This window comes from Paraburkholderia sp. GAS348, from assembly GCF_050434205.1.
GTDB lineage: Bacteria > Pseudomonadota > Gammaproteobacteria > Burkholderiales > Burkholderiaceae > Paraburkholderia.
The window spans coordinates 1-57,671 of record NZ_JBNPVT010000015.1 but is presented as its reverse complement, the minus strand read 5'-3'; the positions used below and the strand labels follow the sequence as shown (position 1 = coordinate 57,671).

Genomic DNA, 57,671 nt, shown 5'->3' with positions numbered 1-57,671 from the left:
TTCGACACAATCATCGCGCTCGGCAAGCTCTTCAAGCATTACGAACCAGCGCCCGATCACTACCTGCCGATGTTGCTGCCCAGTGCATCCAGTTCGACCGTTTCTCCCGCATCGATCTTCGAATCGTTGGTCGTGTCCTTGTCCACGACAACGCAAACCGAATGCCCGCCTTCGTTGTAGATAGTCACGTTTATGGCCTGCTCCTCATTTAGCTACCTGTTCGCTGGGCGTTGACCGAACGCACGCTTGATCCATGCTCTCTCGGATTGCTCGGATTGCGAGTCACACGATAGTCATGCGTTTGACTCCTACGAAGTGACCAGCGCAATCAGATTTTTCGGAATTGTCGGATTTCAAAACATTTCAATCTCCTTAAAAGTGCTTATGCCTCTGTCGGCATAACTAACAACTAAAGGAGCGCAATGAAAGATCGGAATTTACCAACCGGCTCGGCGGGGATGCTGTACCGCCTGCTGGCCGCATTCATGCTGCTACTGGTGGCGTTCGGCGCAAGAGCTGACTATACGTCTGACTGCACCAGCCGATACGAAAAGTCCGGTGCTATACAAGGCACCAAATCGTGTGCGCTTACCGTGGCAAGCAACTCGCCTGGAGGTCAAGGCGGCTACTCGTGTCTTAACGACATAGATCTCATCAAGCAATGGTGCGCGGGGACGACTGACCCACAGCCTGAGCAATCTTGTCCGGTTGCCGATCCGGTCTATCCGGGCAGCGGTGCCGTTACGCTGACTCACAGTGATTTCGCCAGCGGTGACGATATACCGCTGGTTTTCACGCGAACCTATCGTTCAACGCCGCTCGCGAAGAATGTCAATGCGATGGGGCCGGTCTGGTTTCATAGCTGGCAGCGCCAGCTAGACCTGACGAATGCTAATAGCGGGAATTCTTCAAAGATTCTTGCGTACCGGGCGAACGGCGAGCCGATCACGTTCAACTGGTCGAACGGGTCCTGGCACACGGCGACATATAGCGGGCTGGCGCTCTCGCAAAGCGGAACGAACTGGACCCTTTCAGACCCGACTACCGGCATCACCGAATCGTATTCGCTGCAAGGCGTTCTGTTGTCCGAGAGGACCCGAACCGGCTTCACCCGAACGCTGACCTATGACGGCACCGGACTGCTGAGCGCGATCACCCAGCATGCGGACGGCACGAGTGCGGGCGCCGATCTAACGCTGCGGTTTGACTACGACGATAAGCACCGTCTCTCACGCCTGAACGATCCGCTGGGCGGCATGACGCAATATGCGTATGACGCGAACAGTAACCTTGTCTCCGTGATCTGGCCTGACGGCAACATGCGCCGGTATGTCTATGACGATACACGGTTCAGGAACGCGATAACCGGTGAGATCGATGAAACCGGCACCCGCATCGCCACCTGGACTTATGACGCACAAGGCCGCGCCACTGCGGTAAGTCACCCGGATACCGCGCGCAATGTGCAGTTCAGCTACGGCAGCGGCAAAACCACCGTCACGGACAGCCAGCGTACTACGACCCTGAGCTTTTCCTCCGTTGGGGGGATGCTGCGGCCTACCGGATCCAGTTCGTCATCCGCGACAACCAGTTCGACGTATGACGCCTCGGGCAATCTTCTAAAAGATGTGACCGCAAGTGGTGGCACGGCTGAATACAGCTACGACGCTACTGGCCGGCCGGTGCGAAAAACGACACACACCGCTGCCGGCATCGCCGTGATCTCAGTGAAATACGCCGATGGGGGCAGCCTGCATCCTTCGACCATCGCGATGCCAGGCAAGGTGCAGGCATTCGTGTATGACGCGAACGGCAACGTCACGGGATTCGGCGAGTTCGCCACGAGCGATCCGACGGGTGAAAGCGCGTTCGATGCCAAAGCGTCCGGGCAGCAAAGGACATTAGGCGTCGCCTACGACTCGTCAAATCGTGTGGTGGCGGCTCTTGAGTATTTCAATGGAAGTAAGACCGCTGACTGGCTGTACTTCTATGACGAGACGGGAAATCTGCGCGTTGCCATCAATAGAGTATCGGGGTGGACGCTGGGCACAATAGGCAGGGACGCAGCGCACCGCGCTACCTATCTCGCTGGAGACAATCGAGAAGCACTCGTCACCTACAACGCGCGAGGGTGGGTAACGCAGTTCACTTATCACGAGTATCCCACTGCGCTGAACGGGAGTCTCTATCGGATCCTGACGGTCAAATATAGTTACTCCGCCGATGGGCAAATCGTGTCTCGTACAGGCACTGTCGCAAAGAACAACGGTGGCTCGACGTACATTGGTGCCGCGACGCCCATAAGCAGCGACGAAATCGACCTGTGGCTCGACAACTACGAACGTGGTGCGAACCCCGTGGGACCGCCCGCAAATTTGCTGGGATCGGTTCGGTCTCTGCTGAGGGCGGACTGGCAAACGGATAGAGCGACCACGCCTGTGTGTGTTGAATGCTGGCTTTTGCATCGCTCGCCGCTGGGTCTTGCATGGTCGATGTCGTCCGACAACGCGGATACACTTTGGTTTATCCCCGGTTTCGGGATACTCAAGGGCATCAATAAGGTTGCGTCGAGCCTATGTAAATCGTCGGGAACAGACAGCAGCGCTGTCATCAACTTTCAGACTCGCCACTATGAGTCCCGTCTCAAAGCAGAAGGATTGAACCCCGCAGCCGTAGAAAGCAACGTCGCACAGGAAGTACAAGCAATGATTCCGAATCTGGAGAAAGGGTCGAACGCCTGGGGGCGAATGACGATTGACGGCGTCGTTGTGGAGTTCAGGTTATATGTAAAGTCGAACGGCGAGGTAAACGTCGGAACAATATTTCCTGTAAAGGGGAAGCCTTGACATGTTGCGAAACTTGACCGAGAACGAACGCGCCTTCATTGCCGAAGTTGCACGCAATCTTGGGCCCAACGAAGGGACGCAATTGCAGTCCGATCTTGCCATTGCTCAAGCGCAACCAACCTTGCCGGATGAGTCGATCATACGTTTCCACCTCAAAGACTATTGCCATCCTACGAGTGGAGGGCAGGAACTGTATCCCTTCGAGGGGGTAATGTCTGACCTGGATGGCACGAACCTAGACGTGCTGTTATTCACAGATGCCGCCAGCAGGCTCTATGAAATGGAGTTCGTCAGATGGGAAGGCGGAGATTTACAGGGACCGGATTGGACCACCCTACGAATAGTTCCTAAGCCCCCTCCGTTCAAAAAGCCTTAAAGCGTTGCTCAAAAAAGGCGCGAGTAGTTCGCGTCCTTTTTTGTTGCCGCGGCGTGGTGGGCACTAGTGCTGATTTCTTCCCGACGCACCAGACGACGAAAGGCCACTCGAAGCGGCCCTGTGTCGTCGAAAGCACCGTCCAGTCCTCCTCCGACCCCGCAAAACGGACACCCCCCTCCCTTTCCGTTAAAATCTACGGTTTAGCACTTCGCTCCACGGCCAGCTCGCGCGCTCCGGCGTTTGCGGCGCGGCCCTATGCCCGAAAGGCACTTCATGCTCACGTTTCAGCAAATCATCCTGACACTGCAGTCCTACTGGGATAAGCAGGGTTGCGCGTTGCTCCAGCCGATCGACATGGAAGTCGGCGCGGGCACGTCCCACGTCCATACGTTCCTGCGCGCGATCGGTCCGGAACCGTGGCGAGCAGCCTATGTGCAGCCGTCGCGCCGTCCCAAAGACGGCCGGTACGGCGAGAACCCGAACCGCCTGCAGCATTACTACCAGTACCAGGTCGTGCTGAAGCCGGCGCCGGAAAACATCCTCGACCTGTACCTCGGCTCGCTCGAAGCCCTCGGCTTCGACCTGAAGCAGAACGACGTGCGCTTCGTCGAAGACGATTGGGAAAATCCCACGCTCGGCGCCTGGGGCCTTGGCTGGGAAGTGTGGCTGAACGGCATGGAAGTCACCCAGTTCACCTACTTCCAGCAAGTCGGCGGTCTGGATTGCAAGCCGGTGCTGGGCGAAATCACCTACGGTCTGGAACGTCTCGCGATGTATCTGCAGAAGGTCGAGAACGTCTACGACCTGGTCTGGACCGAGTGGGAAGAGCAAGGCCCGAACGGCCCGGAACTTCGCCGCCTGACGTACGGCGACGTGTACCACCAGAACGAAGTCGAACAGTCGACCTACAACTTCGAATACGCAAACGTCGAGTTGCTGTTCTCGATCTTCAACAGCTACGAAGCGGAAGCGAAGCGCATGATCGAAGCACAGATCGCGCTGCCTGCTTATGAGCTCGTGCTGAAAGCCGGCCATACCTTCAACCTGCTCGACGCGCGCGGCGCGATTTCCGTGACGGAACGCGCAGCGTATATCGGCCGCATCCGCGCGCTGTCAAAGTTGGTCGCCCAGGCTTACTACGACTCGCGCGAAAAGCTCGGTTTCCCGATGCTCGGCAATCCCGTGCACGGCGTGCCCGGCCTCACGACCGACGAGCAAGATGCCGCCATGCCCGCGTGGGCGCCGCCGCTGAAAGTCGAACGCAAGATCGACCAGGACTGACGAGAACATCAAGAAATGACTCAACCCCATCAAGCTACCCTGCTCGTCGAACTACTGACCGAAGAACTGCCGCCCAAAGCGCTCGCGCGTCTGGGCGACGCCTTCGCCGAAGGCATTGCGCAGCGCCTCGCGGCGCGCGACCTGGTCGAAGGCGAACTGTCGTTCGAACGTTACGCCACGCCGCGCCGCCTCGCCGTCACGATCAAGAACGTGCGTTCGGTCGCGCCGGAAAAACACGTGCGCGAAAAAGTGCTGCCGGTTTCAGTCGCGCTCGATAAAGACGGCCAGCCTACCGCGCCGCTCGCGAAGAAACTGGCCGCGCTCGGCTTTCCCGATTTTTCGGTGAACGACCTGGAGCGCGCGCAGGACGGCAAGGCCGAAGCCTTCTTCCTGCGCTACGCCGCGCCGGGCGCCACGCTCGTCGAAGGCCTGCAAAGCGCGCTCGATGAAACGCTCGCCAAGTTGCCAATTCCGAAGGTGATGACGTATCAGCGCCCGGACGGCACCAATGTGCAGTTCGTGCGTCCCGTGCATCGTCTGACCACCTTGCACGGCGAACAGGTCGTGCCGGTCACGGCACTGGGCGTTGACGCCGACGACACCACGCTCGGCCATCGCTTCCTGTCTGAAGGCTTCGTACAGATCCAGCACGCGGATTCGTATGCCGATACGCTGATGCACAAGGGCCGCGTAGTCGCGAGTTTCGCCGACCGCAAAGAAACCATCCGTACGCACCTGCTCGCGCAAGCCGACGGCGACCAGGTCGTGATGCCGGAAGCGCTGCTGGATGAAGTGAATTCGCTGGTCGAATGGCCGGTGGTCTACGCCTGCCGTTTCGAGGACGAATTCCTGCAAGTGCCGCAGGAATGCCTGATCCTGACGATGCAGACGAACCAGAAATACTTCGCGTTGACGGATGCGAACGGCAAGCTGCGCTCGCGCTTCCTGATCGTGTCGAACATCGAAACGAAGACGCCTGGCGATATCGTCGAAGGCAACGAACGCGTGGTGCGTCCGCGTCTGGCCGATGCAAAGTTCTTCTTCGAGCAGGACAAGAAGAAGCCGCTCGCCGACCGCGTGCCGCTGCTCGCGAACGTCGTGTATCACAACAAGCTCGGTTCGGCGCTGCAACGCGTCGAGCGCGTCGAAGCGCTGGCGGGTGCAATTGCCTCGCTGATCGGCGCAGATGTCGCGCTCGCGAAGCGTGCTGCACGTCTGGCCAAGGCCGACCTGATCACCGACATGGTCGGCGAATTCCCCGAGCTGCAGGGCACGATGGGCACGTACTACGCGCGCCACGACGGCGAGCCGGAAGAAGTCGCGCTGGCATGCTCGGAACACTATCAGCCGAGGTTCTCCGGCGATGCGTTGCCGGCCACGGCAACCGGCACCGTCGTCGCGCTCGCCGACAAGCTCGAAACGCTGGTCGGCATCTGGGGCATCGGCCTGCAACCGACCGGCGAGAAAGACCCGTTCGCGCTGCGCCGTCATGCGCTCGGCGTGCTGCGGATTTTGGTCGAGAAGCAATTGCCGGTCGACCTGGTCGAACTGCTGCGCACCGCTTACGCGCAATTCGCCGCAGTGCCGGGTGTGGCTGATTCGACGCAAGCGATCTACGAATTCGGCATGGACCGTCTGCGCGGTCTGCTGCGCGAGCGTGGTTACGCGCCGGCCGAAATCGACGCGGTGCTGGCACTGAACCCGACGCGCCTCGACGACATCGTCGCGCGTCTGGATGCAGTGCGCGAATTCGCGGCGCTGCCGGAAGCGGCATCGCTCGCGGCAGCCAACAAGCGGATTTCGAACATCCTGAAGAAATCGGAAGGTTCGGCGACCGGCGGTGTGCAGATTGCACTGCTGACCGAAGCGCCCGAAAAAACCTTGCATGCGCAACTCGAACAAGTTGCACCTCGCGTGCAATCGCAACTCGCCGCACGCGACTACACGGGCGCACTAACCGCGCTCGCTGCGTTGCGCGAACCGGTCGACGCGTTCTTCACCGACGTGATGGTCAACGCCGAAGATCTGGCGTTGCGCGCCAATCGTCTGGCCTTGCTCGGCGCGCTGCATCAGCAGATGAATTGCGTCGCCGACATTTCCCGACTCGCCGCCTGAGCCCCGCGCCATGCCGACCAAAAAGGTGGTGATCCTCGACCGCGACGGCGTGATCAACGTCGATTCCGATGCGTTCATCAAGTCGCCGGACGAATGGGTTGCCCTGCCCGGTTCGCTCGAAGCGATCGCACGGCTAAATCAGGCGGGTTATCGCGTTGCGATCGCGACGAACCAGTCGGGCATCGGCCGCGGTCTCTTCGATATGAACGCGCTCAATGCGATGCATCTGAAAATGCATCGCATGGCGGCGGCGGTCGGCGGGCGCATCGACGCCGTGTTCTTCTGCCCGCATACGGCGCAAGATCAGTGCGAATGCCGCAAGCCGAAGCCCGGCATGCTGAAGATGATCGCCGAACGTTTCGAAGTCGATCCGCACCATACGCCGGTGGTCGGCGACGCGATGCGCGACCTGCAAGCGGGCGCCTCGCTCGGCCATCCGACGCATCTGGTGCTGACCGGCAAGGGCCGCAAGACGCTCGCAGCCGGCGGCCTGCCCGAGGGCACCCGTGTGCACGACGACCTGCGCGCGTTCGCACTCGACTTCCTTTCCGACGCTCACGAGTGACGCGCACCACGCGCGTCCCCCACCCTCACTGACCACGCCGATGCGCTTCATTCGTTCTTTGCTGCTGCTGATCTATTTCGTGCTCTTCACGGTGCCGTACGCAACCGCGTGTTTCATCGCGTTTCCGTTCATGCGCGCCGACAATCGCTACTGGATGGCAGCCGGCTGGTGCCGCGCCACGCTTCACACGGTGCGCTGGCTAAACGGCATCCGCTACAAGATCGAGGGCTATGAGAACCTGCCTAACGGTCCGGCCGTGCTGCTGTCGAAGCATCAATCGGCCTGGGAAACGCTGGCGTTTCCGGCGCTGATGCCGCGGCCGCTGTGCTACGTGTTCAAGCGCGAGCTGCTGTTCGTGCCGTTCTTCGGCTGGGCATTGGGCATGTTGAAGATGGTTCACATCGACCGCAAGGAAGGCAAGTACGCGTTCGAATCCGTCATCAAGCAAGGCAAGCAGCGCATGGCGGAGGGCGCCTGGGTCATCATGTTTCCGGAAGGCACGCGCACGCCGACCGGCAAGCAAGGCAAGTACAAAACCGGCGGCGCGCGTTTTGCGATTGCCACCGGCGCGCCGGTCGTACCGATCGCGCACAACGCCGGACGTGTGTGGCCGCGCAACTCGTTTCTCAAATATGCGGGTATAGTCACAGTGTCGATCGGCAGGCCGATCGACACGACGGGGCTCACGCCCGATGAAGTGAACACGCGCGTCGAAAAGTGGATCGAAGCTGAAATGCGTCGCATCGATCCTACCGCGTACCGCGCGGCGGAAAGCACCTCCGCCGCCGCACCAATCTGACGCGCCCGCGCCCTCGAAGGCGCATTTGCGCGAAGCCGAATCCGATGCAGAAGTCTCCTACGTCGCAGCCCGCTGCGGCGCTCGATAACCGGCAGCTCGATCTCCCGCTCTTCGCCGAGCCGGGGTCGACGTCGTCGTCCCCAACACCCTTCGCACCGACAGCCGGCTCGCAGATGGGGCAGCAGCCGGCCGTGCCGCTCGCACCAGACGGCACCAGGCTGCGCAGCCTCACCATCGGCTCTCGCACGCTGCACTATGTGCTCAAGCGCTCGGCACGCCGCTCGATCGGCTTTGCGATCGACAGCACCGGCCTGATGATCACTGCACCACGCTGGGTCACGCTCGCCGATATCGAAACCGCGATCACCGAAAAGCAGCGCTGGATTTTTACGAAACTGATCGAATGGCAAACGCGGGTCGAACAACGCGCGTTGCCCAAGGTCGACTGGAAAGACGGTGCGGAAGTGCCGTATCTCGGTCAGCCCGTGCGCGTGAAGCTCGGCTCGCCGCAAGGCACGCTCGCGTTCAATGCGGATGAAGCCGCCTTGCAAGTGCCGCTGCCATTGCAAGCCGATCCGCAGCAGATCAAGGATCGCGTGCAAGGCTGGCTGCAAGGCGAAGCAAAACGCCTGTTCGGCGAGCGCCTTGCGATCTACGCGGAGAAGCTGGGCGTCAACTATCGCGCGTATGCACTCTCGTCAGCGGCCACGCGTTGGGGCAGCTGTTCGAGCGACGGCAAAATCCGCCTGAATTGGCGGCTGATCCACTTCCCGCTGTCGATTATCGATTACGTCGTGGCGCACGAGCTCGCGCATCTGCGCGAGATGAATCACAGTCCGCGCTTCTGGCAGACGGTCGAATCGATTTTTCCGGAATTCCGCGAAGCGCGGCAGACGTTGAAGTCGCATCCGCCGGAATTGCTGCCGACGCTTTAAGGCCTTCGGTCGCGAGACCTTGAAGCCCCGGCGCCTCAACGCGAAGCGCCGGCCTTCTGAAACCCGCCGCTCACTCCGTGCAGAAGGTTTCCTGCAGGTGACGCCACGTCACCTTGCCGTGCGCGTCCAGATCCATCACCGCTGTCGAGCGCCGCACGTTCGCATTGCCCGCGCTGTCGCGCTGATACTCACGATATTTCACCACCGCGCCCGACGGATACTCGGACACGATCTCCATGTCGCGGATCGTGATCTGCGAGCCGGGACGCGCGCCGTTCAGCTTCGCGAAAGTCGCGCGCAGGCTCGCGTGGTCGAGCGCGAGACCGGACGGCATCACCAGCGTGAATTGCGCAGCGAAGCGCGCCATGATGCGCTCCAGCGCGCCGTGATCCGCGGAGCCGTCGAACAACGCCTGGATTTCGACGTTGATGTCGCCAAGTTCTTTGAAGTAGGGATTGCTGTTATTCATTGCGTGCCTTCGCCCCGCCGCTTACGTCATTTTTTCTTCTGGATGAACTCGATCTTGTAGCCGTCCGGATCCGTCACGAAAGCGATCACCGTGGTGCCGTGTTTCATCGGGCCGGCTTCGCGCACAACCGTGCCGCCTTGCGCCTTGATCTTGTCGCACGCGGCGTAGGCATCTTCGACTTCGACGGCGAGGTGCCCGAAGCCGGTGCCGAGGTCATACGACGGCGTGTCCCAGTTGTGCGTGAGTTCGAGAACAGTGCCGTCACGTTCGTCTTCATAGCCGACGAAAGCGAGCGTGAACTTGCCGTCCGGATAGTCCTCGCGGCGCAGCAATTTCATACCGAGCAGGTCGGTGTAGAAGGCAATCGAACGGTCCAGGTCGCCGACCCGGAGCATGGTGTGAAGCAGGCGCATCGTGTACTCCCTGGTGCGTGATGTCGAGAACGACAATGTACCCGGAATCACGCTGCACTGCAGAGCGCGCCACACGCGACAAGACGCGGCACGCTCATTGCCAGAACCTCGTGATTGGGCGACTTCACGGCGTCCCAACTGGCTTTGCGCTGCGACGCCCGCAGCAACGACGCGTGATACAGCCCGCGATTGCGCCAGAACGTGGGATCGCTGTATCAACCGCATCCAGGGCAAACACGAAGCCCGTCATGCGATCACCCAGCCGGCGGTTCAGCGGCCTATTCATGTCGCTAATGAGTCGGGATGCAGCAAGCCCTGCGCGGCGCGGTTGGCGTCCTCCATCACCTGTTCGGCGATCCCCAACGCGGAATGCGCGGCAGGCGAAGGCGTGCGCTCGGCCAGATACACCAGCGCGAATTCCAGCGCGAGACGCGGCGGATTGGCAAGCGGGATGTGCGCCAGCCGCCGCCTCTCCAGATCGCGCCGCACCGCGGACGCCGTGGAGAACAGCACGGCATCGGTTTGCGCTACGACGTCTTTCAGCACTGCTACGTCGTTACATTCGACCTGCAACGGAATCTGCTCGTGGGCGCGGTACTTGAGCAGGCGATGCAAGGCATCCTTCATAAACGCGGGCAAGGTCACCGAGACCAGCGGGAACTCGCGCAACGCCGCGAGCGGCACCGTGTCACGCGCAAACAGGGGATGGTCCGGCCGCGCGAACCATCCGCCCTCGTGACGCGGCAGACGCCGCAACGTGACATCGGGCGTCACGGGCGGCACACGGCGGTCGGTGACCAGAAAGTCGATCTGTTCGGCGCCCAGTTTGGCAAATAGCGCATCGCCTTCGCCGAGTTCGATCGATACCTTGATCTTCGGAAAGCGCCGAGCGAACTCCACCAGCAGGTCCGGCAGCAACACGACGGCCGCATAGGGTCCGAGGCCGATGCGCACCTCGCCGAGCTCGTGCGCCTTCAGCAGTTCGACGTCGCGAAACAGGCAGCGCGTTTCGAACAGCACCCGCCGGGCGCGCTCGACCAGCAGCCTCCCGGCCGCCGTCATCGCGACGCCGCGGGCGGCGCGGTCGAACAGTTTCATGCCGACTTCCTCTTCGAGCGCCTGAATGCTGCGGCTCAATGCGGGCTGGCTCAGATGAACCCGCTCCGCCGCGCGCGCAAAGCTGCCTTCCTCAGCGAGCGCGATAAGATGGGTAAGGCGGCGGGAATTGACCTCATGCATAGTTTGCAAGCTCCCGATAACGAGAATGCACTTGAACAATTCGTTTATACCACCTCAAATGGGCGAAAATCGAGCGCCCCGCGCCAAAAATGGAGACATGCTTTGCGCACCATCCTCAGCAGCACGAAACGCTGCGCGGCGCTTGCCGCCGACACGGCGTCGGCTCACCCCACCCACGCACGCGAGACTGCACAGGGGCGCCGGTGGGTGATCGTCGCCTCACTGTTCCTGTTCATGATGATCAACTTCGCCGACAAGGCCGTGCTCGGTCTGGTCGCGATCCCGCTGATGCATGACATGCAGTTGACGCACGGTCAGTTCGGCCTCGTCGGCAGCGCGTTTTTTGTGTTGTTTTCGATCTCGGGCATCGCCGTCGGCCTGATCGCCGACCGCGTCAACATGAAATGGCTGCTCGCCGCGCTCGCGCTCATTTGGGCGGTCGCGCAGCTGCCGCTCGCATGGCCGACCAGCTTTGCCGTGTTGCTGCTGTGCCGCGTCCTGCTGGGCGCGGGCGAAGGGCCGGCCTCGCCGCTCGCGCTGCATGTCGTCTACACCTGGTTCGACGACCGCGAGCGCAATCTTCCAACGGCCATCGTGCAACAAGGGGCGACTGCCGGCGTCATTATCGCGGGTCCGTTGCTCACCTATATCTCGCAGCAGTGGCACTGGCACGCGACGTTTCTCACGCTCGGCGCGGTCGGCATCGGCTGGACTGTCTTGTGGCTGTGCCTGGGCAAGACGGGCAATCGTCAGCACAACGCATCACCCGCGTTTGCCGTCGAAGTGGCGGCCCCTCGTGCCGTGTCATTGCGCTTTCGGCGCATGCTGAGCGACCGCACGGTCATCGGTGTGATGCTGCAATGCTTTGTCGGCTACGCGGTGGTCGCGATCGGCTTCACCTGGGTGCCCGCGTATTTCCGGCTCGGCCTCGGCTTTGCCGCGACACAGGCCGGTTGGTTATTCGCGCTGCAAGTCGCGGCGCAAATCCCGCTTGGCATCGCGCTCGCGATGGTGTCGCATCGAATGCTCAAGCGTGGCGTGCCGTCAAAGGTGGCGCGCGGCAAACTGATCAGTACGGCTTGCGTGGTGAGCGGAGTTGCGTACTGCTCACTGTTGTTCGGCGCGCCGCCGTTCGTCCAGGTCGCCCTGATGGGGCTCGCCAGCGCGTTGGCGATCCAGACTTTCACCTTCGGTCCGATGCTGGTCGCCGAAGTCGCGCCGGCGGCGCGGCGCGGAGCCCTGCTCGCGATCACCAACTCGATCGTCACTACCGCCGGACTGATCGGACCCGTCGCGATGGGCAAGCTGCTCGGCGCGGCAGGCGACGCGCGCGGCTATGAGATCGGCTTCGCGGTAACCGGCACGTTGCTGCTGATCGTCGGTGCGGCGGGTTTCGCATTGATCGATCCACAACGGTCGAAGCGACGCATGGAAAGCATACCTGCGTGAGACTCCTGGTCGCGCTGTCGCGTGGCTGATTGCCTGGCCTTTGCGCCCCGCCCGGGAGCAGCTTCCTTCACCTGCGGTCATACGGCGCGTCGCTCCCCTTCTGCGCCATTAGGGTTGTTGACTAAATTCGTCTGACGATACATTCTCTTGCACACCGTCCAGCCGCGGTATCCAAGAGACGGCGCAGCACATAGAGCGAACCCACCAGGAACTGACCAGGCCTGTTCAACTGGAGGACCACCGTATGCGTCGTGCATGCTCGCGGCATGTGCCTGTTCGTTTGCGTCTGCTTGAAGCCCTTTCGTCCGCGCTCGGAATAGCGCTCCTTCTGCCATGCGAGCCTGCGCTCGCCGCCTGTGACAACACCGCGCCGGCCAGCGGCCAGACCGTCACTTGCAGCAACAGCACCCCCAACCCGTCCACTACGCCGGTCGCCGCAGTGACCGGCAGCACCAACGTCACAGTGAACGTGCAAGTGGGGGCCGAACTCGATGTCACCGGCAACAACGTCATTCTCGTGCGCGACGGCAGCACCGTCACCAACCTCGGCACCTTGCACGGCGCCGGCGACACCTTCGACGCCATCTCGGCACACGGTGCAAGCGGCAGTGCCGGTCATGACGTCTTGATCAACCGCGGCACGATCGTCACCAGCGGCGTCGAATCGGAAGGCATGTTCAACAGCGCTGCCGCAGTGACAATGCTCAACGACACCGCCGGCGTGATCCACACCACGGGCGGCGACTCAGTAGCGATGCACGACTTCGCGAGCCCCGGTGGCGGCACGCTGACCAACAACGGCACGCTATCGACGAGCGGCGACGGTTCGCACGGCATGGCCGCGTTGACGAACAACGACACGCTCGTCAACAACGGCTCGATCACGACGACGGGTGCCGGTTCGCATGGGATGCTGGCTAACGGTAACGCCATCGGCGGGACTGGCAACAATGCGTTGACGAATCACGGCACAGTCGACGTCTCGGGTACGGGTTCGCACGGCCTCGTTTCGTTCGATGCCACGCCCGGCGTCGTGACGAATACTGGCGTGGTCACGGCGCGTGGAGCCGGCGGCCTCGGCGGTTTCTTCTCGGGCAACGTCACGCTAAACAATGCCTTGGGCGCAAGTATCGTGAGTGAGCAGGCCAACGGCATCGACGCGAACGGTGGCGGCACCTTCAACAATGCCGGAACGATCGCCGGCGCAATCAATGCGATTGCCATTGCCAATGGCGCGGCGACCGTGACGAACAGTGGCTCGATCACCGCCGTTTCAAGCCAGGCGATTAGCACCACCGGCCCATTCGATATCACCATCAACAACACCGGCACCATCGCTGGCGGCAATGGCCGCGCGATCTGGACCGATAGCGGCGACGATACCCTCAACTGGAGCGGCGGCACCGTCATCGGCTTCGTGCGGCTCGGTGCGGGCAACGACGCAGCCAACCTCACCGGCCTTACCGACGCCAATCTCGCCGGTGTGCCGAGCTTCGACGGCGGCACCGGCAATGACGTGCTCAATTTCAACCGCACGTCGGCAAGCGGTCTCGGCCGCTTCATCAACTGGGAGATCGTCAACGTGACCAACGGCAGCCAGTTGACGCTCGACACCCACGGCCTCGTGCTCGGCGACAGCGGCACGTTGACCGGCACGCTCAATGTTGATTCGAGCAGCGCGGTGTTCGCGGGTGGCTTTGGCGGCACGGCGACGATCGCGCCGGCGGTTGCAGGTCAGCTCGCGAACGTCAACAATGCGGGCACTATCAACCTGACCAACGGCGCGACGGCTACGCGCAATACGCTGGCGATCAACGGCAACTACACCGGGCTCGACGGCCGCTTGCTGCTGCAGACGGTGCTGGGTACAGACGGTTCACCGAGCGACAAACTGGTGATCGCGCAAGGCGTCGGCTCGGGCAATACTTCGCTCGGCATCACCAACGTCGGCGGCTCCGGCGGTGCCACGCTCACGGATGGCATCCTCGTGGTGCAGGCGAGCAATGGCGCGACGACTACGGCGAGCGCATTCACACTGCCGAAACCGCTGTCCGCGGGCGCTTATACGTACTACCTGTTCAAGGGCGGCGTGAGCGCGGGGACCGCGGACAACTGGTATTTGCGCTCGAGTCTGGCTGCGGTGGCGGCTCCGGCTCCGACACAGGCACCGACTCCGGCACCCGCGCCGACTCCAACTCCAACTCCAACTCCAACCCCAACTCCAACCCCAACTCCAACCCCAACTCCAACCCCGACTCCGACTCCGGCGCCGACTCCAACTCCGACACCCGCGCCGACTCCAACTCCAGCACCCACGCCGACTCCAACTCCAGCACCCACGCCCACACCAGGCGCCGTGGCCGCACCGATCGCGGCGCCCGGCACGCCGTCCCTGCCAGCGCCGCCGCCCGCTGGCACCGCAGCAACGCCGCTCTACCGGATGGAGGTACCCGTCTATGCCGAGGTCCCGGTTCTCACGCGCGAACTCAGTATCGCGCAGATCGGCACCTTTCATGACCGCCAGGGCGAGCAGGCACTGCTGAACGAAAGCGGCCCGCTCGCCGCCGCATGGTCGCGTGTCTGGGGCGAGCACACCTCGCAGAGCAACGGCGGCGGCGCCAACCCCGAATTCAGCGGCACGATGGCCGGCGTGCAAGTGGGTCAGGATATCTACGCGGATCGCAGCGCAAGCGGCCATCGCAATCACTATGGCTTCTTCATCGGCTTTGCCCGCGCCCAAGGCGACGTGAACGGATTCGCGCTCGGCTTCCCCGATTTGTCGGCCGGGCGGCTGTCGATCAATGCGTACAGCGCAGGCCTTTATTGGACGCACATCGGTCCGGGTGGCTGGTACACCGACGCGGTGGCGATGGGCAGCTCGCTCACGCTCGATCCAACGTCGAATCAGGGCATCGGCGCGAACACGCATGGACATGCCGTGACGACTTCGCTGGAAGCCGGCTTGCCTATTCCACTGCGCGCCGATCTCAGTCTCGAACCGCAAGCGCAACTGATCTGGCAGCACGCATCGATCAACGATCTCAACGACGGCATTTCGACCGTATCGTTTCACGCGGCGAACGGCCTGGTGGGCCGGCTCGGCCTACGCCTGCAAGGCAGCTTCGAAGGTGCGGGCGCGCAGTGGCAACCGTATCTGCGCGCGAATCTGTGGCGCTATTTCAATGGCACCGATAGCGCGACCTTCGCCGGCACGACCGTGATTCCCACCGATGTCGCCGCCACGGCCGCCCAGTTCGGCATCGGGATGGTTGCGCATTTGAGCGCCCGGGGCAGCGTGTTCGCCACCGCGAGCTACACCATGAACGTGAACGGCGAGCACCGCAGCACGGTGGAGGGCAATCTGGGCGCGCGCTGGAGCTGGTAAGTGCTCAGAACTGATGGCGCACACCGGCCATCAGGCCGATCTGGCTACCCTTCTGCGCAAGCCCGACACCGTTGACGCCCTGCAACTGCGCGCCGATCAGGTCGCCCCGGTACAGCGAATAATCGCCTTCCAGGTAGACGTCGGTACGCCTCGACAGGTTGTAGTCGGCGACCAGTTGGTACTGCCATGCCGAACCGTCCTGCGTGGCGCTCTTGCCGTCCTGCAGCGTGCGCCAGACATTCGCGGCGAAGTGCCACGTGTTGCCGAGCTGCTGCATGATGCCGCCCATGATCATGCGGCGCCGCGAAAAGTCCGTGTACTTGAGCGCGGCCAACGCGGGCGCGGTGAACGGCCCGTTGGCGAAATTCGAAAAGCCGGCGTCGTTCTGGTCGACGATATAGCCAACGGAGAACCGGGTCAGGTTCCACGTGTACGACCCGCCGAAGGTCCATGCTTTCGCGGCTGCGCCGTTGACCGAATCTTTCGACACCTGATACGCGCCGCCGAAAGTGAACGGGCCGCCCGGCGCGTAAGCAGCCGCCACGCCGAGCTGGCTGCCGTACGAATTGCCCGCATTGCCGCCAAATGCGTAGCCGGCGGCAACATGGAAACCGTTGTATTTCGCCTGATACTGCACCTGGTTGCTGGTCCAGATACCGCCGGTCATCGTCACTTCCGGCTGGAAGCTGAAATCATAAGGAATCCAGATATTGCTGCCGTAACCGCCGATGGTAACGCCCTCGATCATCACGTTGTACTGACGGCCGAAGATCACCTGACCGTAGGAATCCGAGCGCAAGCCCACTTGCGCTTCATTGAAGAACGGCAAAGTCGGATCGCTTTGGCCGCTATTCATGTAAAAACGGTTTTCGAGTTTGAAGAACGCAGACCAGCCGCCGCCCAGATCCTCCCCCCCCCTCAGCCCCCAGCGGCTTTCCGTCATGCCGCCATTACCGAGCCCAATCGACGAATCGCCCGCCCGGTTTGCGTGGGTCAGATACCGCACGCTTTCGTCGATCACACCGTAGAGCGTCACGCTCGATTGGGCGTGCGCCATCTGACACGCCAATGCCGCGGGCACAACTGCCATCGCCCACCTGCTTACGCTCTTCATGTCGTCTCCTCGTACAGATTCCCGCTTTTCACGGATATCTCGACACCGCCACGCCTGATGCAAAGTATCGGCACGCTGCTCATTTGAGACCGCTCAAATCGACAGGTATGGCGCAGAGTCCGCATCGGAACCCTGCACGACGGCCAAGCCAGGCTGTTTGAATAAACTGACGAAATGCGCGTGGGTGAACCTTAGCGCGAAACAGGGGCTGTAAGAAAATTGACTGATGTAAGTGTTGTTATGTCATCGAAGTGCTTGCGGCTTGTAAGAAGCACGCGTAGGCGGTCCGGTCACCGCCTTGCGGGGCGGATGATTTTGATTTCGTATGACCTATGATCGCCATGCCACGAGACCCATGAGCACCACCGCCCTGCCCAGGCGCCGCACGGGTTACTGCTTAAGGAGTGGGGGGTTTCACGCGCGCTGCAGGACGCAGCGCGCTTCCTTCAAGACCGTGTAACGCAACTCAGGCGTCGTCGGTCCCGGTTTCCGCAGCCGCGGCACCGCGCGCCGGCGAAGCCGCCACGATCTGCGCCACACGCACATACTCGGCGACCGGCACATCTTCCGCGCGGCGTTGCAGATCGAAGCCTAGCGCCTCGAAATCCACTGAGTCACGAAACGCGGCCAACGTGTTGCGCAGCATCTTGCGCCGCTGCGAGAAGGCCGCCGTCACCACCTCGCCGAGCACGCGCTCGTCCACGGCCGGCAGCTCATGCAGTTCGTACGGGATCATCCGCACAATCGCCGAATCGACCTTCGGCGGCGGCTGGAATGCTTCGGGCGGTACATCGAGTTGCTTGTCGATCGCATAGCGGTATTGCAGCATGACCGAGAGGCGGCTGAACGCCTTGGTGCCCGGCTCCGCCACCATGCGCTCGACGACTTCGTTCTGCAGCATGAAATGCTGATCGATCACGCGATGGGCGAACGCGGTCAGATGAAACAGCAATGGGCTCGAAATGTTGTACGGCAGATTGCCGACAATGCGCAGCGACGCCTTCTCACCGGGTGCCGCCAGCGTGCCGAAGTCGAACGCGAGCGCATCGCCCGCATGCAACTCGAGCAGGTCGCCGAACTTTGTCTTGAGACGGCCGATCAGATCGCGATCCAGCTCCACCGCATGCAAGGGCGCTTCGGGCGTTGCCAGACGCTCGATCAGCGGCCCGGTGAGCGCGCCAAGCCCTGGCCCGATCTCGACCATGCGCTCGCCACGCTGCGGCCGGATCACGTCGACGATCGAATCGATCACGCCCATGTCGACCAGAAAATTCTGTCCGAAACGCTTGCGCGCGATATGGCCTTGGTGCCGGCCCGGTTGCTGTCTGCTGGTGGACATCGAAGAAACGCTAAGAAAGAAAACTGCTTAAGGATAGGGACAACTCGGGAACAAGTCAGGAACACGCGCAACGAACGCGAAAACAGCGAGCGGCAAAAAGCGCGTACGCCCCTCTCCGCGACGGCTAAATCAGCCCGCGCGGCGGTGCTGTGCCATCGAAACCGCCGTATCGATCGCGGCGATCAGACTGCCGGCGTCGGCACGGCCGGTGCCGGCCAGATCGAGCGCGGTGCCGTGATCGACCGAGGTGCGGATGATCGGCAAGCCGAGCGTGATGTTGATGCCTTCGCCGAAGGTTGCGTACTTCAACACCGGCAATCCCTGGTCGTGGAACATCGCCAGCACGCAGTCGGCCTGTTCCAGATAACGCGGCTGGAACAGTGTGTCCGCCGGATAGGGGCCAGGCGCGTCGATGCCTTGCTCGCTCGCGAGCTTCAGTGCCGGAGAAATCACCTCGATTTCCTCGCGGCCCAGATAACCGTTTTCGCCCGCATGCGGGTTCAACCCCGTCACGAGGATGCGCGGCGCAGGCAAACCAAAGTGGTGACGCAAATCGTGATCGATGATGCGCAACGTCTCGACGATACCTTCGATCGTCAACGCGGCGGAGACGTCTTTGAGCGGCAGATGCGTGGTAGCGAGCGCGACGCGCAACGGACGCTTGCCGGTGCCGGCCAGCATCATCACCACGCGCGGCGTGTGCGTGCGCTCGGCCAGATATTCTGTGTGGCCGGTAAACGGCACACCGGCGTCGTTGATAGTGCTTTTTTGCAGCGGCGCGGTAACGATCGCGTCGAAGGTGCCGGCCACGGCGCCGTCGATCGCGCTGTCGAGCAGATCGAGCACGTAGCGGCCGTTGGCGGCGTTCAGCTTGCCGGCCAGCGAGGGCGCGCCAAGCGGCCGATGCTGCACCCGCACGCGCTTGCCGCCCGCCACCAGCGTGGCCCAATCGACGCCCACCGCGCGCGCGCGGTCAGCCAGCAAATCCGCATCGCCCAGCACGGTGAACTGTGCGCCCGGCCAATGCGCCGCCGCGCCCGCCAGCGCCTGCGCGGTCAGCTCGGGGCCGACGCCGGCAGGCTCGCCGGTCGTGATCGCGATCTGCAACGGAAGGCTGGTGGACTGCGCGGCGGATGTCATGATGTTTATTGCGTGCTGGTCAGCGTGGGCTTCACTTCCACGTAGGCGGTGTCGCGCAATTCGCGCAGCCAGTCGGCGTAAGCCTGCTCCGCCTTGCGCTGACCGATCGCCTGACGCGCCAGATCCATCTGCTGCGACACCGAGCCTTCCGATTCGCGGCGGCCCAGCACCTGAATCAGGTGATAGCCGTATTCGCTGCGCACCGGATCGCTGATCTGACCGTCCTGCAGGCTGTTCATGGCGCGCTCGAATTCCGGCACCGTCTCGCCCGGGCTGATCCAGCCGAGGTCGCCGCCTTGCGACGACGAACCGTCTTGCGAGTAGGTGTGAGCGAACTTCGCGAAGTCGCCGCCTGCGGCGATCCCGTTCTTGATTTCGAGCAGCTTCTGACGCGCTTGCGGCTCGGACATGCCGTCGCCGACGCGCAGCAGAATGTGGCGAACGTGCGTCTGCACGAGCTTCGGTGCATCGGAACTGGCGCCCTGGCCGGCGCGACGATCGACGAGGCGCACGATTTCGAAACCGTCGTTGGTGCGGATCAGATCCGGATTGACCTGGCCCGGGCGCAGCGCCGAGGCGGCCTTGACGAACTCAGGCGGCAGCTGGGACGGCGGCACGAAACCCGTATCGCCGCCTTTCGACGCATCCGGCGCTTGCGAATTCGATTTCGCCAGCTTTTCGAAGCTGGCGCCACCCTTGGCTTCGGTCAGCAGGGCCTGAGCCTTTTGCTGCGCGGCTTCGATGTCGGTTTCCGACGCGTTCAGCGGCGCCTTCACGAAAATGTGCTGAAGGTGCAGATCGCTTGTCAGGCCGGAGTTCGGACCGCGCTGGCTGGCGATGTAGTTCGCGACCTCGGCGTCCGACACCGTGACCTTGCTGTCCACTTCCTTCTCACGCAGACGCGACAGCGTCAGCTCGGTACGCGCGTCGCTCGTGAAGGTGGTCCAGGGCACGCCTTGCGCCTCGATCCGCGAGCGATACACGTCGAGCGACATGTTGTTCGCCTGCGCCAGCCGCTCGAGCGTTTTTTGCACGGCAGCGTCGTCGATGTTGATGCCGTCTTCTTTCGCCTTCTGCAACTGGATGCGTTCCAGCACCATCTGGTTGAGCACCTGCTGGCGCAACTGGTCCATCGGCGGGACCGGCGCGTTCTGCTGGTTCAGCCGGCGGGTGATCAGGCCGATGCGCTCGTCGAGCTCGCGCCGCGTGATGACACCGTTGTTGACCACTGCGGCGATGGTGTCGACCGTCTGGCCGTTATTGCCGGCCGTCAGCGCCTGCGCCTGAACCGGCGCAACCGACAGAAAAGACGCTGCGGCGGCAAGACCGGCCGCAAGCGTTGCCAAGCGAAGCTTTTTCATGATTGCCACAGATACTCCAATGATGTCGGGCGCGCCTGGCCCGTCTTTTCGCATTTTATAAATGATCGGGCGAGCGTCATTCGTAATTGGTGAAACGCGCTTCCGGCGGCGGCGGCGGGGGCAACGGCGTATAGCCCGCCACGCTGGAACGGAACGCGGCAATCAGCCCGTTGTCGACGCTCGACAAGCCCTTGAACGTCAACTGTGCGAGAAACCGCGTGCTCGACTGCTGCTGCGACGATGTGTTAAGGCCGTTTGCATAGCGCTGGATCCCGGCGCCGAGCGTCCAGCAGTCGGCGTCGTATTGCAGGCCGATCAGACCGTCGACGACCCGATGCCCGCCCAGGTCGTAATTGAACCGGCCCACCCCGTACACGCGGTGTGTCAGCGGCCACTGCCCCGAAATCAGCACCTGATTGATCGGCTGGTTGTCCAGCGTGGTGTTCGCGCGGGTGTAGCGGTACGCGACATTGATCACCTTGCCCGTGGCAGGGCTGAACCCGAAGCCGACGCTCGTCTTCACCAACTGGTTGTTGTCGGCATTATATTGGAACGCCGTTTCCGAAGCGAAACCGGCGCCGAGCTTGAGCGACGCACCCGCGATCAGGTCCGAATGCGTGGCCTGCGTGCTGGTCTGCGTAGGCAGCAGCGTGACGCGCTGATCCTGGAAGTAATACTGCTGCGCGATCACGAAGCGCGCGCGTTCGTCGCCCGTGGCCGGGTTGATGAAGCGCGTGGTGATCGCTGCGGTCAGACGGTTGGCGTCGGCGATCCGGTCGTTGCCGACGAACGTGTTCGGCGTGAAGATTTCCGCCAGCCCGAAGTCGGAGTCGGCCGTATCGAACAGCGGCGCGGACTCCTGGTTGCGGTACGGCGTGTAGACGTAGTAGAGCCGCGGCTCCAGCGTCTGGATGTAATCCTCGCCGAAGATCCGCACCGAACGGTCGAAAATCAGCCCGGTGTCGAAGCTGAGCGTCGGAATCGATTCGGTGAAATTCTTCGGCGTGCCGACCGGCACGTCAGTGCCGATATTGTTCAGGTTGTACGACGCAAAGTGCCACTGCACCTTCGGCGTGACGAAGTAGCCCGGCCCGACCACCGAATACGACAGGTACGGGTTGAACATCACCCGCTGACCTTCCGTCATGTCCGCGGTGGTGATGCGGAAATTCGAGTAGTCGGCTTCCGCGCCGTAATCGAAGCCGCCGACGTTGTACTTCGCGTACTTCACGTTCAACTGCGGCTCGCGGCCGTACGGCGCCACCGAAGGCGTCAGCGTCTGCCAGTGCTGTTCGCGGGCGAGCACCGACCACGGGCCGTTGTTATAGGTCAACCCGGCTTCCTGTTGATACAGGAGCTGGGTGCCGTTCATGAACTGACTGACCGACGACGACAGGTCTTCCGGATACGTGTTGTCCGAGACCTTGTTGTAGTAGATATAACCGCCGAACCCGTTGCCGAAGTTCTGGTTGTGCTGGATATACAGCGCGTAGCGGTTGGTATGGGTCAGGTGGTCGTCCGGCAGGAATTCACCGGTGATCGAGCCCGAATATGTGGGCGACAGATAGCGGAAGGACGACTGCAACTGCACGCCGCGCTTCGAAATCAAATGCGGCGTGACCGTCAGATCGCGGTTCGGCGCGATGTTGAAGTAGTACGGCACCGACAGTTCGAAGCCGTTGCTCGAACTCACCGAGAACGTGGGCGGCAGGATCCCGCTGCGCCGCTCGCCCGACAGCGGGAACGACAGCCACGGCGAAGCGAATACCGGCAGGCCCTGGAAGAACAGCACGCTGTTGTACGCAACGCCTTCGTCCGCGCCGGTGTCGAAATCGAACTCGCTGCCTTTGATATACCAGGCCGGATTGTCCGTGCACGAGCAAGCCGTGTACGTGCCCTTCGTGAACACCGAGCGCTCGTTGTCGAGCAGGTCGACGCGCTCCGCGCTGCCCGAACCACCCGTCACGGTGAAGTGGTACTTCGGCGCGGTCATGAAACCTTCGCTCGAGTCCACCCGCATATGCGCTTCCGGGCCGGCGAACGTGGCGCCATTGTTGTTCAGGTGAACCTGGCCATATGCGTCGGCCATGTCCGTGTCCTGATCGTAATGCAGCGCGTCGGCCTTGATCACGAAGGTATTGCGCCGCACCTCGGCCGAACCTTTCGCGGCCATGTCCTGGTCGGTGGTGCCGCTCGCCGTGTCGCCGAGTACGAAGGTGGCCGCTTTCTGGCCTGCCTGCAACGGGTGTTCTTCGAGCTGCGGCGCGAGCTGCATGCCCCAAGGCGCGTCGATAGGTTGCGGCTGCGCGGCTTCCCCCACCAGCTGGGCGTGCGCAAGCGCGGGCATCAGGCCCGGAACGGCGATTAACGCCGCTACGAGCCGCCTTTTGCGCAGCACCGCGGCACAAGAGGGGGGCGTTTGGGAAAGCTGTCTAGGCGGCATGTATCGTTTGGCGAATCGGCCCGTCCGTCAGCTTCTGCAGTCACGATCCACCGCCTGCACAACCCGACCGTGACAGTCGGCTGCACATCAATATTTACAATCTGTCGAACGATGAGGCGGGCGGTAAAGCGGAATACGCGAAAGCTGGCGTGAGTCGCGTCAAAAAGTCGTGGGGTATTATATGGCAAGACGTTGCCCCTCTGAATTTGTTGCCGGTTTTCATGACGCTGCCCCTTTCCAAAGACTCCACAGATACCCGCCTCGAACTGCTCAAGGCCTGGCTGAATGCCCACGCAGCGCGCTATGCGCTCGATCTCGACACGCTTGCCCCGGCTTCGTCCGACGCCAGTTTTCGACGCTATTTCCGGCTCGCCGGTAAGGCGGCGGAAGGCGCTAGCGCCGGCACCCTGATCGCCGTCGATGCCCCGCCCCCCGAAAAGTGCCGCGAATTTGTGCAAATCGCACACTTGCTCGAGGCCGCCAACGTGCATGTGCCGCGCGTGCTGGAGGTCGACTTCGACGCCGGATTCATGCTCGTCACCGATCTGGGCACCGATTCATACCTCGGCGCGCTGACTGAGGCGCAAAACGGGGATGAACCGCGCCGTGCCCGCTCGCTGGTGCGCGACGCGCTCGACGCGCTGATCCGCTGGCAGCTCACGTCGCGCGAAGGCGTGCTGCCGCCGTTCGACGAAGCTTTCCTGCGCCGCGAGATGGAATTGATGCCGGAGTGGTTCATCGGCCGCCATCTGGGCCGCGCGGTCGACGAGAAGACCCGCGGACTGCTCGATCGCACCTTCGCGCTGCTGATCGCGAGCGCCCGGGCGCAACCGCAGGTGTTCATGCTGCGCGATTTCATGCCGCGCAATCTGATGATCGCGGCCGCCCCCAACCCCGTGAATCCCGGCGTACTGGACTTTCAGGACGCGGTGGCCGGCCCGATCACCTACGACGTCGCCTCCTTGCTGCGCGATGCATTTCTCAGCTGGGACGAAGAGTTCGAGCTGGATTGCTTCGTGTACTACTGGGAGCAAGCGAAAAAGGCGGGCCTGCCGGTCGATCCGGATTTCGGCGAGTTCTATCGGCAGCTCGAATGGATGGGGCTGCAGCGGCACATCAAGGTGCTCGGGCTGTTCTGCCGGATCAACTACCGTGACGGCAAACCGCACTACATGAGGGATCTGCCGCGTTTCATCGGTTACGCCCGCAAGGTCGCCGAACGGTATGCGCCGCTGCGTCCGTTCGCGAAGCTGCTGGACGATCTCGAAGGCCGCGCGAACGAAGTCGGCTACACGTTCTGACCGATGACGATGTCTCTGAAGAAAGCCATGATTTTCGCCGCCGGGCGCGGCGAGCGTATGCGTCCATTGACCGACACGTGTCCGAAGCCTTTGCTCGAAGCGGGCGGCAAACCGTTGATCGTGTGGCAGATCGAACGCCTCGCGCGCGCCGGCTTTCAAACCGTTGTGATCAACCATGCCTGGCTCGGCGAGCGGATCGAAGCCACGCTCGGCGACGGTTCGCGCTGGGGGGTGCAACTGCGCTACTCGGCCGAGCATGAAGCGCTGGAGACGGCCGGCGGAATCGTGCAGGCGCTGCCGTTGCTCGAAGACGAGGGCAACAGCGAAGTATTCGTCGCAGTCAGTGGCGACGTCTATGCGGATTTCGATTACGCGACGCTGAATACGCGCGCCGAAGCGCTGAAGGCGCTAGCCGGACCCGGCATGCATCTGGTGATGGTGCCGAACCCGGCGTTTCATCCGAACGGCGACTTTGGGTTGGCCGACGGAACGCTGTCGCTCGATGCGCAACCGCGCTTCACGTTCGGCAACATCGGCCTCTACGACACGCGCATGTTTCGCGATCTGCCGCGCGGCACGCGGCGCGCGCTCACGCCGTACTATCGCGAGACGATTGCGCGTGGTCTTGCGAGCGGGGAATTATATGAAGGCCTGTGGGAAAACGTTGGTACGCCCGCGCAACTGCAGGCTTTGGATCAGCGTTTGAACGAACGCTGAGCGCGGCAAGGCGTTGAGCGGCACCGTGCGATAACGCGCCACTCGACGTGCTACGACCTAGGCAAGAAGGTCTGGCGCTGAATGCCAAGCGCTCAGCGGCTAACACGCTACACGCGCCATCGAGCAAGCAAATGCGGCGCACCTCACCGCCGCTTGCTTAACGTCCACCCTCTCCCGCCCCAACCGTTTCCGCCGACTCCGACGCCTCCGCGGCACGTTGCTGCTGCAATGCCCACATCTGCGCGAAGAGACCGTTGGCGCGCAACAACTCGGCATGCGTTCCGCGCTCGACGATGCGCCCTTTGTCCATCACGATGATCTGCTGTGCGTGCACCACCGTCGAAAGCCGGTGGGCGATGATCAGCGTCGTGCGTTCGCGGGCGATCTGATCGAGCTCATGCTGGATTGCGCGCTCCGAACGCGAATCGAGTGCCGAAGTCGCTTCATCGAACAGCAGGATCGGCGGGTTCTTGAGGATGGTCCGCGCAATCGCGACACGCTGCTTTTCCCCGCCGGACAACTTCAGGCCACGCTCGCCGACCGGGGTCTCGTAACCCTTCGGCAACCCCTCGATGAAGTCGTGAATATGCGCCGCGCGCGCCGCCGCGATCACTTCCTCGCGTGTGGCCGACGGACGGCCATAAGCAATGTTGTAGTAGATCGAATCGTTGAACAGCACCGTATCCTGCGGCACGATGCCAATCGAAGCACGCAACGAATCTTGCGTGACGTCGCGAATATCCTGACCGTCGATGGTGATCGCGCCACCCGTCGCGCGGTCCAGATCATAGAAGCGGAACATCAGCCGCGCGAGCGTCGATTTGCCCGAACCACTGTGGCCGACTACCGCCGTGGTGCTGCCCGCTGGAATCGTGAAGCTCACGTCGTGCAGAATCTGCCGCGCCGGCTCATACGAGAAGTTCACATGCTCGAAGCGCACCTGCGCACCGCTCACCCGTAACGCCGGCGCGTCAGGCATATCGGGCACTTCCTGGGCCGCGCCAAGCAACGTGAACATGCGGTCCATATCGGTGAGGCTTTGCTTTAGTTCCCGATACACGACGCCGAGAAAATTCAGCGGTATATAGAGCTGCAACATGAAGGTGTTGATCAGCACCAGGTCGCCGAGCGTGAGGCGCCCGGCCATCACGCCTTGGGTCGCGCGCCACAGAATGAACACGAGCCCCGTGCCGATGATCGCCTGCTGCCCGAAGTTCAGCGCCGACAAGGACCGCTGCGATTTGATCGCGGCCGTGCGATAGCGTTTGAGATTTTCGTCGTAACGGTGCGCTTCCCACTCCTCATTGCCGAAGTACTTCACTGTCTCGTAGTTGAGCAGTGAATCGATCGCGCGCGAATTCGCCTTTGAATCGAGATCGTTCATCGTGCGGCGAAAATGCGTACGCCACTCGGTGACTTTCACAGTGAACGTGATGTACACGGCGAGCGCAATGAACGTGACGATCGCGTAATACGCCTCGTATTTGACGACGAAAAATCCCAGCACGAGACCGACTTCGACCAGTGTCGGCAGGATGCTGTAGAGCGAATACGAAATCAGTTGCGTGATGCCGCGCGTGCCGCGCTCGATATCACGCGACATGCCGCCCGTCTGCCGTTCGAGATGAAACCGCAATGACAGCGCGTGCAAATGGCGGAACACTTTCAGCGCGAGCTGGCGCACCGCGCTTTCGGTCACCTTCGAAAACAGGATCTCGCGCAGCTCGGTGAACAGCGAGGTGGACAGCCGCACCACCGCATAGGCGACCACCAGCAAACCGACGCCGCCCAGCAGCACGATGGCGGGCGAATCGTGCGCGCGGCCGAGCGCGGTGAGATGTTGCACCGAAGCGAGGCTGTCTACGATCCGTTTCATCACGATCGGCACGCCGAGATTGGCGACCTTCGCGCCGATCAGGCAGCTCAGCGCGAAGCCGACGCGCCATTTATAGGTGGCGAGGTAGGGCAGCAGCGACAGGATTGTCTGCCAGTCGTTGCGCGGCTGGGTCGAGATCGGTGAAGGTTCGGACGAGGGCGTACGGCGCATGGGGTCGGCTGGAGAGAGTGTGGAAACGACGGAGTTCGCAGCGGCGCACCGACCGGCAGCGTGCAAACCCGGCACCCTGCGTCATGTCGCGCGACCCGGCTGGGCGCTTTCCCGTACAATTCCTGATCTTTCTATTGTCGCAGAAGCTGGCTGGCGCCGCTTTTCATGGGCTGTCCGGCCGCCGGTTGCACATGGGCCGCGGATTGGGCCGTACCGCTGTGTGGTGCCGCCGTGTGGTGCCGCCGTGTGGTGCCGCCGTGTGGTGCCGCCGTGTGGTGCCGCCGTGTGGTGCCGCCGTGTGATGCCGCCGTGTGATGCCGCCGTGTGGTGCCGCTGCGTCGTGCCGCCGTCATGAAGCCCCCCGCCTGCCTGTCGAGCCGACCGAGCCATTACGAATTTCAAGGGTGCCCCGATGACCGATCTCCTTCAACTTCCACAAAAGTCTTGCGCGCTGCGCGTCGTGCCGCAACCGTCGGACGCGAATGTCCACGGCGACGTGTTCGGCGGCTGGATCATGGCGCAAGTGGATATTGCCGGTTCGATTCCGGCAAGCCGCCGTGCCAACGGGCGGGTGGCGACCATCGCGGTCAATTCGTTCATCTTCAAGCAGCCCGTGTTCGTCGGCGATCTGCTGAGCTTTTACGCGGATATCGTCAAGACGGGCAACACGTCGGTAACGGTGGCGGTCGAAGTCTACGCCCAGCGCATGAGCCTGACCGAAGACCTCGTGAGAGTCACCGAGGCGACCCTGACCTATGTCGCGACCGACAGTGACCGGCGCCCACGCGCGCTGCCGGTGCTGGATTGAGCGAACCCTGTCGAGGACATTGAACGAAAACGAGGCGCCTGAGCGCCTCGTTGAGCTTCATACGCTGTGCTTTCCAGGTGGCATTTTCAGGGTTTTTGCCCGGATCGCCAACGCAAGCATGACCGGGCCGACAGCCTCCGTCCGGCCCGCAGCCCTTTACTGACTCGCCGCTGCGCCTATCCCCGCCTTCTTCTGTGCGTTCTGGAGATCCGTCGGATAGTTCGGATCGTTGCGCGACGGGTTATACCCGTTGCTTTCCAGTTGCTTCAACTCGGCATTCTTCTTCGCCCGCGCCTCCTTGCGGGCGGCCTTGCGTTGCGCCTTGGCCGCTGCCTTGGATGCGGCCGACGGCTTGGCGGCATTGCCGGCATTGGCTTCATCGGCCGCCGGAGCACTACTGCCGCCGCTTTGCGCGAACGCCGGCGCAACAGAAGCCACGCTCAGTACAACCGATGCGAGCAGCACAGCCCATTTCTTTGCAGGTGAAGACGTCATTTTTCTCTCCAGTCGTTTTAGAAAATATTCGACGGCGAAACGCCCATAGCAGAGTGCGAGCAGCGAAAAGCGGGCGCAACGCCACGTGAATCGATGCTTCGTGGTTCCCGGTAAAGTCTGAGATGGGAACCCCGAATATATACGACTGAAAGCCGCCCGGAAACCGGTTTAACCCCGCAAGCGCCTGCCAGACACACGAATCGACGCCAGCGTGCGGAGACGTTAATCTTGCGGTTCAACACCTCAAGAGCGCCGCTGGGCAAGCCATCAGCCGCACGCTGGCCGATTCGGGCGCGCCATGATAGATCTTCTAACGGGAATGAGATGAAACTGATTGGAATGCTGGATTCGCCCTACGTGCGCCGCGTCGCTATCTGCCTGAAGTTGCTGAAGCTCGACTTCGAGCACCAGTCGATTTCCGTGTTCAGCACGTATGAGGCGTTCGCGAAGATCAACCCAGTCGTGAAAGCGCCGACGCTGATCCTCGACAACGGCGAGTGCGTGATGGATTCAACAGTGATCCTGCAGTACGTCGCCACGCTTGCCGCGCCCGATCAACGGATCTTCCCGTCACAGCCGGAGCACTGCCTGCGCGCCGCGCGCCTCACGGGCCTCGCGCTGGCCGCTTGCGAAAAGACCGTGCAGATCGTCTACGAACGCAATCTGCGCCCGGCGGACAAACAGCACGAGCCTTGGATCGATCGCGTGACCGAGCAATTGCACGCCGCCTACCGCGAACTCGAAGAGGAACTCGCGTCGGCCCCGCTGCCGGTCGAATCGAACCATTTCGGTGCGGTGGACGTGACGGCAGCCGTCGCGTGGAATTTCACGCAGATGTTCTTGCCGGAGATCGTCACCAAGGCGGCACATCCACGCTTGCAGGCATTTTCCGAGGCGGCAGAACAACTGCCGGTTTTCCTCGACACGCCTGCCGTCTGAGAGACACGCAGCCGGTAGCCGGTAGCGGGGAGCGGGGAGCGGGGAGCCGAACTACACCGTCTCCGCTTCCCGCCCCACGCCCCTCTGGAACAACGCCGAAATCGCATCCGTCGACATCGGCTTCGCAAAGTAGAAACCCTGCATTTCGTCGCACGCACGCTCTCTCAGAAAGTCGAGTTGCGCCGACGTCTCCACGCCTTCAGCGATCACCTGCAATTTCAGCGAATGCGCGAGCGCGATGATCGCCGAGGTGATCGTCTCGTCGTCGCCCGACACGCCGATATCCGACACGAACGAGCGGTCGATCTTCAGGCGGTCCACCGGGAAGCGCTTCAGATAGCTGAGGCTCGAATAGCCGGTGCCGAAGTCGTCGATGGCAAGGCCGATGCCGAGCGCGTGCAGCTCGTTGAGCATCGACACCGCCTCCTCGGCATTGCGCATGATGGTGCTTTCGGTGAGCTCGAGTTCGAGATACTGCGGCTCGAGACCCGTCTCGGCGAGCACCTGCATGACGAGCTTCGCGATATCGCGCTGCTGAAAAACGCGCGCCGACAGATTCACCGAGACCCGCGCCGGCGGCAAGCCTTCGTCCTGCCACGCCTTGTTCTGGCGGCACGCCTCGCGCAACACCCATTCCGACAACGGCCCGATCAAGCCGCTCTCCTCGGCGACGGGAATGAACGTCGACGGCAGCACCAAACCCACTTCCGGATCGCGCCAGCGCACCAGCGCCTCGGTGCCGACGATCTGCCCGCTCACGATATCCACCTGCGGCTGGTAGTGCAGCAGGAATTCGTTGTCGCGCAAGGCGCGGCGCAAACGCCGTTCGAGATTCAGACGCGCGCCCGCGCTCGCATTCATCTCCGGCTGGTAGAACTGAAACGTATTGCGGCCCATGTCCTTCGCGCGATACATCGCGAGGTCGGCCTTTTTCATCAGCGTTTCCGCGTCTTCGCCGTCCTGCGGGAAGAGGCTCGCGCCCATGCTGCAGCCGACATACAGCTCAGTGCCGTCGAGCCACACCGGCTCGGAAATCGACGCGCGCACACGCTCCATCCACGCGATCAGCGACTGCTCGTCGACGGTATCGGTCATCACGATCACGAACTCGTCGCCGCCGTGCCGCGCGACCGTATCGCTGGTGCGCGTGCAACGGGCGAGCCGTTCCGCCACCACGCTCAGCAAGCGGTCGCCGACACTATGGCCGAGGCTGTCGTTGACGTTCTTGAAGCCGTCCAGATCGATGAACACGACCGCGATGCCCTTGTGATGCCGCTGCGCCACGATCAACGCATGCTGCAGGCGATCGCGCAGCAAGTTGCGATTCGGCAGCCGCGTGAGACTGTCATAGTTGGCCTGGTATTCGAGCTGTTCCTGATAGCGCATCAGATCGGTCACATCGTTGATCACGCCGATGTGATGCGTAATCATGCCCTCCGCGTTCGGCACTGGCGCAATGAACAGCTGATTCCAGAACAGCGCGCCGTCCTTGCGATAGTTGCGCACCACGGCGCTTACTTCGCGGTTCGCGGCAAGCGCCTGGCGAATCAGGGTGACGCCTTCCTGGTCGCGGTCGTCTCGCTGCAGCACGCGGCAATCGTGACCGATCACTTCGGCGGGATCGTAACCGGTGATACGCATGAACGCGGGGTTCACATATTCGACCAGATTGCCCGCCGGCGACGGCGCGGTAATCAGAATTGCGTTGACGCTGGCATCGAGCGCGCGGCTTTGCAGACGCAAGGCCAGATCGGCGCGCTTGCGCTCGGTGATGTCCGTGTAAGAGCCGAGCACGCCGAGCACGCGGCCGTCGCCGTCGGTGAACGGCAGCTTGCTCGTGACCGTGGTGCGATGCACGCCGTCGATCACCAGGTCGACCTCGACATTCATTTTCGGCACGCCGGTGGTCACCACCTCTTTATCGTGCTCGTTCAGCAGGGCAGCAAAGGCGCGCCATGGCATATCGCTATCGCTCTTGCCGACCACCTGCTCAGGGTAAGAAAGCCCCGCATCGCGCGCGAATGCCATGTTGCAGCCGAGATAGCGCGACTCCTGATCCTTCCAGAAAATCCGCTGCGGAATGTTGTCGATCACCGTCTCGAGCATTTGATTCGAACGCTGCGCTTCGGCTTCGGCGTTGATCTGTTCGGTGACGTCGTCGGCCAGCACGAAGAAGGCGGCGCGGCCCATAAAGTTGAGCGCGTGATACGAAATGTCGGCGCTGATCATTGAACCGTCTTTGCGCCGGTGATGCCAGACACCCGCCATCGTGCGGCCCTGTTGCAGGACGTCGCTGCGCTGCAGGTGCAATTCGAGGCGCGAGATTTCGCCATTCGGCCGGAGCGCGCGAATCGTCATGCCGAGAAATTCGCTTTCCGAGTAGCCGTATTGCTGGATCGCGGCCGCGTTGACGGCGAGAAAGCGCATCGTCTCGCGCTCGAAGATGTACATCGGCACGGGATGCTCGTCGAACAGGCCACGGAATCGCTCGTCGTTGCGGCCGAGCGCGCGGACGGCACGCAGTTTCGCGCGCGCGCGGCTTTCGCGGGCTCCGAACGTGAAGATCAGGAGCGCGCTGCCGGCCAGCATCGTGACGATCAGCAGGAACATGGCGCGCTGGGTTTCGTTCGCGGAAATCGCGAGCGACGCCCGCAACGCCTCGTTCTCCTGCTTGCGCAACACCGCCAGACCGGCTTCCACACGGCCGAGACCCAGCCCGAGATGCGTATAGGTCGACGCCGCCCACGCGCGCGACTCGTTCGGCGTGGCGCTGGCGCTCTTCAACAGCGCATCGTCAATGTCGTGTTGCAGCGCGTGACTGTCCGTGCTCAGTTTGGCGAGCGTGTCGAGCAGCGCCGGTTCGCCGGCGAGCTCTCGGCGCAACTCGCGCTCCAGGGCGGCCAGCGAGGTCGCCATGGCGGTGGCCTCGTTGACAGGCGCGGCCTCACCCGAAGCTTCGAAACGGCCGAGCGCGGCCAGGCCGCCGTCGAGCGCCGTATGGTAGGCGTCGAGATTCTGACGCACGCTTGTCGAACGCAGCATGCGCGCGTCGGCGTCGCGCTGGCCGCAAATCTGCGTATAGACGGCGAACGCGTTCGCGCCAACCGCCGCGACGACGACCGCCAGATTGATCAGCAGCCGCTTCGATAAAAAAGGAGTCATGGGTTCCGAACGTCAATCGTTCTGAGGGCGGGAGCACGAGGGTCGCTTTCGGTGCGTCGGGTCGCATCGAGTCGAGTCTTTTTACGCGCCAACTCATGGATAACGGCAGGGTTCGGAACAGATTGAGGGGTTGGAGTGAAAAAAATTCGCGGATTTGGCGGGGGGCGCGTAGCTGGGGCCGCCTAGCTGGGGCACCTAGCTGGGGGCGCCTAGCCGGCCGCACCTAGCCGGCCGCACCAAATTCCTTCATCGCGGGAACGAAGTCGTGGTTGCTTTCCAGCTTGCGCGACAATTTGGCGAGTACATAGCGCTTGAACGGCTCGAGTTCGGCCCACTGAGCGACGCCCGGCGTGGGCAGACCGGCGAGTCCCGCCTGGTGCGCGACACCCTCAGGCACGGCATCGGTGCGCCGCCAGGCGGGCGCTTCTTCAGGCGTGAACCACTCCGGTTCGACATTCGCGTGCGTGCGCAGCATCTCGAACAGCGCGTGGTCGAAATTCGGCTCGATTGCCGCGTCTTCCTCCACCGGAAACCGCGCCAGCAGCTTGCGGTCTTCGAGCGGCAGCAACTGCCATTGCACGAGCGTGATGCGCAGCCCGAAGCGATCGAGATTGAAGCGCACCGACATCGGGATGTAGGTGAAATTCTCCGAAGAGGCGACTTCGAAGTTGAACAGAAGCGGTGCTTCGTTGAGTCCCATGACAGTATTCCTCTTTGGTGACGGGCAACGCTCAAGCCCAGCTTGAGGTATTTTAGAACCTTATTCGCGCGATCGCAGTGAGGTCTGGCACCGCTTCGCGCCGCCGGGCAAGGCTGCAAGCCGCTCAAACGCGCGCAGCATGAAAGGAGTGAAGCAGCTTGAACGAACTGGAAACAGCCGGGCAGCCGGGCGCCGTAGAGCGCCAGGCGCACCGGCACCGCGGCGCAGCGGTCGAAACCGTCACCGATCACGTCGGTCAGGAGTGGCCGGTGGCGCTCGTCTTCAACGGCATCTCGCACGCGGTGATGATGTGCACGCCGCGCGATCTGGAAGCGTTCGCGGTCGGTTTTGCGATTTCGGAAGGGATCGTGGAACGCGGCAGCGACATTCAGGATATCGAGGTCGAGTTGCACGACGATAACGAATTGCCGCATGCCGAAGTGCAATTGACGGTAGTGCAGCAGGCGTTCGTCGCGCTGAAGGAAAAGCGCCGCGCGCTCGCCGGGCGCACCGGCTGCGGCGTATGCGGGATCGAAAGCATCGATCTGCTGGATCTGAAACCGGAACGCGTGCCGGACACCGGCTTCCTGCAACGGCTCACGCCGGATGCGATCGCTCGTGCCGCACGCGAGTTGCCGGAACACCAGGCACTGACGCGCCTGACCGGCGGCCTGCACGCCGCTGCCTGGTGCGATGCGGCAGGCGCGATTCGCTACGCGTTCGAAGATGTCGGCCGTCACAACGCGCTCGACAAGCTGATCGGCCAGCTGGTGCTCGATCGCGTGGATACCAAGGAAGGTTTTGTGTTTCTGTCGAGCCGCGCCAGCTACGAGCTGGTGCGCAAGGCGGCGCGTGTCGACGTGCCGATGGTCGCGACGATTTCGGCGCCGTCGTCGCTGGCAATTGCGATTGCCCGCAAAGCGGGCGTACGGCTTGTCAGCTTCTGCCGGGAAAACAGCTACGTCGACTACGACACCTCGCAGCCGGCGCAACCCTGAGCGCACGAGGCGCCTGAGTTATTTTCAGGCGCCTGAACCCAGCCGGTTCAATCGAACTGCCGGAAGTCCGGCTTGCGTTTCTCGAAAAATGCCTTGAACGCCTCGCGCGCTTCCGGCGCGAGCAGCATCTTGCTGAAGTGCACCGCTTCCTCGGCCATCTGCGTTTGCAGTTCCTGATGGCTCGCGCGCTTCATCAGACTCTTCGTCACCCGCAGCGACGACGCCGGCAGCGCCGCCAGCTTCGCCGCTTGCGCGGCTGCGAATGCATCGACTTCAGCTGCGGGCAGCACGCGATTCACGAAGCCCATGCGCTGCGCTTCGGCGACGTCGAATGCTTCGCCGAGCAGCAGCTTTTCCGCTGCTGCCTGATAACCAGCCACACGCTGCAACAGCAAACTCGACGCCGCTTCCGGACACAGCCCAAGCTGCGTGAACGGCAGCGAAAAGCTCGCCGTAGTCGCGGCATAGACCAGATCGCAGTGCAGCAGGAGCGTCGTGCCGATGCCGATTGCCGGCCCCGCCACGGACGCTACCACCGGCTTTTCCGCCGAACAGATGGCACGCAGAAACTGGAATACCGGCGCGTTTTCGCCGCTTGGCGGCGTCTTCATGAAGTCATCGAGATCGTTGCCGGCGCTGAAGATGCCGGCGCTGCCGCGAATCAGAATCGCCCGAATCGATGCATCGCCGTGCGCTTGGACCAGTGCATCGGCCATCGTCTGATACATCGCGGCCGTGATCGCGTTTTTCCTATCGGGCCGGTTGAAGGCAATCGTCAGCACGCCGTCGGCGCGCTCGACCAGAATATCCACTGTCATCTCCTCGTACTCCTCTGGATGCTGCTGAATGGAAAAAACGGCTCGCAAGCCAGGCGGCCTGCGAACCGTTTCCGCGGTCCCTAGGTGGTCACTGCAGGGATCACTACGGGGACCAGGGTAAACACGATTACAGACGTTCGATGATACCCGCCGCGCCCATGCCGGTGCCGACGCACATCGTCACCATGCCGTACTTCAAGTTGCGGCGGCGCAGGCCGTGCACGACCGTCGACGCACGGATCGCGCCCGTCGCACCCAGCGGATGGCCAAGCGCGATCGCGCCGCCGAGCGGGTTGATCTTCGCCGGATCGAGACCGAGGTCCTGAATCACCGCCAGCGATTGCGCGGCGAACGCTTCATTCAATTCGATCCAGTCCATATCTTCGATCTTCAGGCCGGCGGCCTTCAGCGCGGCCGGAATCGCTTCCTTCGGACCGATGCCCATGATTTCCGGCGGCACGCCGCGCACGGCGAAGCTGACGAAACGGGCGAGCGGCGTCAGGTTGAATTCCTTCAGCATCTTTTCCGACACGACGATCAACGCGCCCGCGCCATCCGAGGTCTGCGAACTGTTGCCCGCCGTCACCGAACCCTTGTTCGCGAACACCGCGCGCAGTTTCGCCAGACCTTCCATCGACGTTTCCGCACGCGGGCCTTCGTCGAGCGCGACTTCACGCGTCTTCAGCTTCACTTCGCCGGTGGCGAGATCGGGGAAACGTTCGGTGATCGTATACGCGGCGATTTCGTCGTTGAACTCGCCGGCTTGCTGCGCGGCGATGGCACGGCGGTGCGATTCGACCGAGAACGCGTCTTGCGCTTCGCGGCTGATCTTCCAGCGCTCGGCGACCTTCTCCGCGGTCAGGCCCATGCCGTAGGCGATTCCGATGTCTTCGTTGCGATCGAAGATATGCGGCGACATCGACGGCTTGTTGCCCATCATCGGCACCATGCTCATCGATTCACAGCCGCCCGCGATCATCGCGTCGGACTCGCCGACACGGATACGGTCAGCCGCCATGGCCAGCGCGGTCAGGCCCGAAGCGCAGAAGCGGTTCACCGTGACGCCGCCCACCGTGTTCGGCAGGCCCGCCAGCAGCGCGCCCATCCGCGCGACGTTCAGGCCTTGCTCCACCTCCGGAATCGCACAGCCGATGATGGCGTCTTCGATCACTTTCGTATCGAGGCCGGGCACTTGCGCCACGGCCGACCTGATCGCGTGCACCAGCAGTTCGTCCGGGCGCGTGTTCTTGAACATCCCGCGCGGCGCCTTGCCGATCGGCGTGCGGCTCGCCGCGACGATATATGCGTCTTGCAATTGCTTTGTCATTTAAAGCTCCTATGTCGACGGGAGTTGGCGCTTTAGCACCTACTCCGCCCCATGCAATTTATTGCGGTCGTTCGTCGCTTAGTTACGTACCGGCTTGCCGGTCTGCAGCATGCCCATGATCCGTTCCTGCGTCTTTTGCGTGCCGAGCAGATCGACGAACGCTTGACGCTCGAGTTGCAGCAGCCACTCTTCGTCGACGAGGCTGCCGGCTTCCACGTCACCGCCGCACACCGCTTCCGCGATGCGGCTGGCGATCAGGAAATCGTGCTCGCTGATGAAACGACCGTCGCGCATGTTGACGAGCGATGCCTTGATGGTCGCAATCGCCGAGCGGCCCGCCACCGGCACTTGCGTGACACGCAGCGGCGGACGGTAACCCGCGGCGGACAGCGCGCGCGCTTCTTTCTTCGCGATGTCGAGCAGTTCGAACACGTTGAAGACGATCGTGTCGGACGGCTTCAGGTAGCCCATTGCGCGGGCGTCGAGCGCGGAGGCCGAAACCTTCGCCATCGCCGCGTTTTCGAACGACTTCTGCACAAACTTCAGCAGGTCGTTGGTCGCGCCGGCTGCAGTTGCGGCTTCCGCTGCGCGCAGTGCCGCTTCCTTCAGGCCGCCACCCGCTGGCACGAGACCCACGCCGACTTCCACCAGACCGATATAGCTTTCGATGTGCGCGACACGCTTCGCGCTATGCAGCGCCAGCTCGCAACCGCCACCAAGCGCAATGCCCGACACGGCCGAGATGACCGGCACGCTCGCGTACTTCACGCGCAGCATCCCTTGCTGGAATTTCTTCACGAACGGCTCGATGCCCTTCGCGCCGCCCGTCATGAACGCGGGCATGGCTTCTTCGAGGTTCGCACCTGCGGAGAACGGCCCGCCCGGCGTGCCGAGTTTCAACGACGTCGGCTGCCACACGACCAAGCCCTTGTAGTCCTTCTCGGCGAGTTCGATGGCTTGCGTCAGACCGTCGATCACCGACGGTCCGATCGTGTTCATCTTGCTCTTGAACGACACGATCAGGACGTCGTTCTCGCCGGCGCGGTCGTCGACCCACGCGCGCACGGCCTCGGTTTCGAACAGGGTCTTGCCGTAAGTCTTCGGATCAGTTGCAGTCTCGCCAACCAGCGGCGCACGGAAAACCTGTTTGTCGTAGACGCTAAGCGACGAGCGCGGCACGAACGACTTCGAAGCGGGCGACCACGAACCTTCGTTCGTATGCACGCCACCCTTTTCGGCAACCGGGCCTTCCAGCACCCACGCCGGCAGCGGCACATTCGACAATGCCTTGCCTGCCGCGATGTCTTCCTGCACCCATTCGGCGACCTGCTTCCAGCCGGCCGTTTGCCAGCCTTCGAACGGGCCTTCGTTCCAGCCGAAGCCCCAGCGAATGGCGAGATCGACGTCGCGCGCATTGTCGGCGATCGATTCCAGATGCACGCCGATGTAGTGATACACGTCACGGAAAATCGACCACAGGAATTGCGCCTGCGGGTGCTCCGATTCGCGCAAGAGCTTCAGGCGCTCTGCCGGCGGACGCTTCAGAATCCGGCCGACCAGTTCGTCCGCTTTCGCGCCGCCGTCGACGTACCCGCCCGTCTTCGGGTCGAGCACCTTGATCGCCTTGCCTTCCTTCTTGTAGAAGCCGCCGCCGGTCTTCTGACCGAGCGCGCCCTTCTTTACCAGTTCAGCCAGCACCGCCGGCGTTTCGTAGACCGGGAAGAACGGATCGTCCTTCAGCGTGTCCTGCATTGTCTTGATGACGTGCGCCATCGTGTCGAGACCGACCACGTCAGCGGTGCGGAACGTCGCCGACTTCGCGCGGCCCAGACGCGAGCCGGTCAGGTCGTCCACTTCGTCGAAACGCAGGCCGAACTTTGCAGCTTCGGTGATGACGGCGAGGATCGAGAAAATACCGACGCGGTTAGCGATGAAGTTCGGCGTATCTTTTGCCCGCACGACACCCTTGCCCACCACGCTCGTCAGGAACGATTCGAGTTGATCGAGGATTTCCGGATGCGTCGTGGCGGTCGGGATCAATTCGACCAGGTGCATGTAGCGCGGCGGATTGAAGAAGTGCACGCCGCAGAAGCGCGCCTTCAGTTCGTCCGAGAAACCGTTCGACAGTTCGGTGATCGACAGACCCGACGTATTGGTCGCGAAAATCGCCTTCGGCGCGATGTGCGGCGACACCTTCTTGTACAGGTCGTGCTTCCAGTCCATGCGTTCGGCGATCGCTTCGATCACGAGGTCGCACTCGGCGAGCTTCTCGATGTCGTCGTCGTAATTCGCGGGCTGGATGTATTGTGCGTCGTCCTTCACGCCGAACGGCGCGGGCGACAGTTTCTTCAGATTCTCGATCGCCTTCAGCGCGATCGCGTTCTTCGGGCCTTCCTTTGCGGGAAGGTCGAACAGCAGCACGGGCACCTTGGCGTTGATCAGGTGCGCTGCGATCTGCGCGCCCATCACGCCGGCGCCGAGCACGGCTACCTTGCGAATGATCAGATTGCTCACGTCGTTCCTCCGGGAAGTTATGCGATGTCGCGAATGTGTCTCTTACGTTTCGCGATGTGTGACTTGTGGCGGTGGAAGGCGCCACGCCGCTTGAGGGCGTGGCGCTTGCCGTAAGGGTTGGGCCTTAGAACAGCGACTCTTCGACGTCCATCATCGACTTCGAACCGGCGCGTGCCTGACGGATCGTCATCGCCGTTTCCGGCAGCAGCTTCGCGAAGTAGAAGCGTGCGGTGGCGAGCTTGGCCTTGTAGAACGGATCGCCCGATGCCTCGTTATCCAGCGCGATACGGGCCATGCGCGCCCAGAAGTACGAGAACACCAGGTGGCCGACGGTGCGCAGGTACGGCACGGCGGCGGCGCCGACTTCGTCCGGGTTCTGCATCGCCTTCATGCCGATTTCCATCGTCAGCTTCTGCACCTTGTCGCCGATGTCGGCGAGCGGGTTGATGAACTCCTGCATGTCCGGCTTCACGCCTTCGGCTTCGACGAAATCGGACACCAGCTTGCCGAACTTCTTCATCTTCGCGCCCATGTCGCCGAGAATCTTGCGGCCGAGCAGGTCGAGCGCCTGAATCGCGTTAGTGCCTTCGTAGATCATGTTGATCCGCGCGTCGCGCACGTATTGCTCCATGCCCCACTCGGCGATGAAGCCATGGCCGCCGTAGATCTGCATGGCGTGGTTGGTGCTCTCGAACGCGTTGTCCGAAAGGAATGCCTTCAGGATCGGCGTGAGCAGCGCGACCAGATCCGCCGCTTCCTTACGCACCGATTCGTCGGCGTGCGACAGTTCCTTGTCGATGTGCAGCGCGGACCAGTACGAGAACGCGCGCGCGCCTTCCGCGTAGGCCTTCTGCGTGAGCAACATGCGACGCACGTCCGGGTGGACGATGATCGGGTCAGCGGCTTTTTCCGGTGCTTTCGGGCCGGTCAGCGAACGCATTTGCAGACGCTCTTTTGCGTACACCAGCGAGTTCTGGTAACCGATTTCGGTCAGGCCCAGGCTCTGCATGCCGACGCCCAGACGCGCGGCGTTCATCATCACGAACATCGCGTTCAAGCCCTTGTTCGGCTCACCGACCAGCCAGCCCTTCGCGTTATCGAGGTTGATCACGCAGGTTGCGTTGCCGTGAATGCCCATCTTGTGTTCGATGGAGCCGCACTTCACGCCGTTGCGCTCGCCCGGTTCGCCCGCTTCGTTCGGGATGAACTTCGGCACGATGAAAAGCGAAATGCCCTTGGTGCCCTTGGGCGCATCCGGCAGACGCGCCAGCACCAGGTGAACGATGTTCTCCGCGAGATCGTGTTCGCCGCTGGAGATGAAAATCTTTGTGCCGCTGATCGCGTACGAGCCGTCGCTGTTCGGTTCGGCCTTGGTGCGCAGGATGCCGAGGTCGGTGCCGCAGTGCGGTTCGGTCAGACACATCGTGCCGGTCCAGACGCCAGCGACCAGCTTCGGCAGATAACGTTGCTGCAGTTCCGGCGTGCCGTGCGCGTGCAGACATTCGTATGCGCCGTGCGACAGGCCCGGGTACATCGTCCACGCCTGGTTCGCCGAGTTCATCATTTCATACAGCGCGTTGTTGACGAACGCTGGCAAGCCCTGGCCGCCGTATTCCGGATCGCAGCCGAGTGCCGGCCAACCGGCTTCCACATATTGCTTATAGGCTTCCTTGAAGCCCTTCGGCGTGGTCACGACGCCGTCGCCGACGTACGTGCAGCCTTCCTGGTCGCCGCTGTGATTGAGCGGGAACAGCACTTCGGAACAGAACTTGCCGGCCTCTTCGAGCACGGCGTTGATCGTGTCCGCATCGAGATCCGCGTGCTTCGGCATCTGCTTGATCTCGGCTTCGACGTTAAGCAGCTCGTGCAACACGAATTGCATGTCGCGCAGCGGCGCGGCGTACTGTCCCATGACTCTCTCTCCCAAGTTTGACAAGGAGCCAGGCCGTTAGCTGAGTCCGTGGATCGGATCTTTCAGCGCCGCTGAATCTGCTTGAAGTTCGGCGGCTCTGCTAACGGCTTTCGCTCTGATACGAAACAATCAATTTTTCCAGCGCGGCCCACGTAAGACGCACCGATTCCGGCAAGTGCAGGAAGCGCGCGTCGTGATGCAGGCCGAGCGTGACGCTGTACAGTTCGAACAGCATCAGTTGCGGATCGGTATCGGCACGCAGATGCCCTTCTTCCATCGCCTGCGAAATTGCACGAGTGAGCGCCGCGCGCCACATCGTCACGCTCGACACCAGTTGCTCGCGCACCGGGTTGTCTCCACGATCGTCATACTCGACCGCACCGCTGATGTAGATGCACCCGGTGGTGACTTCCTGAATGCGTTTCTCGATCCAGCGGGAAATCATCGCGCGCAAGCGCGGCAATCCACGAGGCTCACGCAAACTCGGGAAAAACACCTCGTCTTCAAAACGACGGTGATATTCGCGTACGACTTCGACCTGCAAATCCTCGCGCGAGCCGAAATGCGCGAACACACCGCTTTTGCTCATCTGCATGCGCTCGGCCAGCAGTCCAATCGTCAGACCTTCTAGTCCGTCGCGACTTGCCAGATCAAGTGCTGCATCGAGAATCGCGACTCGTGTTTGTTCGCCTTTTCGCATAGCTTTTTACCGTTCTAATGTGACCGAAATAAAATCGAACGGCCGTACTATTATTGAGTGTTGCCGTCCGCGAAACAAGGACTTTATTAGAAACCGGTTTCTAACCCGGTTTCAATTCTGCGACATCCGTCAATCAGAGGAAGGAGATTTTTTAGAGGCCTTTGCCTTCTTTTTGTCCCTTTCATTGACGCTGCGCCCTTGCGCTTATGTGCGAGATACCGATGGGCTAGTCATAGCCACCCACCGTCAATAGCTTCATCACGGCCCGATAGGTCGTGTAGGCAAGCCAGTTGAGCAAGCGCTCGCCCGCCGGACGAGCATCATAGCGCGCCTCGTCGATCCGGCGCGAATCCTTGAACGCGGCGAGGATCGCTTCGCGCAGCGCGACGATCGACGGGTCGTTCACCAGCACCACATTGGCTTCATTGTTGAGCATCAGGCTCAACGCGTCGAGGTTCGACGAACCAACTGTCCCCCAATTCGAATCCACCACCGCGACCTTGCCATGCAGCATGGTTTTCTCGTACTCGGCGATCTGCACGCCGGCTTTGAGCAGCGCGCGATACAGGAACGGCACGGCGTAATCGAGCGCCTTGAACTCCTTGCGCCCGATGATGAGCTTCACGTCGACGCCGCGCCGCGCCGCGAACACCAGCGCGCGCCGCAGCTTGCGGCCCGGCATGAAGTACGGGTTGGCGAGCAGCACTTCGCTGCGCGCCTGGCCGATCGCGGTCAGATATGCCTTTTCGATGGCGCGGCGGTTGATCAGGTTGTCGCGCGCGACGAAGGTCACGCATGGCAGCCCGCCGGCCCAGAGCGCCCCGTTGCGATTGCGGCGCCGGCGCCGCAGCGTGCCGAGCGACGCCATGGTTTTCGGCCCGAAATCAGGTTCGAGCGATTCCAGAGGCCGATGCCCGATGCGGATCCGCTGCCATTGCACCTCGAACGCCTGGCGAATATCGGCGACCACCGGCCCGTGCAATTCCACCGCGAAATCCCAGCGCCGGTAAGGTAGCGTCGCGCCGTTGTTCTCGTAATCGTCGACAATGTTGATGCCGCCGCAGTAGCCGAACTGATCGTCCACCACCGCGATCTTGCGGTGCGTGCGCGAGAAGCCGAAACGGCCGAACAGATGCGGGTTGTAGATACGACGGTCAATGCCGGCGAGCAGCCATTCGTCGAACATCGCGAGGCGCGCGGTGCCGATGCCGTCGGTAATCACCCGCACCTTCACGCCGCGCGAGGCTGCGCGCAGCAACGCCGCACTGACGGCCTGACCTGCGCTGTCGTTACAGAAGATATAGGTTTCGAGAACCACGTCGCTTTGCGCCGCGTCGATGCGTTCGATCAGTGCGGCGAAATACTCGTCGCCGGAGCACAGCAGCTTGACGCCGTTGCCGCTGGTGAAGCGGTAGCGTTGCCAGTAGCGGCGGCCGAGCAGCGATTGCCGGAGTCGCGCGAAACGGCGCGCGCCGCCGACGCTCACCGGGCACGCTCCTCGGGCCGGCCACTCAGGCGCCCAGCGAGCCGCTTCGGCAATTGCAGGATCGCGTCGGCATTCGACGACGAAAAGCAGCGCGAGGCCGCCTCTTCATACGGCAGCCACAGAAACGCCGTGTGCTCGCGCGGCGCGAGCGTCACCTCGAGCTGCTCGGGCACTTCCAGGCTGAACCAATGCTCGGTGTTGTGGATCACGCCCTCGGCATAGCGATGCCGGAACTGGGGGTAGATCTCATATTCGATCGAGTACCGCCAGTCGAACAACGCGCTGTGCGGCACCAGCTTACTACCGACCACGATACCGGTTTCCTCGGCCACTTCGCGCGCCGCCGTCTCAATGAAGGGTTCGTCGACCCGGTCTTTCGAACCGGTCACCGATTGCCAGAAATCGGCGTGATCGGCACGCCGGATCAACAGCACGTCGAGCGAGGGCGTATGGATGACGACGAGTACGGATTGCGGGATCTTCGGCGGTTTCGGCATGGCGTAAAAACTGGGCGCAACGCTTGCGCGGTACATGTCGGCGAGTGGTCCAATGAGCGGTCGAGACCGGTTGCTTCGACTGTAACGCAAAAAACGAAAAAGGCGCATCGCGCGCCTTTTTCGTTTGCTTGTTCGTTCCACTTGGGCTGCCGTTCTTCAGGCAGCCCGAGTTCGGCCCAGCTTAGACCTTCGGTTCCGGCTGACGCAGACGGATGTGCAACTCGCGCAACTGGCGCTCGTCCACTTCGCTCGGCGCCTGCGTGAGCAGACACTGCGCGCGTTGCGTCTTCGGGAACGCGATCACGTCGCGAATCGAATCGGCGCCGGCCATCATCGTGATGATGCGGTCCAGGCCGAATGCGATACCGCCGTGCGGCGGCGCGCCGTATTGCAGCGCGTCGAGCAGGAAGCCGAACTTGGCTTGCGCTTCTTCCGCGTTGATCTTCAGCGCGCGGAACACCTTGCTCTGCACTTCTTCACGGTGAATACGCACCGAACCGCCGCCGATTTCCCAGCCGTTGAGCACCATGTCGTAGGCCTTGGCGAGGCAGCGCGCCGGATCCGTTTCCAGATACTCGAGGTGCTCGTCCTTCGGGCTCGTGAACGGGTGATGCGCGGCGACGTAGCGGTTGTCTTCCTCGTCGTACTCGAACATCGGGAAGTCAACCACCCACAGCGGCTTCCAGCCGGATTCGACCAGACCGTTGGCCTTGCCGAATTCCGAATGGCCGATCTTCAGACGCAGCGCGCCCAGGCTGTCGTTCACTACCTTCGCGCGATCCGCCGCGAAGAAAATGATGTCGCCGTCTTGCGCGCCGGTGCGCTCGATGATCGCCTTGACCGCTTCGTCGTGCAGGTTCTTGACGATCGGGCTCTGCAGACCGTCACGGCCCTTCGCGACTTCGTTGACCTTGATCCACGCGAGGCCCTTCGCGCCGTAGATGCGCACGAATTCCGTGTAGCTGTCGATGTCGCCACGCGAGAGCTCGCCGCCCTTCGGCACGCGGATCGCCGCGACGCGGCCATCTTTCGTGTTGGCCGGCGTGCTGAACACCTTGAAGTCGACGTCTTTGACGGCGTCGGTCAGGTCCGTGAATTCGAGCTTGACGCGCAGGTCCGGCTTGTCCGAACCGAAGCGGCGCATCGCTTCCGCGTACTCCATGACCGGGAATTTCTCGGCCAGTTCAACGCCGATCGTTTCCTTGAACACGTGACGGATCATCGCCTCGAACAGATCGCGGATTTCCTGTTCCGACAGGAACGAGGTTTCGCAGTCGATCTGCGTGAATTCCGGCTGACGGTCGGCGCGCAGGTCTTCGTCGCGGAAGCACTTGACGATCTGGTAGTAGCGATCGAAGTTAGCGACCATCAGCAACTGCTTGAACAGTTGCGGCGATTGCGGCAGCGCGAAGAACTGGCCCGGGTTGGTACGCGACGGCACGAGGTAATCGCGCGCGCCTTCCGGCGTGCTCTTGGTGAGCATCGGCGTTTCGATGTCGATGAAGCCCAGCGAGTCCAGATACTTGCGCACTTCGATCGCGACGCGGTAACGCAGACGCAGGTTGTGCTGCATCTGCGGACGGCGCAGGTCGAGCACACGGTGCGTAAGACGCGTGGTTTCCGACAGGTTGTCGTCGTCGAGCTGGAACGGCGGCGTGATCGACGCGTTCAGCACGATCAGCTCGTGGCACAGCACTTCGATCTTGCCGCTTTTCAGCGAGGCGTTCGTCGTGCCTTCCGGACGCGCGCGCACCACACCCTTGATCTGCAGGCAGAACTCGTTGCGGACGCCTTCGGCCGTCTTGAACATGTCCGCGCGATCCGGATCGCAGACGACCTGAACGAGGCCTTCGCGGTCGCGCAGGTCGATGAAGATGACGCCGCCATGGTCGCGGCGGCGGCTTACCCAGCCACACAGCGAGACAGTTTGGCCCAGCAGTTCTTCGGTCACCAGACCGCAGTATTCAGATCTCATCGACATGATGTTTGTCTTTCGTTTTGCATTGGTTGAACGGCGCGCAGCGATCAGACACGGCTTGAAACGCTGCGCACCGGCATTACAGCGGAGGCTCGACTGTCGTGCGGCGCACTACCGGCGCCGGCGGCGCGGACGGCGCCACGACGCCCATCGAGACGATGTACTTGAGCGCAGCGTCGACCGTCATGTCGAGCTCGATCACTTCGCTCTTGGGCACCATCAGGAAGAAGCCGGACGTTGGGTTCGGCGTAGTCGGCACGTACACGCTGACGTGATCTTCTTTCAGGTGATTGATCACGTCGCCGCCCGGAATACCGGTCAGAAACGCAATCGTATAGGAACCGCGGCGCGGGTACTCGATCAGGAGCGCCTTGCGAAACGCATTGCCGCTGCTCGACAACAAGGTGTCCGACACCTGCTTCACGCTGGTGTAGATCGGGCCGACCACCGGAATGTGAGCGACCACGACTTCCCACCACTTCACGAGCTTCTGGCCGATGAAGTTTTGCGTCAACAGCCCGACGACAAAGATGAACGCCAGTGTCAGCACCGCGCCGAGGCCCGGCAAACGGAAGCCGAGCGCGCGCTCCGGCTGCCATGAGGTCGGCAGCAGCAACAGCGTCTGGTCCATCGTGCCGATGATCAGGCCGAGCACCCACAGTGTGATGGCCAGAGGCACCAGCACCAGCAGGCCAGTCAGGAACACCGATTTGAGCGTCGTTTTTTTCGTCGTCATGTGTACCGCCAGAGAGCCGCGCGAGCCGGTACCCGACGCACGGCGTGTGCGCCGCCCCCGAGGGCGGCAGTCCCACTAGGCGCTGCCGGAACCGTTCGAACTCGCCGATGCGGCGGGCGCGGCAGCGGGCGCGGCAGGCGTTGCGGCTGCGCCCGCTGAACCGGAGGCAGCCGAGCCGTTGGCCGAAGCCGTGTCGGATTTCGTGGCGCCCTCATTCCCGGCTGCAGCGCTTTCGCCCGAATTCGCATTCGAGCCGCCATTCGCGTCGGGCTTGGCCGGGGCGCTCGCGCCGCCATTACCGCCGCGGAAATCGGTTACATACCAGCCGGAGCCCTTCAACTGGAAACCGGCTGCAGTCACCTGCTTGCGAAAGGTGTCTTTCCCGCACTCGGGACATTGCGTCAACTGCGGGTCGCTCATCTTCTGAAGCACGTCCTTCCCGAAGCCGCATGACTCGCAACGATAAGCGTAGATCGGCATGAACTTTTCCCTACTGAAATCTTGTAAGCGCTTGCAAAGCCTTGAATTATAGCCGCATATGGCTAGTCATATGCGCATATGGCTAGTCGCCCGCGATTTTCGGGGACCAGCGCCAGGAGCCACCGTCGTTCGACTAAATGGGGGCGACCGTGATCGAATCAAGTGCGGCGCGAGCCGCCGTCGAACGCGGCGGCGGCACGCTCAACCACGACGGCGCCAGGTCATCCAACGCTCGCGGCCGGCAAAGACGGCAATCGAGTCGTTCACGGCTTCATCTTCGATCAGATCGAAGTGCGGCGTGAGCAACGCGTCGAGTTCAGCGCGCTCGACGCCGAACGGCGGCCCTTTCGGCGTCGCGTCGATGAAAAAGAAACCCGCCAGCAAAGCGCCAGCTGGCAACAACCCGGCCATCCGTTGCGCGTAATCTGCACGGCGCGCCACCGGCAGGGCGCAAAAGAACGCGCGCTCGTAGATCCATGCCGGCGTGAACGGCGGTTCATAAGTGAAGAAGTCAGCCTGCTCGACCAGCTGCGCATGCTGCGGACCCAATTGCTTGTGCGCTGCCGCTACTGCGGCCGGCGAGAAATCGATCGCCCTGACTGGATTGCCTTGCTGCGCTAGCGATAGCGCTTCGTAGGCACTGCCGCAACCTGGAATCAGTACCGCAGCGCCACGATGCCGCTCGGCGAAAGACTGAAACGCCGCCGGCACGCCGGCCTGATCCCAGGGCGTGTAATGGCGTTCGAAGCGCTCATCCCAGAACTCAGGTGAGTTGGGATCGCGGGTCGAGAAGTCGGGTGTGGAAGGCTGGGTCGGGTCGCTCATGAGATGCCTCGTAGGGATCGGAATCGGGTCGGGATCACCCGCCGTACGCGAACGCCAGAAACGCTCGCGCCAACACCGCGCCGACACCGACCGCCACGCCGAACAGCAGCAGCCCTTGCAGCAACCGGTTGGTGCGCTTCTGCTCGAGCAGAATCTGGCGAATCATGTCGTCGTTCGCGCCGCGCGTGTTATCGTGACGCGCAGCCAGCACGTGGTGGATGAGGCGCGGCAATTGCGGCAACGTCTTGCTCCACTGCGGTGCCTCGATCTTCAGCCGCTCGTACCAGCCGCGCACACCGATCTGCTCGTTCATCCAGCGCTCGAGATAGGGCTTGGCCGTCTTCCACAAGTCCAGTTCAGGATCGAGCGAGCGGCCGAGCCCTTCCACGTTCAACATGGTTTTTTGCAGCAGCACCAGTTGCGGCTGGATTTCCACATTGAAGCGGCGCGAGGTCGAGAACAGGCGCATCAACACCTGACCGAGCGAAATATCCTTCAATGCGCGGTCAAAATAGGGCTCGCAAACTGCGCGGATTGCGCTTTCCAGTTCCTCGACCCGGGTAGTAGGCGGCACCCAGCCGGACTCCAGATGCAGCGTGGCGACGCGGTGATAGTCGCGCTTGAAGAAAGCGAGGAAGTTCTGGGCAAGGTAGTTCTTATCGAAGTCCGACAGCGCACCGATGATGCCGAAGTCGAGCGCGATATAGCGGCCGAAGTGCGCCGGATCGAGGCTCACCTGAATGTTGCCCGGGTGCATGTCGGCGTGAAAAAAGCCATCGCGGAACACCTGGGTAAAGAAAATCTCGACGCCTTCGCGCGCCAGCTTCGGAATATCGACGCCAGCCCCGCGCAGCGTCTCCACCTGGCTGATCGGCACGCCGACCATGCGCTCCATCACCAGCACCGTGGGCGTGCAGAACTCCCAGTACATCTCCGGCACCAGCAGCAGATCGAGCCCGGCGAAGTTGCGGCGCAACTGGCTGCCGTTGGCCGCCTCGCGCATCAGATCGAGTTCGTCGTGCAGATACTTGTCGAATTCGGCGACCACCTCGCGCGGCTTGAGGCGCTTGCCGTCGGCCCACAGGCGCTCGGCCCAGACGGCGATATCCCGCAGCAAGGCCAGGTCGGAGTCGATCACCGGCAGCATGTTCGGCCGCAGCACCTTCACGGCGACCGCCTTGCCCGCGTGCTGCCCCGCCTTCACCTTCGCAAAGTGAACCTGCGCGATCGATGCGCTCGCCACCGGCACCCGCTCGAACTCGTCGAACAGCACGTCGACCGGCGCGCCGAGCGACTTCTCGACCAGCCCGATCGCCACCGCCGAATCGAACGGCGGCACCTGATCCTGCAGCTTGGCCAGTTCATTGGCGATATCGACCGGCAGCAAATCGCGCCGCGTGGACAGCACCTGGCCGAACTTCACGAAAATCGGCCCGAGGCTTTCGAGCGCGAGCCGCAAGCGCACGCCCGGCGGGGCGTCGAACTTGCGGCCGATGGTAGTGATACGCAGCAGCAGACGCACACGCCGGTCGTTGACGCGGCTGAGCATCATTTCGTCGAGACCGAATCGAATGACCGTGAAGAAAATCTTGAGGAAACGCAGAAAACGCATAGTTGTGCCCAGTGACTAGCGCGTGCCGCGCGACGTGGCGGCGCCGCCCGGCGCATTGGCGCCGTGGGCTTCGACCTTCTGTTCAAGACGCTCGATGCGCTTTTCCACACGCGCCAAAGCATCGCGGGCGCGGGCCAGTTCGACGTTGAAGTCTTCCAGCGCGGCGCGCCGCACCAGTTGCGGATTTTCGTCGAGCAGATATTCGGCGGCTGTGTCGAGCAGATTGCGCCCGGTGCGCCGCGCATGTTCGCCGACCGTACGCACGACCGATGCGACCCGCCACGCCGGACCGTCGCCGATCAGCTTCGCCAGATCCTCTTCCGGTTCCCAGCGCAGATGCTCGGCGAGCCTGGCGATCACAGTCGCAAACTCGGCGTCGCCTTCGATCTTCACATGCTTCATCACGGCGGCCTGGCCGCCTTGCACAAAGGCCGGCAACGCATCGGACGGCACCGAGATGGTCACGTCGAACTGTTGCGCATCGGTTTCCTCGAGCGCGCCCAGGTAGCCGTCCGGTTGCACGAGCAGCATCAGCACGAGCGGCTGACAGGACAGTCTGGCGGTCTTGCCCGCGTACGGGGCGAGGCGCTCTCGAGCCCACGATTCGCGGGCGAGCAGGTGATTGACGGCAGCAGCGAAGGGCTTGGCGGCGAGGGTCATTGAAAGTGGCAAGAAAAAACCCGCGCGGGCGAGGTGCCCGTGCGGGTTCCTATTGTAACGTCCGTTCGCTTTGCGGCTTGCTATGCCGAACGGCCAATGCTTTGTGCGAAATCAGGGTGAGCAGCGCTGGCTTGGCTCTGCCTCGCTGTTGCCTCAGTGCTGCGCCACCTGCTGAATGCCCGCCAGCAACCAGCCTTCGCCGGGGCGGTTCGCCTTCGTCAGGTTCCAGACCTCAATGAACGGCTCAGCCGCCGCCCCCGCCGATTCGCGGATCAAGCCTGAGAAGCGCACGCTGGCGAAGTATTCAGTCGCGCGTTCTTCCACGCCCAGCAACTCCGCGTTCAGCTGCACCACGTCCGTCTGATTGGACTCCGCACCGCGCGACGACAGATCGACCCTCACTTCGGCGTACATTTCCGGGGTGGTGAATTCGCGGATATCTTCCATGTTGCCAACGTCCCATGCGGCTTGCAGTCGCACGAAGTACACCTTGGCGTTGCGCAGGAACGCTTCCGAATCGAAGCCCGCCGGCACTGGCGGGGCAGTGTTGATGGACGGCGTGGTCAGCGGGTTGCCTTGCGGCTCGAGGTACGAGCCAGTGGGCGGAGCGGTGTAACGCGGTTCCTGCGTGTAGCCAGTGCCGCTCGAATTCAAGGACGTCGAGCCACCCGCGTACGCCGGCTGGGCCGTATCGCGCTTGCGGCCCATGAAGCGGCGGATCAGCCAGATACCGATCATCGCAATGATCGCGATCACGATAATGTTGGCCATGGCGCCGGCGAATGCGCCGCCCAGACCGAAGTGCGACAACAGTGCGGCGATACCGAGGCCGGCCGCAAGACCGGCAATCGGCCCGAGCCAGCGCGAGCGATTAGGCGCCGCGGCCGGAGTCGGCGCGGGCGCCGGTGCCGGCTGTGCGCGCTGCTGCATGGCCTGATTGCTTTGGGAAGGTTGCGACGGGGTCGACTGTTGCTGAACCGTATTCGACTGACGGCCGATGCTGCGGCTGCCGCCCAAACGGCGGGCTTCCGCATCGAGCGAGGCGAGAGAGCCGGCCATGATCAGACCGACCATCGCGATCAGTCCGATTCTTCTCACCAACGACCGCTTAACATTACGGGGAGATAACACACCTGAATCGGACATTTTCGTACTTTCCTTTAAAAATCGATGGGTTAGGGACCTTAGTATTTGGTCCCCACATGTAAAGCTACCACGCCAGCTGACAAATTGTAATATTTGACGCCGTCCAGGCCTGCTTGTTCCATCATTGCTTTTAAAGTTTCCTGGTCCGGATGCATCTGGATCGATTCCGCCAGGTAGCGGTAGCTCTCGGCGTCCTTCGCAAAGCGGTCGCCGAGCCACGGCAGCACCTTGAACGAATAGACGTCGTAGACCTTTTTAAGCGGATCCCACACCTTCGAGAACTCCAGCACCAGCAGACGGCCTGCCGGCTTCAACACCCGCCGCATCTCGGCCAACGCCACATCCTTATGCGTCATGTTGCGCAAGCCGAAGGCCACGGTCACCACGTCGAAGTAATTGTCCGGAAAGGGGATCTTTTCGGCGTCGCAAAGCAGCGCCGGTGTGATCACGCCCTTGTCCAGCAAGCGGTCGCGGCCCACGCGCAGCATCGATTCGTTGATGTCGGTGTGCCAGACTTCGCCGGTTTCGCCCGCCTGTTTGGCGAAGGCCTTCGACAGATCGCCCGTGCCCCCGGCGATATCGAGCACCTTGAAGCCCGGCCGGACGTTGGCCTGGGCGATCGTGAACATCTTCCACGCCCGGTGCAACCCGCCCGACATCAGGTCGTTCATCAGGTCGTAGTTGGAGGCGACCGAGTGGAACACGCCCGCCACCTTCTGCGCTTTTTCCTGTTCGTCGACCGATTGAAAGCCGAAGTGGGTTTTGCTCATCGCGCTCGTCCTTTCGCGTATTCTGAAATGTTGCGCCGCATCAGTGCGGCGACCAGGGCGAATCGTATCAGTGACGGTGCCCGTGCGCAGCACCGGCTGGAGCCATCGGCGCATCACGGTCGACGCCGGCCGCGGCCAGTTTCGCGAGATAGTCGCGCCAGAGTTCATCCTGGCGGACAGCCATGTCGTACAGCAGGTCCCAGGAATAGATGCCGGTGGCGTGCCCATCGGAGAAAGTCGGCTGCACCGCATAGTTGCCGACGCCTTCGATCATCGTGATCGTGACGTCACGCTTACCGGTTTGCAGCGTCTCCTGGCCGGGCCCGTGGCCCATCACTTCTGCTGACGGCGAATACACGCGCAGCAACTCGAACGGCAGGCGATACGTTTCGCCGTTTGCGTATTGCAATTCGAGTACGCGCGATTTGGAATGCACGACCACGCCGGTGGGTACCGGCGTATCGGGAGTCAGTCCGCTCATGGTGGCCTCAGGCTAGAGCTTGTTCGATTTCCTGCCGCACCGCCTCGCGCAGCAGAGTAGCTTGCGCGCGGCGCGACGACAGCATGGCTTCGGACACCGTGCGTTGGCGCGGCGCCCAGATTGGCAGCGGGAAATGAGCGTCGTTCGAAAAACGCGGAATCACATGCCAATGCACGTGCGGCACCTGGTTGCCGAGGCTCGCCAGGTTGACCTTCACCGGCTGAAGAATGCGCCGGATCGCGCGCTCGACCGCGTACACGGCCTGCATCACGCGATCGCGGTCGGCTTCGGCGAGATCGGAAAACTCAGCGACATGCTTGTTCCAGATTACCCGGCAAAAACCCGGGTAATCGTGTTCGTCGGCGAGGACGACACGCAGGGTGTCGTCCTGCCACAGCACATCGCCGCCATCTTCACGGCAAAAAACGCATTCCATCGTCGTCCTCAGGCAAAAATCGTCAGTCGTGCCATTAAACCAGCACGCGCTCGATTCCGCCATTGTTCGCCCGCTGCACGTAATCCGCCATCCAGTCTTCACCCAGCACGTGACGTGCCATCTCGACGACGATGTAGTCCGCTTCAGTGCCCGCGTCTTCGTTGTAGCGCGACAGGCCTTGCAGGCAGGATGGGCAGCTCGTGAGGATCTTCACCTCGGTGACGCCATTCGGTTGCGGCCCGTCGCTCGCCTTGAGTACGGAGCCGTCCGGCGCACCCGCCGCGCCGGCCGACGCATTGGCCGCGTTGGTCCCATTTGCACCGGCCTCGGCCACCAACGGAATACCACGCAGCTTCGCGGCGCCCTTGCGCATTTCTTCTTCCTTGCGGAAGCGAACTTGCGTCGAAATATCCGGGCGCGTCACCGCGAGTGTGCCGGATTCGCCACAGCAGCGATCGTTCTTCTCGATCTTGTAGCCGTCGTTCTCCGCCCCCATCAGCTGATTGACCAGCTTGACCGGGTCCATCGTCTTGATCGGCGAGTGGCACGGGTCGTGGTACATGTAGCGCACACCGTTGACGCCTTCGAGCTTGATACCCTTCTCGAGCAGGAACTCGTGGATGTCGATGATCCGGCAGCCCGGGAAAATCTTCTCGAATTCGTAACCGGCGAGCTGGTCGTAACACGTACCGCACGACACCACCACCGTCTTGATGTCGAGATAGTTCAGCGTATTCGCGACGCGGTGGAACAGCACGCGGTTATCCGTGACGATCTGCTCGGCCTTGTCGTACTGGCCCGAGCCGCGCTGCGGGTAGCCGCAGCACAGGTAGCCCGGCGGCAGCACGGTTTGCACGCCCGCTTCCCACAGCATGGCTTGCGTCGCCAGACCCACTTGCGAGAACAAGCGCTCGGAGCCGCAGCCCGGGAAGTAGAACACCGCTTCCGTATCGGCGGTGGTCGTCTTCGGATTGCGGATGATCGGGACGATCTTGTTGTCTTCGATATCGAGCAGCGCGCGCGCGGTTTTCTTCGGCAGATTGCCCGGCATCTTCTTGTTCATGAAGTGGATCACCTGCTGCGTGACCGGCGGCTTGCCGACCGTTGCCGGCGGGTGTGCCGTCTGCTTCTTCGCGAACTTCTTCAGCACGTCGTTGCCGAAGCGCTGCGCCTTGTAGCCGATGCCCATCATCGCCGTGCGCGCGAGATTGATGGTCTGCGGATTGGTGGCATTGAGGAAGAACATGCCGGCCGCGTTGCCCGGATTGAACTTCTTCTTGCCCATTTTGCGCAGCAGGTTGCGCATGTTCATCGTCACGTCGCCGAAGTCGATCTTCACTGGACACGGCGTCACGCATTTGTGACAGACAGTGCAGTGATCGGCGACGTCGTTGAACTCGTCCCAGTGCTTGATCGACACGCCGCGGCGGGTCTGCTCTTCGTACAGGAACGCCTCGACCAGCAAGGAGGTGGCGAGAATCTTGTTGCGCGGGCTGTACAGCAGGTTCGCGCGCGGCACGTGGGTCGCGCACACCGGCTTGCACTTGCCGCAGCGTAAACAGTCTTTGATCGACTCGGAAATCGCGCCAATGTCGGACTGCTGCATGATCAGCGATTCGTAGCCCATCAGGCCGAAGCTCGGCGTGTAGGCGTTTCGCAGGTCCGCGCCTTCGAGCAGCTTGCCCGCATTGAAGCGGCCATGCGGATCGACGCGCTGCTTGTACGCGCGGAATTCGCCGATCTCTTCGTCGGTCAGAAATTCGAGCTTGGTAATGCCGATGCCATGCTCGCCGGAAATCACGCCGTCGAGCGAACGCGCCAGCTTCATGATGCGCGCAACCGCCGTGTGGGCGTCCTGCAGCATCTCGTAGTTGTCGGAGTTGACCGGCAGGTTCGTGTGGACGTTGCCGTCGCCCGCGTGCATGTGCAGCGCGACGAACACGCGGCCACGCAGCACCTGCTTGTGGATCGCCTGGGCTTCTTCGAGGATCGGCTTGAATTCGCCGCCGTTGAAGATCTGGCGCAGTTCGGCGCGGATCTCCGCCTTCCACGATACGCGCACCGTACGGTCTTGCGTGATATGGAACACGGTCGCATCCGGCTGCGCGTCGACGCGATCGGCAAACTTCTCCGCCAGCCCTTCGTAGCCGAGGCCGACCAGATAGTGCTGCGCCTCGCGCAAGGACAGATCGAGCTTATCGCGCAGGAATTCCCAGCGCGCGCGCACTTTCTTCAGCAGATCGAGCGCCTGCTGCACGCGATCTTCGAGCAACTCCGCGCTCGGGATTTCGTTGGCGTCGTCGCTCTTGCCGAGCGGCAGCTTGCCGCCCTTGAAGAACGCTTCGAGGGCGTCGACCAGCTGCAGCTTGTTCTTGATCGACAGTTCGATATTGATGCGTTCGATGCCGTCGGTGTACTCGCCCATCCGGTCGAGCGGGATCACCACGTCTTCGTTGATCTTGAACGCGTTGGTGTGCTTGGCAATCGCAGCGGTACGGCTGCGGTCGAGCCAGAAACGCTTGCGCGCTTCGGCGTTGACGGCGACGAAACCTTCGCCGCTCTTGCCGTTGGCCATGCGCACGACTTCCGAGGTGGCAAGAGCCACCGCATCGGCATCGTCGCCGACGATGTCGCCGATCAGCACCATCTTCGGAAACGCGTTGCGCTTGCTCTTGGTCGCATAGCCGACCGCGCGCAGATAGCGTTCGTCCAGATGCTCGAGGCCGGCGAGAATCGCGCCGCCCTGCTTCGACGTTTCGAACAGATAGTCTTTGATCTCGACGATGCTTGGAATCGCTTCACGGGCCTGGCCGAAGAATTCGAGGCAGACCGTGCGCGTATGCGCCGGCATCTTGTGCAGCACCCAGCGCGCGGACGTGATCAGGCCGTCGCAGCCTTCCTTCTGCACGCCTGGCAGACCGGCCAGGAATTTGTCGGTCACGTCCTTGCCCAGGCCTTCCTTACGGAACACGCGGCCCTTGATGTCGAGCGCTTCCGTGCGCAGCAGCTTTTCGCCTGGCGGGTGGTTGCCGTCGAACCACTTCAGCTCGAAACGCGCGACCTCGATGTCGTGAATCTTGCCGAGGTTGTGATCCAGACGCGTGACTTCGAGCCAGTTCCCTTCCGGGTCGACCATGCGCCACCAGGCGAGGTTGTCGAGCGCCGTGCCCCACAACACCGCTTTCTTGCCACCCGCGTTCATCGCGACGTTGCCGCCGACGCAGGAGGCATCTAGCGAGGTCGGGTCGACGGCGAACACGAAGCCGGCCTGCTCGGCCGCTTCGGTCACACGGCGTGTGACCACGCCCGCGCCGGAGAAAATCGTCGCCACCTTGCGGTCAACGCCCGGCAGTTCGGTCATCTCGACCGCGCCAAGTTGTTCGAGCTTTTCGGTGTTGATGACGGCCGAGAACGGCGTGAGCGGCACCGCGCCGCCCGTGTAGCCCGTGCCGCCTCCGCGCGGAATCACGGTCAGGCCGAGCTCGAAACACGCCTTGATCATGCCGGCGATCTCGGCTTCGGTATCCGGCGTCAGCACGACGAACGGGTACTCGACGCGCCAGTCGGTCGCGTCGGTCACGTGCGAGACGCGGGACAAGCCGTCAAACTTGATGTTGTCTTTTTCCGTGACGCGGCCCAACACCTTGTTCGCGCGACGGCGCAGATCGAAGGTCTTCTGGAACTCGCTCTCGAAATCGTCGACGGCGCGGCGTGCAGCCGCCACCAGCGTTTCAACGCGAGCGGCCCGATCGATGCCCGCCTCATCGCCGTGCTCGACCAGATCGGCGCGACGGCGCTTTTCGATCTCGGTCAGACGATGGTGCAGCGCCTCGATCAGCAGTGCGCGGCGCTTCGGATTGTCGAGCAGATCGTCTTGCAGGTAAGGATTGCGGCGCACGACCCAGATGTCGCCGAGCACTTCGTACAGCATCCGCGCCGAGCGGCCGGTGCGGCGTTCCGCGCGCAGTTCGGCCAAAACCGCCCAGGCTTCGTCGCCGAGCAGACGGATGACAATTTCGCGGTCGGAAAACGACGTGTAGTTATAGGGAATTTCGCGCAGACGCGCTTCGGGATCGGCGGCCACCGCAGTGGCGGCCCCGTGCGGATCGAAAACTTGAGGTGCGTTCATGTTCGGACGACTCGGTGGGTCAACCGGGCGCGCTCACGTGTGAGGCGTCGGCGGACGGTGCGCGTGGGGCGCAATGCTGGAAATTTTCTAGGGGAGCGAAGCGCAACCGACGGCCTACCCACATCGGTCGCTTCACGGCGCTCAAAGACAGCTACACGATCGTGCGTGCCGGACGTGACGCTCCGCCGCGGGGCAAGACTCACGCGGGACGGGCATCAAATGGGCGATCCGAGGCTGCCAGTGCATCTTCCGATCCTTATTCCAAAATGGAATTCTACCCCATGATCCAGCCGTCGCGTTGACGCCTGAAATCGGGGCTGTGGCGGGGCTGTGGCGGGGTTTTGAGGGTTGTTGGATTGAACGGCGCCCGCAAGCGCACGCGAAGAATTTTCCGACCGAACGGTCGGGCTGGCCTTTGCCGACGACGCTCGGGCGTACGCCGAGGGTTCGCTGAAGGCCAGAGCGCGCACCGTTGGCGCTATCATTGACCCTTTCCCGTCTCGCAAAGCGCACCGCGCCACCCGCATGGCTTCCCACGACTACCTGAAGAAAACCCTGACCGCGCGCGTCTACGACGTGGCCCGCGAGACCGAACTCGAACGCGCGCCGAATCTGTCGGCTCGGCTTTCCAACCCGGTTTATCTGAAGCGCGAGGACAACCAGCCGGTGTTCTCGTTCAAGGTGCGCGGCGCGTACAACAAGATGGCGCACATTCCGGCGGATGCGCT

At 62.5% G+C, this 57,671-nt stretch carries 46 protein-coding genes; 15 read left to right on the top strand and 31 right to left on the bottom strand.

The genetic code is table 11. The annotated features are described in order from the left end of the window. Positions 1–59: 59 nt before the first annotated feature. Positions 60–188 (bottom strand): hypothetical protein, encoded by a 129-nt coding sequence (locus tag P3T22_RS22900; RefSeq protein WP_429326216.1) that lies wholly within the window; start codon positions 186–188, stop codon positions 60–62. Between the two features lie 234 nt (positions 189–422). Between P3T22_RS22900 and P3T22_RS22895 the strand changes: the two genes are divergently transcribed. From P3T22_RS22895 to P3T22_RS22865, 7 genes are all read left to right on the top strand, one after another. Next, complete coding sequence (locus P3T22_RS22895) at positions 423–2,846, top strand: DUF6531 domain-containing protein (RefSeq protein ID WP_429326215.1); 2,424 nt, start codon at positions 423–425, stop codon at positions 2,844–2,846. Position 2,847: 1 nt separating this feature from the next. Beyond that, the gene (locus P3T22_RS22890) at positions 2,848–3,222 is read left to right on the top strand and encodes a hypothetical protein (RefSeq protein ID WP_429326214.1); all 375 of its coding nucleotides are present in this window, start codon (positions 2,848–2,850) and stop codon (positions 3,220–3,222) included. 273 nt (positions 3,223–3,495) lie between these two features. Continuing rightward, on the top strand, positions 3,496–4,503 hold the full coding sequence (gene glyQ / locus P3T22_RS22885) for a glycine--tRNA ligase subunit alpha (protein WP_082854914.1): 1,008 nt from the start codon (positions 3,496–3,498) through the stop codon (positions 4,501–4,503). A 15-nt stretch (positions 4,504–4,518) separates the two neighbouring features. Beyond that, a complete protein-coding gene (glyS, locus tag P3T22_RS22880; protein WP_429326213.1) occupies positions 4,519–6,618 on the top strand; it encodes a glycine--tRNA ligase subunit beta in 2,100 nt (699 codons plus the stop codon). Positions 6,619–6,628: 10 nt separating this feature from the next. Beyond that, on the top strand, positions 6,629–7,183 hold the full coding sequence (gmhB, locus tag P3T22_RS22875) for a D-glycero-beta-D-manno-heptose 1,7-bisphosphate 7-phosphatase (protein ID WP_063494776.1): 555 nt from the start codon (positions 6,629–6,631) through the stop codon (positions 7,181–7,183). A 40-nt stretch (positions 7,184–7,223) separates the two neighbouring features. Next, positions 7,224–7,982 (top strand): lysophospholipid acyltransferase family protein, encoded by a 759-nt coding sequence (locus P3T22_RS22870; RefSeq protein WP_063494775.1) that lies wholly within the window; start codon positions 7,224–7,226, stop codon positions 7,980–7,982. A gap of 44 nt (positions 7,983–8,026) precedes the next feature. After that, positions 8,027–8,917: a M48 family metallopeptidase gene (locus P3T22_RS22865; RefSeq protein WP_063494774.1), complete on the top strand. Its 891-nt coding sequence runs from the start codon at positions 8,027–8,029 to the stop codon at positions 8,915–8,917. Between the two features lie 70 nt (positions 8,918–8,987). Here the strand turns inward: P3T22_RS22865 and P3T22_RS22860 are convergent, their stop codons facing one another. From P3T22_RS22860 to P3T22_RS22850, 3 genes are all read right to left on the bottom strand, one after another. Beyond that, entirely contained in the window at positions 8,988–9,386 is a 399-nt protein-coding gene (locus P3T22_RS22860) for a hypothetical protein (protein WP_429326212.1), read from the bottom strand. Between the two features lie 26 nt (positions 9,387–9,412). Next, positions 9,413–9,799, bottom strand: a complete 387-nt coding sequence (gloA, locus tag P3T22_RS22855) for a lactoylglutathione lyase (RefSeq protein ID WP_063494772.1) — start codon at positions 9,797–9,799, stop codon at positions 9,413–9,415. Between the two features lie 282 nt (positions 9,800–10,081). Then, positions 10,082–11,038 carry a LysR family transcriptional regulator gene (locus tag P3T22_RS22850; protein WP_063494771.1) on the bottom strand — a complete coding sequence of 319 codons (957 nt, stop codon included), beginning with the start codon at positions 11,036–11,038 and terminating at the stop codon, positions 10,082–10,084. Between the two features lie 102 nt (positions 11,039–11,140). Between P3T22_RS22850 and P3T22_RS22845 the strand changes: the two genes are divergently transcribed. Together P3T22_RS22845 and P3T22_RS22840 are read left to right on the top strand one after the other, a co-directional pair. Next, a complete protein-coding gene (locus P3T22_RS22845) occupies positions 11,141–12,487 on the top strand; it encodes an MFS transporter (RefSeq protein ID WP_429326211.1) in 1,347 nt (448 codons plus the stop codon). 244 nt (positions 12,488–12,731) lie between these two features. Continuing rightward, positions 12,732–15,872 (top strand): autotransporter outer membrane beta-barrel domain-containing protein, encoded by a 3,141-nt coding sequence (locus tag P3T22_RS22840; protein ID WP_429326210.1) that lies wholly within the window; start codon positions 12,732–12,734, stop codon positions 15,870–15,872. A gap of 4 nt (positions 15,873–15,876) precedes the next feature. Here P3T22_RS22840 and P3T22_RS22835 read toward each other — a convergent pair whose 3' ends face one another. The 5 genes from P3T22_RS22835 to P3T22_RS22815 all read right to left on the bottom strand — a co-directional run bounded on the left by P3T22_RS22835 (position 15,877) and on the right by P3T22_RS22815 (position 23,269). Next, complete coding sequence (locus tag P3T22_RS22835) at positions 15,877–16,986, bottom strand: porin (protein ID WP_429326209.1); 1,110 nt, start codon at positions 16,984–16,986, stop codon at positions 15,877–15,879. A gap of 466 nt (positions 16,987–17,452) precedes the next feature. Further along, positions 17,453–18,325: a 16S rRNA (adenine(1518)-N(6)/adenine(1519)-N(6))-dimethyltransferase RsmA gene (gene rsmA, locus P3T22_RS22830; protein ID WP_063494768.1), complete on the bottom strand. Its 873-nt coding sequence runs from the start codon at positions 18,323–18,325 to the stop codon at positions 17,453–17,455. Between the two features lie 129 nt (positions 18,326–18,454). Then, on the bottom strand, positions 18,455–19,465 hold the full coding sequence (pdxA, locus tag P3T22_RS22825; protein ID WP_429326208.1) for a 4-hydroxythreonine-4-phosphate dehydrogenase PdxA: 1,011 nt from the start codon (positions 19,463–19,465) through the stop codon (positions 18,455–18,457). Positions 19,466–19,470: 5 nt separating this feature from the next. After that, entirely contained in the window at positions 19,471–20,835 is a 1,365-nt protein-coding gene (locus P3T22_RS22820) for a peptidylprolyl isomerase (RefSeq protein ID WP_429326207.1), read from the bottom strand. 67 nt (positions 20,836–20,902) lie between these two features. Beyond that, complete coding sequence (locus P3T22_RS22815; RefSeq protein ID WP_429326206.1) at positions 20,903–23,269, bottom strand: LPS-assembly protein LptD; 2,367 nt, start codon at positions 23,267–23,269, stop codon at positions 20,903–20,905. A 221-nt stretch (positions 23,270–23,490) separates the two neighbouring features. Between P3T22_RS22815 and P3T22_RS22810 the strand changes: the two genes are divergently transcribed. Together P3T22_RS22810 and murU are read left to right on the top strand one after the other, a co-directional pair. Then, positions 23,491–24,570 (top strand): aminoglycoside phosphotransferase family protein, encoded by a 1,080-nt coding sequence (locus P3T22_RS22810; RefSeq protein ID WP_063494764.1) that lies wholly within the window; start codon positions 23,491–23,493, stop codon positions 24,568–24,570. A 3-nt stretch (positions 24,571–24,573) separates the two neighbouring features. Continuing rightward, positions 24,574–25,287 carry an N-acetylmuramate alpha-1-phosphate uridylyltransferase MurU gene (murU, locus tag P3T22_RS22805; protein WP_063494763.1) on the top strand — a complete coding sequence of 238 codons (714 nt, stop codon included), beginning with the start codon at positions 24,574–24,576 and terminating at the stop codon, positions 25,285–25,287. Positions 25,288–25,444: 157 nt separating this feature from the next. On the opposite strand, the gene P3T22_RS22800 is transcribed toward murU, so the two are convergent. Beyond that, positions 25,445–27,334 (bottom strand): ABCB family ABC transporter ATP-binding protein/permease, encoded by a 1,890-nt coding sequence (locus P3T22_RS22800; protein WP_063494762.1) that lies wholly within the window; start codon positions 27,332–27,334, stop codon positions 25,445–25,447. A gap of 412 nt (positions 27,335–27,746) precedes the next feature. On the opposite strand from P3T22_RS22800, the gene P3T22_RS22795 reads away from it, so the two are divergent. After that, positions 27,747–28,142 (top strand): acyl-CoA thioesterase, encoded by a 396-nt coding sequence (locus tag P3T22_RS22795; RefSeq protein WP_063494761.1) that lies wholly within the window; start codon positions 27,747–27,749, stop codon positions 28,140–28,142. 156 nt (positions 28,143–28,298) lie between these two features. On the opposite strand, the gene P3T22_RS22790 is transcribed toward P3T22_RS22795, so the two are convergent. Beyond that, positions 28,299–28,637, bottom strand: a complete 339-nt coding sequence (locus P3T22_RS22790) for a hypothetical protein (protein WP_063494760.1) — start codon at positions 28,635–28,637, stop codon at positions 28,299–28,301. A gap of 324 nt (positions 28,638–28,961) precedes the next feature. On the opposite strand from P3T22_RS22790, the gene P3T22_RS22785 reads away from it, so the two are divergent. Then, entirely contained in the window at positions 28,962–29,576 is a 615-nt protein-coding gene (locus P3T22_RS22785; RefSeq protein ID WP_063494759.1) for a glutathione S-transferase N-terminal domain-containing protein, read from the top strand. A gap of 51 nt (positions 29,577–29,627) precedes the next feature. Here the strand turns inward: P3T22_RS22785 and P3T22_RS22780 are convergent, their stop codons facing one another. Together P3T22_RS22780 and P3T22_RS22775 are read right to left on the bottom strand one after the other, a co-directional pair. Next, positions 29,628–32,738, bottom strand: a complete 3,111-nt coding sequence (locus tag P3T22_RS22780) for a sensor domain-containing protein (protein ID WP_429326205.1) — start codon at positions 32,736–32,738, stop codon at positions 29,628–29,630. 223 nt (positions 32,739–32,961) lie between these two features. Continuing rightward, positions 32,962–33,438 carry a nitrate reductase associated protein gene (locus P3T22_RS22775; RefSeq protein ID WP_063494757.1) on the bottom strand — a complete coding sequence of 159 codons (477 nt, stop codon included), beginning with the start codon at positions 33,436–33,438 and terminating at the stop codon, positions 32,962–32,964. A 158-nt stretch (positions 33,439–33,596) separates the two neighbouring features. Here P3T22_RS22775 and fdhD point away from each other — a divergent pair, with 158 nt between their 5' ends. Beyond that, entirely contained in the window at positions 33,597–34,436 is an 840-nt protein-coding gene (gene fdhD / locus P3T22_RS22770; protein ID WP_429326204.1) for a formate dehydrogenase accessory sulfurtransferase FdhD, read from the top strand. Positions 34,437–34,483: 47 nt separating this feature from the next. Here fdhD and P3T22_RS22765 read toward each other — a convergent pair whose 3' ends face one another. The 18 genes from P3T22_RS22765 to P3T22_RS22680 form a co-directional block, all read right to left on the bottom strand. Further along, positions 34,484–35,254: an enoyl-CoA hydratase gene (locus P3T22_RS22765; RefSeq protein WP_063494755.1), complete on the bottom strand. Its 771-nt coding sequence runs from the start codon at positions 35,252–35,254 to the stop codon at positions 34,484–34,486. A gap of 127 nt (positions 35,255–35,381) precedes the next feature. After that, entirely contained in the window at positions 35,382–36,581 is a 1,200-nt protein-coding gene (locus P3T22_RS22760; RefSeq protein WP_429326203.1) for an acetyl-CoA C-acyltransferase, read from the bottom strand. A gap of 78 nt (positions 36,582–36,659) precedes the next feature. Then, entirely contained in the window at positions 36,660–39,095 is a 2,436-nt protein-coding gene (locus P3T22_RS22755) for a 3-hydroxyacyl-CoA dehydrogenase/enoyl-CoA hydratase family protein (RefSeq protein ID WP_429326202.1), read from the bottom strand. A 124-nt stretch (positions 39,096–39,219) separates the two neighbouring features. Further along, positions 39,220–41,007 carry an acyl-CoA dehydrogenase C-terminal domain-containing protein gene (locus P3T22_RS22750; protein WP_063494752.1) on the bottom strand — a complete coding sequence of 596 codons (1,788 nt, stop codon included), beginning with the start codon at positions 41,005–41,007 and terminating at the stop codon, positions 39,220–39,222. A gap of 100 nt (positions 41,008–41,107) precedes the next feature. Further along, complete coding sequence (locus tag P3T22_RS22745; RefSeq protein ID WP_063494751.1) at positions 41,108–41,707, bottom strand: TetR/AcrR family transcriptional regulator; 600 nt, start codon at positions 41,705–41,707, stop codon at positions 41,108–41,110. Positions 41,708–41,933: 226 nt separating this feature from the next. Beyond that, complete coding sequence (clsB, locus tag P3T22_RS22740; protein WP_429326201.1) at positions 41,934–43,193, bottom strand: cardiolipin synthase ClsB; 1,260 nt, start codon at positions 43,191–43,193, stop codon at positions 41,934–41,936. Continuing rightward, on the bottom strand, positions 43,190–43,690 hold the full coding sequence (gene nudB, locus P3T22_RS22735; RefSeq protein ID WP_063497796.1) for a dihydroneopterin triphosphate diphosphatase: 501 nt from the start codon (positions 43,688–43,690) through the stop codon (positions 43,190–43,192). The genes clsB and nudB overlap by 4 nt, the downstream gene beginning before the upstream one ends. A 181-nt stretch (positions 43,691–43,871) precedes the next feature. Then, on the bottom strand, positions 43,872–45,671 hold the full coding sequence (aspS, locus tag P3T22_RS22730) for an aspartate--tRNA ligase (RefSeq protein WP_063494749.1): 1,800 nt from the start codon (positions 45,669–45,671) through the stop codon (positions 43,872–43,874). 76 nt (positions 45,672–45,747) lie between these two features. Continuing rightward, on the bottom strand, positions 45,748–46,404 hold the full coding sequence (locus P3T22_RS22725; protein ID WP_063494748.1) for a DUF502 domain-containing protein: 657 nt from the start codon (positions 46,402–46,404) through the stop codon (positions 45,748–45,750). A 75-nt stretch (positions 46,405–46,479) separates the two neighbouring features. Next, a complete protein-coding gene (locus P3T22_RS22720; RefSeq protein WP_063494747.1) occupies positions 46,480–46,884 on the bottom strand; it encodes an FmdB family zinc ribbon protein in 405 nt (134 codons plus the stop codon). A gap of 201 nt (positions 46,885–47,085) precedes the next feature. Further along, a complete protein-coding gene (locus tag P3T22_RS22715) occupies positions 47,086–47,709 on the bottom strand; it encodes a hypothetical protein (protein ID WP_063494746.1) in 624 nt (207 codons plus the stop codon). A 34-nt stretch (positions 47,710–47,743) separates the two neighbouring features. Continuing rightward, positions 47,744–49,321: a ubiquinone biosynthesis regulatory protein kinase UbiB gene (gene ubiB, locus P3T22_RS22710; protein WP_063494745.1), complete on the bottom strand. Its 1,578-nt coding sequence runs from the start codon at positions 49,319–49,321 to the stop codon at positions 47,744–47,746. Positions 49,322–49,336: 15 nt separating this feature from the next. Then, positions 49,337–49,981, bottom strand: a complete 645-nt coding sequence (locus P3T22_RS22705) for a ubiquinone biosynthesis accessory factor UbiJ (RefSeq protein ID WP_063494744.1) — start codon at positions 49,979–49,981, stop codon at positions 49,337–49,339. A 153-nt stretch (positions 49,982–50,134) separates the two neighbouring features. After that, positions 50,135–51,127 carry a Tim44 domain-containing protein gene (locus tag P3T22_RS22700; protein ID WP_063494743.1) on the bottom strand — a complete coding sequence of 331 codons (993 nt, stop codon included), beginning with the start codon at positions 51,125–51,127 and terminating at the stop codon, positions 50,135–50,137. A gap of 38 nt (positions 51,128–51,165) precedes the next feature. Next, positions 51,166–51,897, bottom strand: coding sequence for a bifunctional demethylmenaquinone methyltransferase/2-methoxy-6-polyprenyl-1,4-benzoquinol methylase UbiE (ubiE, locus tag P3T22_RS22695; RefSeq protein WP_429326249.1), 732 nt, complete (start codon positions 51,895–51,897; stop codon positions 51,166–51,168). A gap of 67 nt (positions 51,898–51,964) precedes the next feature. Next, positions 51,965–52,378 carry a gamma-butyrobetaine hydroxylase-like domain-containing protein gene (locus P3T22_RS22690; RefSeq protein WP_063494741.1) on the bottom strand — a complete coding sequence of 138 codons (414 nt, stop codon included), beginning with the start codon at positions 52,376–52,378 and terminating at the stop codon, positions 51,965–51,967. 7 nt (positions 52,379–52,385) lie between these two features. Next, complete coding sequence (locus P3T22_RS22685) at positions 52,386–52,814, bottom strand: HIT family protein (RefSeq protein WP_429326200.1); 429 nt, start codon at positions 52,812–52,814, stop codon at positions 52,386–52,388. A gap of 34 nt (positions 52,815–52,848) precedes the next feature. Next, on the bottom strand, positions 52,849–56,943 hold the full coding sequence (locus P3T22_RS22680; RefSeq protein ID WP_429326199.1) for a DUF3683 domain-containing protein: 4,095 nt from the start codon (positions 56,941–56,943) through the stop codon (positions 52,849–52,851). 525 nt (positions 56,944–57,468) lie between these two features. On the opposite strand from P3T22_RS22680, the gene P3T22_RS22675 reads away from it, so the two are divergent. Beyond that, a partial coding sequence (locus P3T22_RS22675) for a pyridoxal-phosphate dependent enzyme (RefSeq protein WP_429326198.1) occupies positions 57,469–57,671 on the top strand: 203 nt, incomplete at its 3' end.

Excerpts from the sequence above, each read along its gene's own strand:
- P3T22_RS22815 (WP_429326206.1), bottom strand. The coding sequence starts at position 23,269 with ATGCCGCCTAGACAGCTTTCCCAAACGCCCCCCTCTTGTGCCGCGGTG.
- P3T22_RS22790 (WP_063494760.1), bottom strand. The coding sequence starts at position 28,637 with ATGACGTCTTCACCTGCAAAGAAATGGGCTGTGCTGCTCGCATCGGTT.
- gloA (WP_063494772.1), bottom strand. The coding sequence starts at position 9,799 with ATGCGCCTGCTTCACACCATGCTCCGGGTCGGCGACCTGGACCGTTCG.
- rsmA (WP_063494768.1), bottom strand. The coding sequence starts at position 18,325 with ATGTCCACCAGCAGACAGCAACCGGGCCGGCACCAAGGCCATATCGCG.
- P3T22_RS22780 (WP_429326205.1), bottom strand. The coding sequence starts at position 32,738 with ATGACTCCTTTTTTATCGAAGCGGCTGCTGATCAATCTGGCGGTCGTC.
- P3T22_RS22680 (WP_429326199.1), bottom strand. The coding sequence starts at position 56,943 with ATGAACGCACCTCAAGTTTTCGATCCGCACGGGGCCGCCACTGCGGTG.
- P3T22_RS22890 (WP_429326214.1), top strand. The coding sequence starts at position 2,848 with ATGTTGCGAAACTTGACCGAGAACGAACGCGCCTTCATTGCCGAAGTT.
- P3T22_RS22750 (WP_063494752.1), bottom strand. The coding sequence starts at position 41,007 with ATGGGACAGTACGCCGCGCCGCTGCGCGACATGCAATTCGTGTTGCAC.
- glyS (WP_429326213.1), top strand. The coding sequence starts at position 4,519 with ATGACTCAACCCCATCAAGCTACCCTGCTCGTCGAACTACTGACCGAA.
- glyQ (WP_082854914.1), top strand. The coding sequence starts at position 3,496 with ATGCTCACGTTTCAGCAAATCATCCTGACACTGCAGTCCTACTGGGAT.
- P3T22_RS22700 (WP_063494743.1), bottom strand. The coding sequence starts at position 51,127 with ATGTCCGATTCAGGTGTGTTATCTCCCCGTAATGTTAAGCGGTCGTTG.
- P3T22_RS22850 (WP_063494771.1), bottom strand. The coding sequence starts at position 11,038 with ATGCATGAGGTCAATTCCCGCCGCCTTACCCATCTTATCGCGCTCGCT.
- aspS (WP_063494749.1), bottom strand. The coding sequence starts at position 45,671 with ATGTCGATGAGATCTGAATACTGCGGTCTGGTGACCGAAGAACTGCTG.
- gmhB (WP_063494776.1), top strand. The coding sequence starts at position 6,629 with ATGCCGACCAAAAAGGTGGTGATCCTCGACCGCGACGGCGTGATCAAC.
- P3T22_RS22685 (WP_429326200.1), bottom strand. The coding sequence starts at position 52,814 with ATGGAATGCGTTTTTTGCCGTGAAGATGGCGGCGATGTGCTGTGGCAG.
- P3T22_RS22690 (WP_063494741.1), bottom strand. The coding sequence starts at position 52,378 with ATGAGCGGACTGACTCCCGATACGCCGGTACCCACCGGCGTGGTCGTG.
- P3T22_RS22865 (WP_063494774.1), top strand. The coding sequence starts at position 8,027 with ATGCAGAAGTCTCCTACGTCGCAGCCCGCTGCGGCGCTCGATAACCGG.
- P3T22_RS22840 (WP_429326210.1), top strand. The coding sequence starts at position 12,732 with ATGCGTCGTGCATGCTCGCGGCATGTGCCTGTTCGTTTGCGTCTGCTT.
- P3T22_RS22870 (WP_063494775.1), top strand. The coding sequence starts at position 7,224 with ATGCGCTTCATTCGTTCTTTGCTGCTGCTGATCTATTTCGTGCTCTTC.
- P3T22_RS22765 (WP_063494755.1), bottom strand. The coding sequence starts at position 35,254 with ATGACAGTGGATATTCTGGTCGAGCGCGCCGACGGCGTGCTGACGATT.
- P3T22_RS22895 (WP_429326215.1), top strand. The coding sequence starts at position 423 with ATGAAAGATCGGAATTTACCAACCGGCTCGGCGGGGATGCTGTACCGC.
- P3T22_RS22860 (WP_429326212.1), bottom strand. The coding sequence starts at position 9,386 with ATGAATAACAGCAATCCCTACTTCAAAGAACTTGGCGACATCAACGTC.
- P3T22_RS22725 (WP_063494748.1), bottom strand. The coding sequence starts at position 46,404 with ATGACGACGAAAAAAACGACGCTCAAATCGGTGTTCCTGACTGGCCTG.
- P3T22_RS22720 (WP_063494747.1), bottom strand. The coding sequence starts at position 46,884 with ATGCCGATCTACGCTTATCGTTGCGAGTCATGCGGCTTCGGGAAGGAC.
- P3T22_RS22810 (WP_063494764.1), top strand. The coding sequence starts at position 23,491 with ATGACGCTGCCCCTTTCCAAAGACTCCACAGATACCCGCCTCGAACTG.
- pdxA (WP_429326208.1), bottom strand. The coding sequence starts at position 19,465 with ATGACATCCGCCGCGCAGTCCACCAGCCTTCCGTTGCAGATCGCGATC.
- P3T22_RS22760 (WP_429326203.1), bottom strand. The coding sequence starts at position 36,581 with ATGACAAAGCAATTGCAAGACGCATATATCGTCGCGGCGAGCCGCACG.
- P3T22_RS22795 (WP_063494761.1), top strand. The coding sequence starts at position 27,747 with ATGACCGATCTCCTTCAACTTCCACAAAAGTCTTGCGCGCTGCGCGTC.
- P3T22_RS22835 (WP_429326209.1), bottom strand. The coding sequence starts at position 16,986 with ATGAAGAGCGTAAGCAGGTGGGCGATGGCAGTTGTGCCCGCGGCATTG.
- P3T22_RS22705 (WP_063494744.1), bottom strand. The coding sequence starts at position 49,981 with ATGACCCTCGCCGCCAAGCCCTTCGCTGCTGCCGTCAATCACCTGCTC.
- P3T22_RS22745 (WP_063494751.1), bottom strand. The coding sequence starts at position 41,707 with ATGCGAAAAGGCGAACAAACACGAGTCGCGATTCTCGATGCAGCACTT.
- nudB (WP_063497796.1), bottom strand. The coding sequence starts at position 43,690 with ATGCCGAAACCGCCGAAGATCCCGCAATCCGTACTCGTCGTCATCCAT.
- ubiB (WP_063494745.1), bottom strand. The coding sequence starts at position 49,321 with ATGCGTTTTCTGCGTTTCCTCAAGATTTTCTTCACGGTCATTCGATTC.
- ubiE (WP_429326249.1), bottom strand. The coding sequence starts at position 51,897 with ATGAGCAAAACCCACTTCGGCTTTCAATCGGTCGACGAACAGGAAAAA.
- P3T22_RS22785 (WP_063494759.1), top strand. The coding sequence starts at position 28,962 with ATGAAACTGATTGGAATGCTGGATTCGCCCTACGTGCGCCGCGTCGCT.
- P3T22_RS22715 (WP_063494746.1), bottom strand. The coding sequence starts at position 47,709 with ATGAGCGACCCGACCCAGCCTTCCACACCCGACTTCTCGACCCGCGAT.
- P3T22_RS22775 (WP_063494757.1), bottom strand. The coding sequence starts at position 33,438 with ATGGGACTCAACGAAGCACCGCTTCTGTTCAACTTCGAAGTCGCCTCT.
- P3T22_RS22800 (WP_063494762.1), bottom strand. The coding sequence starts at position 27,334 with ATGCGCCGTACGCCCTCGTCCGAACCTTCACCGATCTCGACCCAGCCG.
- murU (WP_063494763.1), top strand. The coding sequence starts at position 24,574 with ATGACGATGTCTCTGAAGAAAGCCATGATTTTCGCCGCCGGGCGCGGC.